Here is a 56300-nt window from a genome sequence, read left to right on the forward strand (position 1 = left end):
TGTGGGGGGTTTGGGGCTGGCTGTGGCGGCGGGGGGGGGGGGGGGGCGGCGGGGGGGTTCCGGGGGGGTGTTGACCCCGGGGGGTTCGGAGGGTGGGGGCGGGGCGGCCGCCACGACACCGGCCGCCGCCACGGCGCGGTCGCGGTCCGGCCCCTCACGCCCGGCGAGCAGATCGGCCAGGGCCTCGGCCAGCAGCGACCGGACCAGATCGGCGGTGACGCAGCCGCCGCCGGCGAGCGGCGTGCGGTGGTGCAGCCACTGCCACACCTGGCAGCGGGCGATCTCGGCCGTCGCCGCGTCCTCCATCAGGTTCCACAGCGCCACCGCGCCGGTACCGCCGAGCCAGGCGTCGATGTACCGCAGCGCCACGGCGATGTCGGACCGCAGTCCTTCCACGGTGACCTTTCCCGGGGTCTTGTCGACGGAGAGCAGGTCGGTGGCGGTGACCGTGACGTCGTCTCGAAGCCGGTCGAGCTGGTTCGGACGGTCGCCCAGGACCGCGTCGAACGCGTCCCGGCACACCTCGACCAGGCCCGGGTGGGCAACCCAGGACCCGTCGAACCCGTCGCCGGCCTCGCGCTGCTTGTCCGCCCGCACCCGGGAGACGGCCGCCTCGTTGACGTCCGGCGACCGGCTCGGGATGAACGCGGCCATGCCACCGATCGCGTGTGCGCCGCGCCGGTGGCAGGTGCGGACCAGCAGTTCGGTGTAGGCGCGCATGAACGGCACGGTCATGGTGACGTCCGCACGGTCGGGCAGGACGAAGTCCGACCACTGCCCGAAGTTCTTGATGACGCTGAAGATGTAGTCCCAGCGGCCCGCGTTCAGCCCGGCCGAGTGCTCACGCAGCTCGTACAGGATCTCCTCCATCTCGAACGCGGCGGTGATCGTCTCGATCAGCGTCGTGGCGCGGATGGTGCCCTGCGGCAGGCCCAGATACTGCTGGGCGAAGACGAAGACGTCGTTCCACAGCCGGGCCTCTCGGTGGTCCTCGAGCTTCGGCAGGTAGAAGTACGGCCCGGAACCGGCGTCGAGCTGCCGCTGTCCGCAGTGGAAGAGGTACAGGCCGAAGTCGACCAGGCTGGCCGAGATCGGCCGTCCGTCCACCGCGATCCACTTCTCCACCAGGTGCCAGCCGCGCGGCCGGACGACGATCGTGGCTAGGTCGCCTCCGAGGACGTACCGCTTGCCGCGCTCGTCGGTGAAGTCGATCCGCCGATCCAGCGCGTCGATCAGGTTGAGCTGGCCCCCGATGATGTTGTGCCAGGTCGGCGCGGTGGCATCCTCGAAGTCGGCCAGCCACACCCGCGCGCCCGAGTTGAGGGCGTTGACGGTCATCTTGCGGTCGGTCGGGCCGGTGATCTCGACCCGCCGGTCGGTCAGCCCGGGCGCGGGCGGCGCCACCCGCCAGGTGGGATCCTGGCGGATCCGGGCGGTCTCCGGCAGGAAGTCGGGCATCTGGCCGGTGGCGAATCGGGCGCGGCGGGCCCGCCGGATGTCCAGCAGCGCAGCCCGCCGGGCGGCGAAGCGATCGTCGAGCGCGACCAGGAAGTCCAGCGCCTCGGGAGTGAGAACCTCGTCATACCGTTCGGCCAGCGGGCCGATGATTTTGTACCTCACGCGAACTGCTCCGTTTCGGTGGACCCGCGCAGGGCGGTCGTCTCAGCCGCCGGGTTGAGCACGCTGCTGATCAGGTCGAAGTAGCCTGTGCCGACCTCGCGCTGGTGCTTGACCGCGGTGTAGCCGTCGGCCTCGGCGGCGAACTCGCGCTCCTGCAGCGCGACGTAGGCGGGCATGCCGTCGGCGGCATAGCCGCGGGCCAGGTCGAACATCGAGTAGTTGAGCGCGTGGAAGCCGGCCAGGGTGATGAACTGGAACTTGTACCCCATGTGCCCGAGTTCCCGCTGGAACTTCCCGATGGTCGCGTCGTCGAGGTGCTTGCGCCAGTTGAACGACGGGGAGCAGTTGTAGGCGAGCATCTGGTCCGGGTACCGCTGCTTGATCGCGTCGGCGAACCGGCGGGCGACCTCGAGGTCCGGCGTGCTGGTCTCCATCCAGAGCAGGTCGGCGGACGGCGCGTAGGCCAGGCCGCGGGCGATGCACGCCTCGACACCGTTGCGGAACCGGTAGAACCCCTCGGCGGTGCGCTCACCGGTGACGAACGGCCGATCCCGCTCGTCGACGTCGGTGGTCAGCAGCGTCGCGGCCTGCGCGTCGGTGCGGGCGACGATCAGCGACGGCACGCCGGCGACGTCGGCGGCCAGCCGGGCCGCCTGCAGGGTCCGGATGTGCTGCCCGGTGGGGATGAGCACCTTGCCGCCGAGGTGACCGCACTTCTTCTCGGCGGCGAGCTGATCCTCCCAGTGCACCCCGGCCGCGCCCGCCACGATCATCGCGGTCATCAGCTCATACGCGTTGAGCACGCCGCCGAACCCCGCCTCGGCGTCGGCGACGATCGGGGCCAGCCAGTCGATCTGCGGGCCGGTGCCCTCGGCCGTGCTGATCTGCCCGGCGCGCATCAGGGCGTTGTTGATCCGGCGGACGACCGCGGGCACCGAGTTGGCGGGATACAGGCTCTGGTCGGGGTAGGTATGGCCCGCGAGGTTGGCATCCGCGGCGACCTGCCAGCCGGAAAGGTAGATGGCCTTGAGACCGGCGCGAACCATCTGCACGGCCTGGTTGCCGGTGAGCGCGCCGAGCGCGTGGATGTAGTCCTCGTCGTGCAGCAGCTGCCACAGCCGCTCCGCGCCGCGCCGGGCCAGGGTGTGCTCCTCCTGGATCGCACCACGCAGCCGGACCACGTCCTGCGGACCGTAGTCGCGCTGTATCCCCTGCCATCGCGGGTCGGTGTGCCACTGCTGCCGCAATCGCTCCGCTGCGTCCATCGTGTGCCCCCTCGATCGCTGGTGGTTACTCCCCCACGGTCACACGGTCGTGATCGGCCGGTCGAGGGACGCAAACAGCCAAGTCCTGCGAAGTTGTGGAGCCAATTCGCTAATTTGCGAAGACACGGATTGACAGCGGTGTTATAGCTGGAGTTAGCGGATGTAACTGGAGGTGGGAGCGATCGCCAAAATTTTCGCCGGCGCGCGCCTGCGCCGGCTCCGGGAGCAACGCGGACTGAGCCAGACGGACCTCGCCCGCCACCTGAGCATCTCGCCCAGCTACCTCAACCAGATCGAGCATGACATCCGGCCGCTGACCGCACCGGTGCTCATCCGGGTCACCGAGCTCTTCGGCGTCGAGCCGACCGTCTTCGCTCCCCACGACACCCTGCAACTGGTCGCCGGCCTGCGGGAGGCACTCGCCGGCACGAGCAGCATCGCGGATCTCACCGAGCTCGCCTCCCGGCTGCCGGAGATCGCCGAATCGGTGATCGAGCTGCACCGCCGCTACCGTCAGGTCGCCGACCAGCTCACCGAACTCGTCGGCGACCGTGGCCAGCTGGGCCGCAGCCCGCACGACCAGGTGACCGACTTCTTCTACCGGCGGCAGAACTACGTGCCGAATCTCGACGAGGCGGCCGAGACGCTCGCGGCGCGCATGCGGCTGCGGCGCGGCGAGGTCCGCGCCGGGCTCGAGGAACGGCTGGCCGAGCGGCACGGCGTGCGGGTCTCGCCCGAGGACGCCGAGTCGCTGGGCGGCGACCTGCACCGATTTCAGCCGTACACCCGGACACTGCACCTGTCCACGTCCCTGCGTGCCGGGCAGGAAGCGATGCGGATGGCCGCACAGCTGGCGCTGCTGGAGTACGCGGACGTGATCGACGAGCTCGTCGAGGAGGAGCACTTCGACGACGTGCAGACGCAGATCCTCACCCGGGTGGGCCTCGCGAACTACTTCGCCGCCGCGCTGATCCTGCCGTACGAGCAGTTCCTGAGCGCCGCGGAAACCCGCCGGTACGACATCGACCTGCTCACCGAGCACTTCGCGATGGGCTGGGAGACGGTCTGCCACCGCCTCAGCACGCTGCAACGCCCGCGTGCGCGAGGCGTGCCGTTCTCCTTCGTCCGCGTCGACCGGGCCGGCAACATGTCCAAGCGCCAGTCGGCTACCGGCTTCCCGTTCTCCCGCACCGGCGGCACCTGTCCGCTGTGGAACGTTTACGAGGCGTTCAGCTCGCCCGGCCGAGCGGTGACCCAGATCGCGGCGATGCCCGACGGGCAGCGGTACCTGTGGATCGCCCGCACGGTCACCCGGCACCACGGCGGCTACGGCCAGCCTGGCAAGGTCTACGCGATCGCGCTCGGCTGCGAGATCAAGCACGCCGGCCGCCTGGTCTACTCGACCGGCATGGACCTGCACGACGTCGAGGCCGCCATGCCGATCGGGCCCGGCTGCAAGACCTGCGAACGGTCCAACTGCCCGCAGCGGGCCGCCGCACCGATCAGCCGGCAGCTCGATCTGGACGAGAACCGCAGCACATTCATCCCGTACCCGTTGAAGGGCCCGCCGGCGGGACGATCGGAGCCGAAGCCGGAGGCGGGCAGGTCGGCGGGGCCGACGGCGCCGGCGGCATAGCCACGGCGCCACGCTCCGGGCCTTTCACGTCTCGGCGGTACGCGGGCGGCTACCCGCCGGCCTGGCCCGCCCGGCCCGCCGCGCCGCCGTCACCGGGGCGGCCGCCACCGGGGTCGCCGGCCGCGGCAGATCCAGCTCGCCCGACACGTGCCCGCCCACCACGACGAGCCGGTCCAGCAGGTCCGCCAGGTGTGGTGTCGCCGCGCGGTAGAAGATCCGGGTGCCGTCACGGCGGGAGCCGACCATGCCCGCCTCGCGCAGCCTCGCCAGATGCTGGGACACCGCCGCCACGTTGGCGCCGACCAGCTCGGCCAGTTCACCCACCGAGTACTCACGTGCGGAGAGTGCCCACACCAGCCGCAGCCGGGTCGGCTCGGCCAGCGCCCGCAGCACATCCATCATCGGCCCGAATTGTTCTTGCCCCACCACGCAACAAAACCTAGCGCCGTCGGATCGGCACGTCACCCGCTCCGGTGCACAACGGCATAGTTGCGTGTGGACGCAAGTATGTGGCACACTCCATGACGGCCCTTGCTGGATCGGCCGGAGGAGGTGGCTGGGCATGCGGAGTTGTGACCCTCCCTCCAGTCGTCGTCCCCGGCCGCGCGGCGTCGCCTGACGCTCGGCGCACAGCCGGGGAAGCCCTCGACCTGACATGACCGCGCGCGTCGCCGCGCCGTCATGTCGTCACGTTGCGCGCTGGTCGGGCGGGCCGCCCGATTTCGCCGCCTCCGGGCGGTCTCCGGTGTTTGAATCCTCCCCATAGGGGGCTGCTCATGCTGTCCAAGAAGCGCATCCCACGCGCGGCGTCGACGCTGCCGTGGCTGCGCACCCAGTTCGGCTGGGTCGACTGGGTCGTCGCCGCCGCGGTGCTGGTGCTGTTCTACGTGGTGTTCCGCATCGCCGAGGGCACCACGGTGTCGTTCACCCCCGAACACGTCGCTCTCGACACCAACCCGGCCCGGCTGCCGTATTACGCCGGGCGGAGCCTGCTGCGCATGTTCGTCGCGCTCGGCGTCTCGACCCTCTTCACGTTCGTCTACGCGTATGCGGCGGCCCGGTCGCGGCGGCTGGAGAAGGTCCTCATCCCGGCGCTGGACATTCTGCAGTCGGTGCCGGTGCTGGCCTTCCTCACCGTCGCGATCGGCGCGTTCGTCGCCCTGTTCCCGCACTCGTTCATCGGCCTGGAGTTCGCCTCCATCTTCGCGATCTTCACCTCGCAGGCGTGGAACATGACGTTCAGCTTCTACCACTCGCTGATCACTCTCCCGCGCGAGCTCGACGAGCTGTCGCGCAGCCTGCGGCTGACCCGGTGGATGCGCTTCTGGAGGATCGAGGTCCCCAACGGCGCCATCGGCCTGATCTGGAACGGCATGATGTCGTTCGGCGGCGGATGGTTCTTCCTGGTCGCCTCCGAGGCGGTCACCGTGGCCAACTCCGAGTACAACCTGCCCGGCGTCGGCGCCTACGCGGGGGCCGCGATCGTGCGGGGCAACCTGGACGACGTGTTCCTGGCCATCCTCACCATGGCGATCATGGTGATCGGCGTCAACTTCTTCTTCTGGCGGCCGATGACCGCCTGGGCGGAGAAGTTCAAGCAGGAGCAGTCCGAGGCCACCGAGGTCCAGCGTTCCGTGGTACTGAACTTCCTGCGCCGCTCGCACTGGCCCCAGATCCTCGCCCCGGCCAGGCGCGCGATCACCGGCTGGTTCGCGCGGGCCGGGCGGGTCTTCGGCACCGACGACCGGCCGCTGCAGGTCAGCGACACCCGCCGCCGTGCCGGCGACATCGGCTTCGCCGCCGTGACGCTCGCGTTGATCGGCTGGGGCCTGTACAGCCTGCTGCGCTACCTGCGCACCACCGCCGGACTCGGCGTGTTCCTGGAGCCGTTCCTGCTCGGCCTGTTCACCTTCGGCCGGGTGATCGTGCTCGTGGCGATCGCCACGATCATCTGGGTGCCGATCGGCGTGCGCATCGGGTCAAGCCCCCGGCTGGCCCGCATCGCCCAGCCCGTCGTGCAGATCCTCGCCTCGTTCCCGGCCAACTTCCTGTTCCCCCTCGCGACGTGGCTGTTCGTCCGCACCGGCCTGTCCATCGACGTCGGCGGCATCCTGCTGATGGGCCTGGGCGCGCAGTGGTACATCCTGTTCAACTCGATCGCGGGGGCCATGGCCATCCCCACCGACCTGCGTGAGGCCATGGACAACCTGGGCGTGCACGGATGGCAGCGATGGCGGCGGCTGATCATCCCGGCGATCTTCCCGTACTACGTCACCGGCGGCATCACCGCCTCCGGCGGCGCCTGGAACGCCAGCATCGTGGCGGAGGTCGTCGGCTTCGGCGGCACCACGCTGACCGCGCACGGCCTCGGCGCGTACATCGCGCAGGCCACCGAAGCCGGCCACTACCCGCAGCTCATCGCCGGCATCGCCGTGATGTCGCTGTACGTGGTCGGGCTCAACCGGCTGTTCTGGCGCCGGCTGTACCGGCTGGCCGAAGCCCGCTACTCGCTGGCGTAGACAGCGCGGACCCGTCCCAGACCCGTACCAGACTTGAATCCGCAGACCTGTGAAGGACGCGACCACCATGACGACGCAGAAGACGAACGAGGTGCTGCTGGCCACCGACCGGCTGACCAAGTCCTACGCCGGGGCCGACGGGGAACTGCCGGTGCTCGCCGGCATCGATCTGCAGATCCGCGAAGGCGAGATCGTCGGCCTGCTCGGCCGCTCCGGCTCGGGCAAGTCCACGCTGCTGCGCTGCCTGGCCGGCCTCATCCCGCCCAGCGCGGGCACGGTCAGCTACAAGGGCGCCATGCTGACGGGCTCCAACCCCGGCACGGCCATGGTGTTTCAGACCTTCGCGCTGCTGCCCTGGCTGACCGTGCAGCAGAACGTCGAGCTCGGCCTGGAGGCACGCGGCGTGCCCGAGGCCGAACGGGCCCAGGCCGCGTTGAAGGCCATCGACCTCATCGGCCTGGACGGCTTCGAGTCCGCCTACCCCAAGGAGCTGTCCGGCGGCATGCGCCAGCGCGTCGGCTTCGCCCGGGCCCTGGTCGTCGAGCCGGACGTGCTGCTCATGGACGAGCCGTTCTCCGCCCTCGACGTCCTGACCGCCGAGAACCTGCGCGGCGAGCTGCTCGAGCTGTGGTCGTCCGGCCAGTTCCCCACCAAGGCCGTCGTCGTGGTGACCCACAACATCGAAGAGGCCGTCATGCTGGCCGACCGGGTGATCGTTCTCGGCTCGCGGCCCGGCGTCATCAAGGCCGAGTACCGCGTGGACCTGGCCCGCCCGCGCGCCCGCGACGGCAAGGAGTTCGACGATCTCGTCTCCACCATCTACGCCACCATGACCGGCCGCGAACGCGAGCTCACGCCGGCCGCACCCGCGGCCCGGCGCACCCCCGCCAACACACCCCTGCCACCGGCCAGCGTCGACGGGCTCTCCGGCCTGGCCGAGATCCTGGCCAAGCACGACGAACCGGTCGACCTCGCCGACCTGGCCGACGAGCTCGGCCTGGACGTCGACGACCTGTTCCCGCTCGTCGACGCCCTGGACCTGCTCGGCTTCGCCGTCGTCGACGCCGACGGCGTCGCGCTCACCGACGTCGGTGCCGAGTACGCCGGCGCCGACGTGCAGACCAGCAAGGAGATCTTCGCCGCCACCGCCAGCGAGATCCCCCTCGTGCGCACCATGCTCACGAGCCTGCAACGAACCGACGGCGGAACCCTGCGGGTCGGGTTCTTCCGCGACCTGCTCGCCCACCACTACACCAGCGAACAGGTCGCACAACAGCTCGACGTCGCCACCGACTGGGGCCGCTACGCGGAGCTGTACTCGTACAACGCCATCGACGAGGAATACGAGCTCGACCCCGCCCAGCGAACCCTCCGCCGACCAGCGCCGGAGTAGGGTTGTCGTAGGTGACCGAGGTGGTACTCACCGGCGTTCTCGTCCTCGCCGTGCTCTTGCTCGCTTGCGTCGTGGCGTCACTGTTCGTTGCCTCGCGCCTGGCCCGGGAGAACGCCAAGCGCATGAGGCATGACCAGCGACGCCACCACAAGCCCTACCGGGGCACACACGAGCGGCGAGCCGGCCGGCATTGAGGGTCGACCCGCTCAGACGCGTTGCGAGAGCCCGGCGCCGGATGCCCGCCGCAGCCGCTGAGCCAGCTCGCCGACGCGGTCGGCGACCACGTCGATGTCGGCGTGCCCGGTCCGGTAGTTCGTGACGCAGGCCCGCAGCCCGTGGCGGCCGTCGAGCAGGGCCGGGCCGAGCAGCGCGGTGCCTTCGCCGGCAAGCGTGGCGAGGGCGGCGGTGTGCTCGGCCTCGCTCGCCCCCTTCATCCCTCGGCGAATAATCGCCCGCGACGGCGACGCAACGTCACTACGCTTGGCGGGCATGGCTCGTGTGCTCACTCCGCGTGCGGAGGACTTCCCCCGCTGGTATCAGGACGTGCTCGCCAAGGCTCAGGTGGCCGACAACGGGCCGGTGCGCGGCACCATGGTGATCCGACCGGCGGGGTACGCGATCTGGGAGCGCATGCAGTCCGAGATGGACAACCGGATCAAGGCGGCCGGCGCGGAGAATGCCTACTTCCCGCTGCTCATCCCCGAGAGCTATCTGCGGCGCGAGGCGCGCCACGTCGAGGGCTTCGCGCCGGAGCTCGCGGTGGTGACGCACGGCGGCGGCAAACAACTCCCCGAGCCCCTGGTCGTGCGGCCGACCAGCGAGACGGTCATCGGCGACTACATGGCGAAGTGGATCAGCAGCTACCGCGACCTGCCGCTGCTGCTCAACCAGTGGGCCAACGTCGTGCGGTGGGAGCTGCGGCCGCGGCTGCTGTTGCGCACGACGGAGTTCCTGTGGCAGGAGGGGCACACCGCCCACGCCACGCGGGACGACGCCCGCCGCTACGCGCGCATGATCCTGCACGAGGTGTACGAGGACTTCATGCGTGACGTTCTGGCGATGCCCGTCGTGGTGGGGTGCAAGACCGCGCGGGAGCGGTTCGCCGGCGCGACCAGCACGTACACGCTGGAGGGCATGATGGGCGACGGCAAGGCGCTGCAGATGGGCACCAGCCACGAGCTGGGCCAGAACTTCGCGAAGGCCTTCGGCATCGTCTTCGCGGGCCCGGCCGGCGGGCAGGAGCATGCCTGGACCACCTCCTGGGGCAGTACGACGCGCATGCTCGGTGGCCTGATCATGTGCCACGGCGACGACGCCGGCCTGCGCGTTCCGCCGCGGGCCGCGGCGACGCAGGCGCTCGTCTCGGTGGTCAAGGCCGGCGAGGGTGTACCGAAGGCAGCCGCACGGGTCCGCGACGAGCTCAAGGCCGCGGGCGTCCGGGCGGCGCTCGACGACCGGGTGGACGTTCCGTTCGGGCGGCGGGCGGTCGACGCCGAGCTCAAGGGCTTCCCGGTGCGGATCGAGGTCGGCCCGCGCGAGCTCGCCGAGGGCAACGTGGTGCTCGTGCGGCGGTTCGACGGCAGCAAGACGCCGATCGATGTCAACGCGATCGTCGGCACCGTGGCCGAGGCGCTCGCGCAGGACCAGCGGGCGCTGTACGACGAGGCGCTCGCCCGCCGGGAGGCCGGCACGGTCGAGGTGCGCACGACCGCCGACGCGATCGCCGCGGCGAGCGGGGGCGGGTGGGCGCGGGTGCCCTGGTCCACCATGGGCACCGACGGCGAGACGAGGGCGAACGCGGCGGGAGTGACCGTCCGCTGCCTCGTCCGGCCGGACGGCACCGTCCCCGTCTCCGAGGACGAGCCGGGCCTCGTCGCCGTCGTCGCGCGATCCTACTGACCGCCACCCGCCCGCCGGGACTCCTCCGTCGCCTATTAGCCGCGTGCCTGGCAGGGAACGCAGCGCCGGGCGCGGGGGAGGATAGCCAGCCGGGCCGCGGGGATGACGCCGGAGCACCGCTCGCAGCGGCCGTAGGTGCCCTCAGCGATCCGGGCGAGCGCGGCCGTGGTCTCGGCGACGGCCTGGCTGGCGGCGGTGATGCGCTCGGCGACGGTCTGCGGATCCTCGCCGGCGTCCGCGGGGTCGGCGCCGGCGGCCGTCAAGGCGGAGAGCTCATCGGTGTGCAGCTGTAGCTGGGCCTCCAGCAGCTGGCGCAGTTCATCGATCTCAGGGTCGACGTTGACACTCATCGGGTACTCCATCGGATTGGGTAAGCGTGCGGACAACGGGCGATCAGCCGCGCAGGACGGCGCTGCGCAAGGCGGCCAGGGCGGCAAGCCCGGCTCCTCGCACGGCGACCAGGTGCGGTGCCGCGGGCCGGCGCACCGGCACGTCCACGGCGGCGGCGATGCTGGCGGCCAGCCGTGGCCGGTTCGCGCCGCCGCCGACGAGCAGCAACCCGCCGCGCGCCGCGGCCGCGGCGGCCTGCCGGTGCTGCGGTGCCCGGCGCAGCCGCCCGAGCAGGTCGACGACCGCCGCGACCAGCGTCTCGTCGGTGCCCAGTGCGGTCACGTCGTCGGTACCCACCTCATGGCGCGCCGCTTCGAGCACGCCGCCGCCGGCGAGCACCGCCGCCTCGATGACCTGGGCGCCCAGATCGACGACCAGCAGCGGGCCGGGCGCCGCGCCCGCACCGATGGCGGCGGCCCGGATCGAGTCGATGAACAGCAGCCGGCCCGGGGCGAGCGCGGCGTTGAGCGTCTGGCGAAGGGCGTGCTGGTCGTTCTCGCCGGTGCGGACGGGGCGGCAGGCGACCACGGTCGCGCCGGGCGGTACCGGCCGGTCGTACCCTCCGAAGAGCGCGGCCAGCATCGACCGCGCGGCGGCCGGGTCGGTGATCCGCCCGCGTCGCACCACCGCCCGCGTTCCCGTGGCGAGGTCGCGGCTGCGCGCGTGCACCAGGGGCCGGCCCGATGTCCAGATCCGTGTGTACGCCCCGCCGATGTCCACGCCGACCGCCGTGGGCTCCACCGCGGCCTCTGCGGCGGTCCCTGGCGCTGCGGCAGGGGAGATCACGTCGGTGAACACGGTGTCTCCTTTCGGCTGGGTGCAAAGGGGAAGTTCGGCCGGACAGCCCCGAGAAACGGGGCCGTGCCGCAGGTCAGGCGGATCGCCTGAGGGGGCCGCGAAGCGGATGGCTACGTCAGCGCGTGTATGCCCGGGGCGCCCGTCGGCTGTGCCGGCGGCGCACTACCGGGCCGGCATCCGGCGGCGACGTCATGCCGACGGTGTCGCGCGCGTTCGGCGTGCCAGTCGTCATCGTCACCGCCTTCTTCCCTCTCGTCGCCGGGTGAATCTCCAGGGTCGGCCGAGGACCGGCGGTCCGCATCGGCGGTGACCGGCAACCTGGTCGTATGGTGGTTGCCGGTCACCGGCAATCACGATCCGCGCGAGAGGGCTGCCGAGCAGGGCTCGGCGCACCGGTGCGCAGCCGGGGCAGCACTGGAGGTGTGCAACGTGGCGGGTGGTGAGGTGCGGCGTCGGCGGACCGCGGCGGTCGGCCCGGAGGGCTGGCTGCAGGCGGTGGGTGAGGCCGCCGGCCGTGACGCCGGCGCGCCCGCCGAACTGCTGGGCGACTACCTGCAGCTGCTGGCCGAGGCGGCGGTCACCGGCCGCCGGCCTCGCCGCTCCGACCTGGACGCGGTCGGCGAGCTGGGTCGTCGCGCCGCGAGGCAGGGTGTCTCGGCCGGCCGGGCGGTGCAGCTGTATCTGTCCGCGGCACGACGCTTGTGGCAGGACCTGCCCGCCGTGGTGCGCTCCGACGACAGCGAGGTGGTCCGGGCCGCCGCCGCGGCGGTGCTGCAGGCCGTCGACGAGGCGGTGGCCACCCTCGCCGAGGGCTACGCCCACGCCCGCCGGGACCTCGTTCGCCGCGAGGAGGCGCTGCGCCGGGAACTGGTTGACGACCTGCTGCGCGGCGACTCCGACCCCGGTGCGCTGGTGCAGCGGGCCGAGCCGTTCGGCGTCGACCCGGCCCGTGGCCACCAGGTCGCCCTCGCCGCCCCGGGCCGGCGGCTGCCCGACACGCAGGCGACGATCAACGCGCTGGAGGCGGTCATCTTCGACCGGCTCGGCGACCGCGACGTACTGGTCGCCACGAAGGACGGCCTGCTGGTGGTGATCGCCCCCGCGGAGCCCGTCCCGGCTGGCCCGGCGGCCGGCGACCCGCGCCACGACCTCGGACACCTGGTGCACACCCAACTGAGCCGGCCCCGGTACGGCAGGCCCTGGCAGGTGACCGTCGGCCGCGCCCATCCCGGCCTCTACGGCATCGCCCGCTCCTACGAGGAGGCCCGCGAGGCACTGGCCATGGTGAAACGGCTGCGCCTGGGAGTCCCGGTCGTCAACGCCCACGACCTGTTGGTGCACCGGGTGCTGCTGCGCGACCAGCCGGCCATCGTCGACCTGGTCGGCGCCGTGCTCGGCCCGCTGACCGGCGCCCGCGGCGGTGCCGAGCCGCTCCTGGACACCCTGCGGGCGTACTTCGCCACCGGCGAGGTCGCGACCGAGGCGGCGAAACAGCTGCGAGTATCGGTCCGGACGGTCACCTACCGGCTGGCCCGGATCAGGACACTGACCGGGTACGACCCGGCCGACCCGGACCACCGCTTCACCCTGCAGGCCGCGGTTCGCGGCGCCGCGGCCCTGAACTGGCCCGCCAACCCACTGCCGACGATCACGTGACCCGGCCCGCCCGACCTTCGTAGTTTCATCAGATGGATCGGCTAGTTCATTTTCGTCATGCGCGGTGGTAGGGTTCACACCGTGCGGCTGTCGGACCGGGTTCATCTGGTGGGCAGTGGCTTTCTCGGCTGGTCGCTCTCGGATCGCCACGACAGCCACGTCTACCTGGTCGACGGTGGCACCGAGGCACTGCTCGTCGACGCGGGCAGCGGCCTCGGCCGGGCGGCGATCCTCGACCTGATCGAGCGCAGCGCGGCCCCGCCGGTCACCCGGATCCTGGTCACGCACGGCCACGCCGACCACGCCGCCGGTGCCGGCGCGCTGGCCGCCGCGCTGGACGCCAGGGTGCTCGCGTCGACGGCGGTCGCCCGGATGCTGGCCGACGCCGACGAGGTCGCCACCGGCCTGGCCGTGGCCCGGTCGGCCGGCACCTATCCGCCGCACCTGCGGCTGACCCCCACCGCGGTCGACGACGTGCGCGACGAGGGCAGCCTCCGCGTGGGAGACCTCACCGTCACCGTCCTGCCCACGCCCGGGCACGCGGCCGGTCATCTGTGCTTCCTCGTCACGACCCCGGCCGGCGACCGCTCGGTGTTCACCGGCGACCTGGTCTTCGCCCGTGGCCGCACGGCCGTCCTGGGAACCGCCGACACCGATCTGGCCCAGCTGCGGCGGAGCCTGCGCGTGGTCGCCGAGGCCCGGCCCGCCGCGCTGTTTCCCGGCCACGGCAGCATCGCGCTGGCCGGCGCGGGGGCACACCTCGACATCGCGCTCGCGGCATTCGACGCCGGCCGGCTGCCGCCGCCGCTGTTGCCGTGACCACAGTGGACACAAGGAGACCACCATGCGGATCGGCGTGAGCGGCGTCGGCTCGATCGGTCAGCGGCACGTGAGGCTGCTGCGCGACCTACCCGGTGTCACGGTGACAGTCTTCGACGCGGTAGCACCCGACCTGCCCGGCGGGATCGCGGTCGTGGAGACTTTCCCGGCCCTGCTCGACGCCGGCCTGGACGGACTGGTGGTGGCCACCCCGGACGCGGCCCATGCCGAGCAGACCGTCGAGGCGGTGCGGCGGGCAATCCCGGTGCTGGTCGAGAAGCCCCTGGCCGACAGCCTCGCCGCAGCCCGGGAGGTGGCCGACGCGGCGCGGCGGCACAAGGCCCCCGTGCTGGTCGGCTACGTGCTGCGGCACTACGCCGTGGCGGCCAGGGTCCGGGAGATCCTCGCCGACGGCGCCATCGGCACACCGGTGTCGGCCCATGCCAGCCTCGGTGCCTACGAGACGCTGCGACTCGCCCGCAACCGGTTCGCCGCGGCCGCGGACTACCGGCTGCCCTACGACTACAGCCACGAGTGGGACTATCTGCAGTGGTTCCTGGGCCCGATCGACCAGGTCGCCGCGGTCGCCAGAGAGGCCGGCGAGCTGCCGCTGAGCCAGCATCCCAACCTCATCAACGGCGTGTTCACGATGAGCTCCGGGGTCACCGGGACCTTCCACCTCGACTATGTGCAGGACGGCGGCGGCCGGCGGCTGGAGGTGGTCGGTGACCGGGGCACGCTGCGGGCGGACCTGGCCGGCGGCTCGGTTCGGGTGCGGGCGCACGGCGGCAACCTGACCCGCGAGTACGACTGCGCCGAGCACCGGGACGCCGCGTTCACCCGCCAGCTGGGCCACTTCCAGGACGTCATCACCGGACTGTCCGCGCCGCTGGTGACCGTCCACGACGGAGTGCGGGCGATCGCCGTGGCCGACGCGGTGGTCGCCGCCTGCCGGTCCGGCGGCTGGCAACCGGTGGCGGCCTGAGCCGTCAGTGGGCCGTCCAGCCGCCGTCCACCATCAGGTTGGCGCCGGTCACGTACGCCGAAGCGTCGCTGGCCAGGAACAGGATCGGCCCCTTGATGTCGTCCGGCCCGGCCAGCCGGCCCAGCGGGGTCGCCTTCCGGTAGGCGGTGAGGAACGGCTCCGGCTGGCCCTCGCTGCGCAGACCGCCCGGGCTCAGGCAGTTCACCCGCACCCCGTGCGGCCCGTAGTAGCAGGCGAGGTACCGGGTCAGGTTCACCATCCCGCCCTTGTCGTAGGCGTAGAACGCCGGACTCGTCACGGCCGTGTTCTGATAGATGTCGAACGTCGGCCCGACCACGCCGTAGATCGAGCCGATGTTGATGATCGAACCTCCGCCCTGCGCCGCCATCCGCTCCGCGAAGTACCGGCTGATCAGGAACAGCCCGGTCGAGTTGACCAGGCTCGTGGCGGCCCAGTCCGCGGCGCTGGTGTGGCCGGGGTCGGATCCCTGACGGTGCACGGATCCGTTGACCAGCACGTCGACGCGCCCGTGTGAGGCCAGCACGGCGTCGCGCAGGGCCAGGATCGAGGCCTCGTCGGCGAGGTCCAGCGGGTGGCTGCTCGCCGCGAGGCCCCGCCGCCGCAACGCGTCCGCCGCGGCGGCGCAGGCGTCCGCGTCGCGGGAGGTGACCACGACATGGGCCCCGGCCTCGGCCAGCGCGTCGCACATGTGCCGGCCGTAGAGCCCGGCCCCGCCGGTCACCACGGCGACCCGGCCGTCGAGCGAGTAGAGGTCCGTGACCGTCCTACCTGGACGGTCGGGTCGTTCCAGCTCAGCGAAGGACATCGGCCAGCACCTTTCTGATGTCATGGGCTTCGATCCGTTGTGCCGGTTTCGGTCCGGCCAGCCGGCCCAGGGCCGCGCTGTCCTTGTAGCCGGCGCCGGTGGCGATCAGAACCACCCGGTCGTCCGGGCCGAGCCGTCCGGCCGCGGCGTCGGCGAGCGCGCCGGCGTAGGCGGTGGCCCCGGCCGGCTCCACCAGGACGCCCTGCCGGGCCAGCTCCTGCTGCGCCTCGTGTACCTGCTCGTCGGTGACCTCGGTGAGGTGCCCGCCGCTGCCGCGTACCGCCTCCACCGCGCCGGCGCCGTCGAACAGCACCGCCACCTGCAGGCCGGAGATCCCGGTCGTGCACGGTCCGGACAGGCCGTCGAAGCGACCCCGCAGGGCCGGGCCGAGGGTGGGGCATCCGGCAGGCTGCACGGCCACCAGTCGCGGCCCGGCCGGCATCCGGCCGTAGCCGCGACCGATCGCGGACAGCAGCCCGCCGCCGCCCACCGGGGCATAGACCACGGTCGTCCGCGGTGCCTCCTCGGCGAGCTCGAAGGCGATCGTGGTCGCGCCCTCCATCGCCTCGGGGGAGAAGCGTCCGCCGGTGAGCATCGGCAGCAGGCCACACTCGGCGGCGAGCGCGGCGATGTCGCGGGCGGCCGAGTCGGTGGCGGCGGCGTCGTGCCCGAGGCCGGCCACCAGGTGCACGCTCGCGCCGAGCGCGCGGATCTGCAACAGCTTCTGCTCGGCCGTGTCGGCCAGCGCGAACAGGACACAGGCCAGGCCGGCCCGAGCGGCGTACGCGGCCGCGGCGGCACCTCCGTTGCCGGAGGACGTGCCCACGCAGCCGGCCAGGCCGCGTTCGGCCGCGATCGACAGCGCGACGCTGGCGATCCGGTCCTTGAACGAGCCGGTCGGGTTGAGGTGCTCGCACTTGACCAGCGCCGAGGCGACCCCGAGCGGTTCCGCCGCCACCGGCACCAGCGGTGTGCCGCCCTCGCCCAGGCTCACCACGACGTCGCCGGAAACCGGGAGCCGGTCCTGGTGGCGCCACATTCCGGTCGCGCCGGGCCGGACCGGGGCGAGGCCGGGATATGCGACCACGAGCTCGCCGCCGCAGGCGGTGCAGGTGTAGCCGACCGGGCCTGGTTCGCGGGCGGTGCCGCAGGTCCGGCACACCAACCGGAAGGTGGTCATCGGGCCGGGAACGCGGTCGGTGGCAGGGTCATCGGTACGCTCCGGCGGGGCAGGGTGGCCAGGTCGACCGGGCAGACCCCGGGCGTGGCCACCTCGATGACCTCGGACGCGATGTCACCGAACGCCGCCCGCCAGGCGATGGCTCCCTTCACCACCAGGATCCGGGCCGCGGCGGGGTCGATGCCGACCGAGGTCAGCTGCTCGGCGTGAAACGGCGGGGTCGGCCTGGTCGTGACCACGACGCTGACCCCGTCGACTTGCAGCACGGCGGTGGTGCCCATGTCGAACTCGCGACCCGTCATCCAGCTGCCGGAGGTGCGGTAGCGGCCGTCGGTCACGGTCAGCACCCGGCCTCGGACGTACACCGGTTCGCCGTGGCGTTCGTCGGTCCGTCCGCCGAGACGGGTGTCCACGTCGGCGCCGACCCCGGCGTCGGCGGCGAGCCTGGCCGCCATCGGGTCGGCGATGGTGACCACGGCGTCGCGGGAGCCCTGCCGCAGCAGTTCGGCCAGCAGCGCGGTCCCGTCGCCGGGGCTGCCGCCGCCGATGTTGTCGGCGACGTCGGCGAGCACCACCGGACCACCGGCATCCGGTGAGCGCTCGGCCAGCAGGGCCAGGGCCCGCCGCACCGCCGTCGCGGCGTCGTCGCGGGCCAGCGCGAAGGCGGCCGCCTCGGCCTGGATGTCGGCCAGGGTCTCGGCGATGACGTCCCGGGCGGCGGCCTCGGCCCCGGCGTCGTGGACGGCGAGCACACTGATGCCGGCCCGGTCCACGTCGCTGTAGGCGAACCCGGCGGGGATGCAGACCCGGGCCAGGCCGGCGGCCCGGCCCCGGCGGCCGGCCCGTTCTTGCAGCGACCGCATCGGCTCGGCGTCGGTCGCCTGCGCCAACGGGCATACCAGCATGGGGACCTTGCCCACCGCGGTGCGCAGCCGCCGGCCACCGAGGACCTGAGCGAGCAGGGCCGCCGCTTCCCGTCCGCGTTCACGCATGTCGACGTGCGGGTAGGTGTCGTAGCTGATGAGCACGTCGCTGCCGGACACCAGCTCCGGCGACGGGTTGGCGTGCAGGTCGAGCACGGCCGCGACCGGCACCTCGCCGACCACGTCCCGCAGGACGTCCAGCAGCGCTGTCTCGGCGTCGGGCCGGCCCTGCGCCACCATGGCGCCGTGCAGGTTCACCAGCACGGCGTCGAGCCGACCGGCCCGCCGCAGCGCGGTCTCGGCCCGCTCCAGCAACGCCTCGATGGTGTCCCGGTCGGCCGGACCGCACGGCCAGGCGCCGGCCGAGAACACTCCGACCAGGTCGAGGTCGCCGGCGTCGGCGAAGCCGCCGATCACCGAGCCGGTGCCGCGGTTGCGGTCCAGCACCGACTCGCCGGAGAGCAGCTCGAAGTCGGCGAAGTCGCCCAACGAGGCGGCGTGGCTGGCGTAGGTGTTGGTCTCGTGCCACAGCCCCAGCACGCCGACGCGGTAGCTCATGCCGATGCCTCCGCTTCGCTGCGGCAGCGGCACGGGCTCAACCTGCGCCTCTCATGAGCGGCCACTGCGCTTCGCTCCGTACCGCTCATGAGCTCACCCGGCCGCGTGGCCGGTCAGCGCCCGGTCGGCCCGCTCGAGCGCGGCGGTGAGCTCGGGCTCGCCGTGTGCCGCCGAGACGTACCAGATGCCGCGGCCGGCCACCCACACCCCGTGATCGGCCAGCGCGTGCGAGAAGGCGGCGTAGCGATCCAGGTCCAGCGTGCGCAGCCCGCGGTAGTCGGTGACCGGGTCCGGCGGACCGAACGAGGCGTGGAAGGCCATGGGCAGTCCCTGCACCCGCAACGGAACGCCGTGCCGGCGGCCGAGGTCGGCCAGTCCGGCCATCAGCGCCGTGCCGTGCCGGGTTATCCGCTCGTACGGCGGATCCTCGGTGAGCACGTCGAGGGTGGCCACCACGGCCGCCGCGGCCATCACCGAGCCGTTGAACGTGCCCGAGTGGTTCACCTCGCCGGTGCCGAACCGCTCCATCAGCTCGGCCCGTCCGGCCAGCGCGGCCACCGGCCACCCGCCGGCCATCGCCTTGCCGTAAGTGGCCAGGTCCGGCGCCACACCGTAGCGCTGCGCGGCACCACCGAGGGCCACCCGGAATCCGCTGATCACCTCGTCGAAGATGAGCACGACGCCGTACCGCGTGCACAGCTCCCGCACCCGTGGCAGGTAGCCGTCGGCCGGCTCCGTCGAGCCAGAATTGATCATGATCGGTTCCATGATGACGGCGGCGAGGGCCTCGGCGTGCTCGGCCAGCGCGGCCTCCAGGGCGGCGGCGTCGTTCCACGGCACGACCACGGAGTCGGCGAGGTAACTGGCCATCTGGCCGGCGCTGGCCACCGTGTCGGTGCCCGGGTTGACCAGCACGTTGTCCAGCCAGCCGTGGTAGTGGCCCTCGAACCGGACGAACCGGCGCCGGCCGGTCACCGCGCGGGCCAGCCGCAGCGCGGCCTGCACCGCCTCCGTGCCGGTCATGCCCAGCCGCACCATGTCGGCCCAGCCGAGTGCGGCGACGATCCGTTCCGCCGCTTCGACCTCGAGCCGGTGCTGCGCCCCGAACACCATCCCCGACGTGCTGGCCTTGGCGACGGCGGCCACCACCCGGTCGTGGGCGTGGCCGAGGAAGTTCGGTCCCTGGCCCAGTAGATAGTCCACGTAGTCGTTGCCGTCGACGTCCCACAGCCAGGCACCCTTGCCCCGCTCGAAGAAGACCCTCGGGGCGGCCAGGCGGACGTTGGAGTTCGCCCCGCCCGGGATGGTAAGCCTGGCGCGGTCGGCCAGATCGGCCGACGTGGCCCTGGACGTTGTCGACGTCACGCGACGTCCCCTCCCGCGCCCGGTAGTAGCGCGTTTTATCTAGTGGGAAGAAGAAACCAGCAGACGAAACGCTGTCGACGGTAGTCCGCGACGTTCGGCGGGTCAACACACCGGCGCGAACGCGACGGAGCCCCCGGCGGCTGCCGGGGGCTCGCGGAAAAATGTGGTCGCCGGACGGGCCGGCGAGGTCAGGCGGTGGTGTGGAAGTCGCGGACCAGCCGCATCGCGACCCGGCGCAGCGCCTTGGCGGTGGCGTCGACCTTCTCCGCCGGCAACCGCCGGGCCGGGGCGCTGACGCTGATGCCGCACGGGAACGGCAGGCCCTGCAGGGCGACCGCGACGCACCGGCCGTCGGGCTGGTTCTCGCAGTCGTCCACGCCGTATCCGTCCCGGCGGACCTTCTCGAGTTCCTCCAGGTAGCGGTCCGCCGAGGTGATCGTGGTCGGGGTGTAGCGCTGCATCTGCTGGGCGGAAAGGATCGTCCGAACCCGTTCCTCCGGCAGCTCGGCCGCGATCGCCTTGCCGAGCGCGGTGGCGTGCAGGCTGCCCCGCTCGCCGACCCGGGCCGCCAGCCGCATCATCTCGTGGCTCTCCACCACGATGGCGTGGACCACCTGGGTGCCGTCGAGCAGGCCCATGTTGGTGGTCTCGCCGAGCTTGTCGCGCAACCGTTCCAGGTGCGGCTTGGCCTGGCTGATCAACGCGTCGATCTGCCGGGTGTGCTGCGGCCGGAAGGCCAGGCCGAGCCGGTACAGGCCCGAGGCGGCGTCCCGTTCCACGTACCGCCGGGTCTCCAGGGCGGCGAGATACCGGTAGGCCGAGCTCTTCGGTAATGCCGTCACCTCGGCGACATCGGCCAGGGTCGCTCCCTCCCGGGACCGCTGCAGCACGTCGAGAATGTCGCAGACCCGCTCCACCGCCCGGATCGGGTAGTTGGTGGCGGAGTCGTTGGCGGCCTTCATTCTCCTCCTGTCGGATCCTATCGGGCCGGTGCGCCGAGTAACTGCCGCATGAGTATGCCGGTCCGATCGATGTCGCGCCACGTCGCCTGCCGGATCGCCGTTCGCGGACGGCAGCCCTCACCCCGCAGCCTGGTAGTCGCGGGCCAGCTGCATGGCGATGCGGCGCAGGGCCCGCGCCACCGGTTCGACCTTCTCGCGGGGCAGTCGCCGGGCCGGGGCGCTGACACTGATGCCGCACAGGAACGGCAGGTCCCGCACGGCCACTGCGACGCATCGGCCGTCCGGCTGGTTCTCGCAGTCGTCCAGCCCGAAGCCCTCCTGGCGCACCACCTTGAGGTCGACCAGGTAGTCGTCCGGTGAGGTGATGGTCCGATCGGTGAATCGGCGCATCGGCTCGGCCTGAAGCAGCACGCGAACCCGGTCGTCGGGCAGCTCGGCGGCGATCGCCTTGCCCAGCGCGGTGGAGTGCAGGCTGCCCCGCTCTCCCACCCGTGCGGCCAGCCGCAGCATCTCGTTGCTCTCCACCACCAACGCGTGCATGATGTGGACTCCGTCGAGCACTCCGAGGTTCGTGGTCTCGCCCAGCCGGTCCCGCAGCCTCTCCAGGTGTGGCCGGGCCAGCGCCGCGAGGGCGTCGATCTGGCGGGTGTGCTGCGGCCGGAAGGCTATGCCGAGCCGATACGCGCCGGTGTCCGGCTCGCGTTCCACGTAGCGGCGCGCCTCCAGCGCGGACAGGTAACGGTAGGCCGAGCTTTTGGGCAGGCCGGTCACCTCGGCCACATCGGAGAGCGAGGCACCCTCGCGCGAGCGTTGCAGGACGTCGAGGATGTCACAGACCCGTTCCACGGCCCGGATCGGATAGCTCGCGCCCGCGTCGTTCGTCGGTTTCATGCGCTGTCCCGTCTAGTTCTGCAGTTGGTGTTCCAGCCATCAGACGGCTGATGTTCTACAGAGATTACCTGGTCAGCACGTATTCACAACAATATCGGAACGCCGGTTTCAGCTGTTGACACGCTCTTGGGGCCGTGCTCATACTCAGGCACCGCGTCGACCAGATCGCGTGCCCGCCTTCAGGACGGGCGACGTCTCAAGTGGGGATAGGTCCGCATGCCTTCGTACCGAACCCGCATCGCCACCCGGCTTCTGGCCGGGGCCGGCGTGCTGATGATGATCGCTACGGCCGCGGCCTGCGGCTCCGGTTCCTCTTCCACTCCCAGCGCCGACCAGACCCTCCGCATCGCCGAGGCTGTCGAGCAGCCCACGCTCGACCCGGCGAAGAACATCCAGTACCTCAGCGACGAGATGGCCGCCATCTACGACACCCTCGTCGTCGTCAAGTCCGACGGCACGATCGGGCCCAGCCTGGCCGAGTCGTGGACGATCGAGGGTGCCTCCATCACGTTCAAGCTGCGCTCGGGCGTGAAGTTCCACGACGGCACGCCGTTCGACGCCGAGGCGGTCAAGTACGCGCTCGACCGGGTGGTGGACCCGGCGACCAAGGCCACCAACTCCAAGAGCGTGCTCGGGCCGTACGACAAGAGCGAGGTCGTCGACCCGCAGACGGTCAAGGTGACCTGGAAGAGCCCGGTCGGCGCGGCGTTGATCAATCTGGCCAACGCCGACCTGAGCATTCCGTCGCCGACCGCGACCAAGGCCGGCACGCTGGAGCAGAAGCCGGTCGGCACCGGCCCGTACAAGTTCGTCAACTACGTCAAGGGCGACCGGCTCGAGGTCGAGCGCAACCCCGACTACACGACGATCCGGCCGGATCTGACCAACAAGGGCGCCCCGAAGTACGCAAAGATCGTGTTCCAGTACGTCACCAACGTGAGCACCCGGGCGAACCTGGTCTCCACCGGCGGCGTGGAGGTCGCCCAGCTGACCGGGCCGGACGCCAAGCGCCTCGCGTCGGCACCGAACCTCAAGAACGCCAAGTTCCCGGGCGTGAGTGAGACCGCGCTGTGGATCAACGCCAAGAAGGTGCCCGACGTCAACGTGCGCAAGGCGATCTCGGCCGCCATCGACCGCGACGCGCTGATCCAGGCCATCGCCAGTGGCTACGCCGAGACGAACTACAGCGTGCTGCCCACGATCGTGCCGGGCTACGACAAGAGCGCCGGCGGCGCGGTGGCGAAGTACGGCAAGGACGACGCGAAGAAGTACCTCGAGTCGGCCGGCTACACCGCCGGCGCCGACGGAGTCATGACCAAGGGCGGCCAGCCGCTGGCGCTCAACATCCTGTCCTCGGCCGAGGACCCGTGGCCGGCGATCGACCAGCTCGTCCAGGACCAGTTGGCCCAGGTGGGCATCAAGGCCAGCATCAAGACCGAGGAGTTCGCCACGGTCACGCAGACCCGTCGCAAGGGTGACCAGGACATCTACATCGGACGGTACGGCATCCTCGACCCGGCCGGTTCGATGAACATCCTGTTCGCCTGCGCCAACGTCCCGTCCGCCACCGTGCCGCTCGGCACCAACCTCACCTTCAACTGCAACCAGGGGGTGGACTCGGCGCTCGCCGCCGCGATCACCGAGAGCGACGACGCCAAACGGGCCGGCCTGCTGTCGACCGCGCAGAAGCTGATGGCCGAGGACCACACCGCCCTGGTGCTCTACCAGCCGCAGAGCGTGGTGTTCTCGGCGAAGTCCGTGTCCGGCATCGGCATGCAGCCCGACGGCATCCTCAAGATCAACGATCTGGCGCCGTCGGCGTGAGCTTCGTCCGGTTCGTCGCGCGGCGGGTACTGGTGACCGTACCCGCCGCGCTGGCGGTTCTCGTCATCACCTTCGCGATGATCCGACTGGTGCCGGGCGACCCGGTGTCGGTCATCGCGGGCACCAACCTCGACCCGCAGGTGGCCGCCGACCTGCGCCAGCAGCTCGGCCTCAACGACCCGCTGCCGGTGCAGTTCCTGGACTACCTCGGCAGCGTCCTGCGGGGAGACCTCGGCACGTCGTTCCTGACCCGCCAGCCGGTCACCCAGATCATCGCCGAGCGGCTGCCGTACACGCTGATGCTGACCGCGGCCGGGGTGTTCGCCGGCCTGCTGCTGTCGGTGCCGATCGGCATCGCCAGTGCCCTGCGCGACGCCCGCAAACGGCGCACCGGGGTCAGCTTCACCGCCGTCACCACGCTGTTCGTGGCCACACCGGACTTTCTGCTCGGCACCATCCTGGTCTCGGTGCTGGCCGTCTACGTCAAGATCTTCCCGGTCGCCGGGGCCCAGTCGTGGGACTCGATCGTGCTGCCGGCACTGGCACTGGGCATCCCGCTCGCCGGCATCCAGGCCCGGGTGATCCGCACCAGCGTGCTAGACGTGGCGAACCGGCCGTTCGTGCGCACGCTGCGGGCGGTGGGCGTGCCCGAGCGCCGGCTGCTGGGCCGCAATGTCCTGCCCAACGCCTCCATCCCGGTGATCACCCTGCTGTCCGTCGAGTTCGGACGGTTGCTGGCCGGCGCGCTCATCGTGGAGAACATCTTCGCCTGGCCGGGGCTGGGCACGGTCATCTTCGACTCGATCGGCCGGCGGGACCTGCCCGCCGTGCAGGGCGAGATCCTGGTGGTAGCGCTGCTGATCCTCGGCATCAACCTGGTCATCGACGTCGTCTACCGGATCATCGACCCGAGAATCGGGCTGACATGAGCAGGCGTTTCCTCACGCAGCCGCTGACCCTCGCCGGCCTGGTCCTGTTGCTGCTGGTCGCCGTCATCACCATCGCCGGTCCGCTGGTCTACGACGTCTCGCCGACCCGGACCAACCCGATGGACGCCTACGCCGCGCCGTCGGGCCACTATCCACTGGGGACCGACCAGCTGGGCCGGGACATTCTGGCCCGGCTGCTGCACGCCGGGCTGCTGTCCATCCCGGCCGGCCTGCTCGCGGTCGGCATCGGCGCGATCGTGGGCAGCCTCATCGGCATCGCCTCCGGGTTCGTCGGCGGCATCGTCGATACTGTGGTGATGCGCGCGGTCGACGTGCTGCTGTCGTTCCCGACCCTGCTGACCGCGATCGTGGTGGTGGCCATCCTCGGCCCCAGCGTCTCCAGCGCCGTCATCGCCGTGTCCATCGCCGCGCTGCCCTCCTACGCCCGGGTGATGCGGGGATCGGTTCTGCCGCTGCGAACCGCGGCCTTCATCCAGGCCGCCCGGGTCAGCAACACACCGCTGCACCGGCTGTTGCGCGTACACGTGCTGCCCAACGTCGCCGACGTGCTGATCGTGCTGCTGGTCATCGGCATGGGCAACGGCATCGTGGTGCTCTCCGCGCTGAGCTTCCTGGGCATCGGCGTCCAGCCGCCGCAGGCCGACTGGGGCGTCATGCTCACCGAGGGGGTGCGGGCCATCTTCAGCGCGCCGGTGGCCGCCCTGGCACCGGCGGTGATGCTGATGGCGACCGTACTGGGCATCAACTTCCTCGGTGAGGGGCTCGGCGCGGCGCTGCGCGTCGACACGGCCCGAAGGAGGCCCCGGTGACCCTGCTGTCCGTGCGTGACCTGACCATCCGCTACGGGGACGTCGCCGCGGTCGCCAACGTGTCGTTCGACGTCGCCCCGGGCGAGCGGGTCGGCATCGTGGGCGAGTCCGGTTCCGGCAAGACCACGCTGGCGCTGGCCCTGATGCGGCTGTTGCCGGCCTGGGCCAGGCAGGAGTCGGGCCAGATCCTGCTCGACGGCACCGACGTGTCCCAGCTGCCGGAGAGCCGGCTGCGGCCGCTGCGGGGCTCCCGCGCCGGCATGGTGTTCCAGGATCCGCTCACCTCGTTCGATCCCCTGCGTACCCTGGGCGACCACCTCAGCGAGGGACTGCGGGCCCACGGCGAACGCACCCGCGCCGGCCGGCGGGACCGGGCGATCCAGGCCCTGCGGTCGGTGGGCATGCCCGCCCCGGCGAGCCAGCTGGGCCGGCGCCCGCACGAGCTCTCCGGCGGGCTGCGCCAGCGCGGCCTGATCGCGCTCGGCCTGTCCAACCAGCCGCGGCTGCTCATCGCCGACGAGCCCACCACGGCGCTGGACGTCACCATCCAGGCCCAGATCATGGACCTGTTCGCGACCATCGGCGAACCCGGGCCGCGCCAGGATCTGGGCCTGGTCACCGTTTCGCACAACCTGGGCCTGATCCGCCAGCTGTGCACCCGGGTGATCGTCATGTACGCCGGGCGGATCGTCGAGGACAGCCCGGCCGAGGAGTTCTTCGCCACGCCCCGCCACCCCTACGCCATCGCGTTGGGTGACGCCACGCCCCGGATCTCGGCCGGCCGGGGCGAGGTGCGCAGCATCCCCGGCCACGCCGTGGACCTGGCCGACCCGCCCCCGGGCTGCCCGTACGAACCGCGCTGCACGTTGCGAACCGACGTCTGCCGCACCGCCGTCCCGCCGCTGCTGTCCATCGGGGACGGCCGCCGAGTGGCCTGCGTGAACCTCGACGAGGTGGTCCCGGCCCGGCCCGACGCCCCGCCGCCCACGGCCGACCAGCCGGTCGCGTCGGTGCCGGTGTCCCAGGAGCCGCTGGTACGCGCGAGCGGCCTCACCAAGACGTACCGGGTGCAGCGCCGAGCGTTGCGGGCGCTGGCGGGCGTGGACCTGGAGATCGGGGCCGGGGAGACGGTGGCCCTGGTCGGGGAGTCGGGTTCGGGCAAGTCGACCCTGGCCAACGTGGTGCTGGGCCTGGTCGCCCCGACGTCCGGCACGGTGACCGTCCTGGGTGACGATCCGGCCGACCGCCGCAGCCAGGTCCGCAGGCGCCAGCGCATGCAGGCCGTCTTCCAGGACCCGCACGGTTCCTTGAACCCCCGGCTGACCGTGACCGATCTGGTGGCCGAGCCGCTGACCAACCTCGGCATTGGCCGGCGGCAACGGCGGGCCCGGGTCACCGAACTGCTCGCCGAGGTCGGGCTGGGCGAGCAGATGACCGGCCGCTACCCGCACGAGCTCTCCGGCGGTCAGGCGCAGCGGGTCGCCATCGCCCGGGCCCTGGCCGCGGACCCCGAGCTGATCGTGCTCGACGAGCCGACCGCCTCGCTGGACGTGTCCATCCAGACCCACGTCATCTCGCTGCTGCGGGACCTGCAGCGCCAGCACGGGCTGGCGTACCTGTTCGTCTCACACGACCTGGTCGCCGTGCGCGAGCTGGCGACCCGGATCGCGGTGATGTACCTGGGCCGGCTGGTCGAGCTGGCGGGATGGGAACAGTTCTTCGCGCGGCCCCTGCACCCGTACTCCGTGGCGCTGCTGTCGGCGCTGCCCCGGGTCGACCGGGCACCCGGGCGGTCGGATCGGATCGTGCTGGCCGGAGAGCCACCGTCACCCCTGCACGTGCCGCCCGGCTGCCCGTTCCAGCCCCGGTGCCCCGTGGCCCAGGACGTCTGCTCCACGGTGGACCCGCCGCTGACCACTGTGGACGGGCGCTCCTACGCCTGCCATTTCCCCGGTTCGCTCGCACCGCCGTCCTCGAAAGGAACCTCATGAGTGCCCTGGTAGCCCCGCCCGTCGCGGGGGCCGTCCCTCCGATGGTCACCCCGATGCTCCCGTCCGGCGTGCCAGACCTGGACTCGCTCGACCGGCTCATCGACCACCTCGTCGGGGGCGGCGCGACCGGCCTGCTCGCCCTCGGCTCGTGCGGGGAGAACGGGGCGCTCGCCCGCGACGAACGGTTCACCGTGGCCGAGCGGGCCGTGGCCCGGGTCGGCGGCCGTGCCCATCTGATGGTGGGCGTGCCCGCACTCGGCACCCGCGACGCCGTGGCCGACGCCGCCCGCTACGCCGAGCTGGGCGTGGACGCGGTGCTGTTGCTGGCCCCGTTCACGTTCCCGTTGTCCCAGGCCGAGCTGGCGGCGCACTTCCGCGCGGTCAAGGAGGCGGTCGGCGAGACCGCGGTCCTGGCCTACAACATCCCGAGCCGCAACAACGTGGTGCTCGAGGTGGAGCTGCTGCGGGACCTGGCCGCCGACGGCGTGATCGCCGGGGTCAAGGACTCGTCCGGCAACGTCGAGGGGCAGCGCCAGATCGCCGAGCAGACCGCCGACCTGCCAGGCTTCCGGCGGTACACCGGCAGCGAGATGGCCATCGACGGGCTGTTGCTCGGCGGATTCCACGGTGCCGTGCCGGGTCTGGCCAACGCGTTCCTTCCCTGGCACGTGGAGCTCGCCGCCCGGGCGGCGGCCGGGGACTGGAAGGGCGCCGCCGAGCTGCAGAGCGACATCGTCTGGGCGTTCCGGCTGTACCAGCATCCGATGCCGGGTGGCAGCTTCAGCGCCTCGGTGGTGGGTTCGCTGAAAGAAGCGCTGGTGCAGCAGGGCGTCATCGCGCACTCGACCACCGCGTTTCCGTTCGTGCAGGTGGACGAGGGCATGCGGGCCCATGTCCGCGCGGTGCTCGCCGAAGCCGCGGACCGCCGGCCATGATCGACGGTATGACCGCTCCGGTCGCCGTGACCTCGCGCCTCCTCGACGTGCGGGAGGGCACCGCGGTGGTGGTCACCGAGCTGACCGGTGCGGCCGATGGGCCGACCGTGGTGGTGCTGGGCGGTGTGCACGGCGACGAGCTCGAGGGCATCCTCGCCGTCCGGCGGCTGGTCAACGAGCTGCGGCTGGCCGCGGGACGGGTCCTGGCGGTGGCGGTGGCCAACCCACCGGCCCACGCGGCGGCGTCGCGGACCGGTCCGGTCGATGGCGGCAACCTGGCTCGCGCCTTCCCGGGCCGCGCCGACGGCAGCGTCACCGAACGGATCGCCGACGCGTTGACCCGGCACGTGATCGTCGGCGCGGACCTGCTCATCGACCTGCACTCGGCCGGAGAGAACTACGCGATGCCGTTCTTCGCCGGCTTCTGCGAGCCGTCCGGGTCGGCCGCCGCCTACGCGTTCGGTGCCCCGCTGGTGTGGGAGCACGACCGGGTCAACCCGGGCCGGAGCCTGACCGCGGCGGCCGAACACGGTGTCGCCGCCATCTACGTCGAGGGCAGCGGCGGCGCGGCCCTGCGCCGGTCCGAAGTGGACGGCTACACCCACGGCGTGATCCGGGTTCTCGGCCACCTCGGCATGGTGACCGACCCGCCCGCGCCGGCGAGGGTCCTCCGGGTGGTGCGGGGCGGTGACGGCGACGTCGACTCGTCGGTATCGGCCGAGGTGGCCGGCTGGTGCGTGACCGCCGTCGACGCCGGGGACGTGGTCGACGCCGGCGCTCTCGTGGCCGAGGTGGTGGACACCACCGGCCGGGTGGTCCAGCCGGTCCGCGCGCCGAAGGCCGGCACCGTGATGATGCTGCGCCGCCGGGCCGTCGTCGAACCCGGGACCGGCATCGTCATGTTCGGTCCGGTACCGCGGGAGCTGTCGTGACCGTCGCGCTCGTGACCGGCGGCGGCACCGGCATCGGTGCCGCCATCTCGGCCCGGCTCGCCGACGACGGCTGCCGGGTGATGGTCGGGCAACGCACCGAGGCCACCGCCGCGGCCGCCCGGGAGCGGCTGGCCCGGCCGGGCCGAGACCTCGAGGTGGAGGTGGCCGACCTGGCCGACCCGGCCGCGTGCACCCGGTTGATCGCCCGGTGCGTGGACCGGTTCGGCGGCATCGACATCCTGGTCAACAACGCCGCCGTGACCGGCCCCGGCGCCGTGTCGCCGCTGCTGGACTGCGACGACGACTGGCTGGACCGGATCATCGGGGTCAACCTGACCGCGGCGTTGCGCTGCGCCCGGGAGGCGGCCCGCCACATGATCGCCGCCGGCAACGGCGGGATCATCGTCAACATCGGCTCGGTCGCCGCCTACGCCGCGCAGCAGCACGCCACCGCCTACACCGCGACCAAGGCCGGGATGCTGGGGCTCACCCGCGGGCTGGCCTTCGAGCTAGCACCGCACAACATCCGGTCCGTCCACATCGCACCCGGAGACATCGCCCTCGACGAAGGCGCCGGCGGTCCGGCACCGCTGCCGACCCGGTGGTACGAACGCACGACGCCGCTGGGCCGGCGCGGTCACCCCGACGACGTCGCCTCGATGGTGGCCTACCTGGTCTCGCCGGAGGCCGGCTTCGTCACCGGGGCCAGCATCCTGGTCGACGGAGGCTGGCTGTCCTACTGAGGCACGTCGCGGGAGTGGTCGCGCTCCGGGCCCGTGCCGGCCCCGAGCCGACCGAACCGGCCGCGCGGTGAGCTCGCGGCGGGCCCGGCCGGTGATGGGGTCGGCCGGTGCTGGCGGTCAGGCGGTGGCGGGCAGCTCGACCACGGCATCGATCTCGATGAGGAATCCGGGTAGCGGCACCGGGATCGTGGTGCGGGCCGGGTACGGCGCCGACAGCACGTCGGCCATGACGGCGTTCCATTCGGCGAAATGGTCCAGGCTGTGCAGGTAGGCCCCGATCCGGACCACGCCGGACAGGTCCCCGCCCGCGGCACGGACGATCCGCTCGACGTTGGCGAACGCGGCCCGGGCCTGGCCGGCGAAGTCGTCGCCGACCAGGGTGCCGTCGGCGTCGAACGGCCCCTGCCCGGAGACGAACAGGAGGTTACCCACCCGCATTCCGGGCGAGTACGGTCCGGCCGGCGGAGCCGCGTCGGGGGCGACGACGGCCTGTCGGGTCAGTTCGGGCTCTGTCACGTGCTTCTCCTCTGGTCCGGCGGTGCGGTGTTCCTGCGCGCTTGACATCGGGCTGGAGCGGCTGATTCTATCAAGCAGAATAGGCGGTTCAGCAGATGAAACCGGAGGGGCCCGTGAGTGAGCCGGTGGTGGTTGTCTACGACCCGATCACGACGATCCGGTGGAACTACGACGTGGAGCGGGAGACGCTGGCCGAGCACGGGGTGACGCTGCTGCTGCCGCCGACCCTCGACGAGGCTCGCGCGGTGCTGCCCCGGGCCGACGTCGTGGTCGCCTCCGGCAAGCTGCCCACCGCGGAGCTGGATCTGATGACCCGGTGCGTCGCCGTCGTGTGCTACAGCGTCGGCATGGACGGGGTGGACGCGACCCGCGCCGCGCAGCTCGGCATCGAGGTGACCAACGTGCCCGACTACTGCACCGAAGAGGTGTCAGACCAGGCGATCGCCCTGTTCCTGGCCCTGCAGCGAGCCTTGGTGCCCACCGCGGCCGCGGCGGCGACGGGGCAGTGGCAGGTGCGGGACTGGGACGAGTTCTACCGGATGCGCCGGGTCCGGGGACAGACCATGGGCGTGGTCGGGCTGGGCCGCATCGGCAGGCGGGTCGCCGAGAAGGCTCAAGGACTCGGCATGACGGCGATCGCCCACGACCCCTACCCGACAGACGCGCCGATTCCGTTCCTGCCGCTGCCGGAGTTGCTGGAACGCAGCGACGCGGTGGTGCTTTGTGCCGCCCTGACCCCCGAGTCGCGACACCTCATCGATGCCGCGGCGATCGCCCGGATGCGTGACGACGCCGTCCTGGTGAACGTGGCCCGGGGCGGGCTGGTCGACGAGGCCGCGCTCGCCGAGGCGCTGCACGCCGGGCGGTTGCGCGGCGCGGCGCTGGACGTACGCGAGGTCGAGCCGACCCCGCCCGACTCCGATCCGTTGCTGGGCATGCGCAACGTGGTGCTGACCCAGCACGTGGGCGCCACGTCGGTGGAGGCGTTCGCCGACATGCACGTGCTCGCCGCGGCGCGGATCCTGGACCTGCTGCGCCGCCACGGCCGGCTGGCCGCGCGATGACCGGCGTCGGCGCGTTCGGCGTCGGGGTGCTCGGCTCGGGCTTCATGGGCCGCACCTGGTCGGAGGTGGCCGCGCGGCACACCCCGGGCACCCGGCTGGTCGGGGTCGCCGGCGGCCGGCGTGCCGCGGCGCTCGCGGCGGACTACGGCGTGACGTCGTACGGCTCGCTCGGGGAGCTGGCCGCGGACCCGGCGATCGACCTGGTCATCGTGACCACACCCCCGGCCGGGCATCACGACCAGACCGTGACGCTGGCCCGGGCAGGCAAGCACGTCCTGGTGGAGAAGCCGATGGCGCAGTCGGTGGCCGAGTGCGCCGGGATGGTGGACGCCTGCGAGGAGGCCGGGGTGTCGCTCGCCGTCGTGTCCCAGCACCGGTTCCGCGCCGCACCGGTCGCGGCGAAGAGGCTGGTCGACGAGGGCGCGATCGGACGAGTCTGCATGGTCCGGGCGATCGGGCCGGAGATCGGTTTCTGGGACACCAGCGTGACCCAGGACGAGTGGAAGCTCGACCCCGCTCAACAGACCACCTACGCCTCCTGGGGCGCCCACGCCTGCGACCTGGTGCGGTGGTTCGTCAGGGACGAGCCCGACCTCGCGTTCGCGCTGTTCCACCAGTACGGCCCGGTCGGACCACCGCTGCGTAGTGCCATGGCGACCTACCGGTTCCGCGGCGGCGCCATGGCGCAGGTCTGGATGAGCTACGACATACCGGCGCCGGGCCTGGGCTCCGGACTGCAACTGCAGATCGTGGGTACCGACGGCATGGTCGAGCTGGACGCGTACGGCCAGGTGCGGCTCGGCCGAGGCGAGGGCTGGGAGGTGGTGTTCGCTCAGCCGCCGTTCGATCCGCTCGACCCCACCAGTGCGCCGCGCCTGTCCGCGTATGCCGCTGAGCTGAGCGATCTGGTGGGCGCGGCGGCACAGCGACGCCCGCCGCTCGTGGACGGCCGGCAGGGCCTTGCCACCACGGCCATGCTCGAGGCGGCCGAACGCTCGGCCCGGGACGCGGTGGCGGTGCCCATCAGCCTGGCCCCGGTCTCTGGAACTGGCTGACCAGCGTCCAGATCGGAAGCCCGTCGCGGCGGTCGTCGAACGCGACGCGGCGGCCGCCCTGGTGGGACGGCCGCCGCTGGGAGCGTTTCGTTACGGGAGGGTCCAGCGCTGGTTGGCGCCGGCGAAGCAGTCCCAGATCTGCAGACGTGCGCCGTCGGCCGAGCTGTTGTCGGTGACGTCCAGGCACTTGTTCGACGTCGGGTTACGCAGCGTGTTGTTGGCGGTGTTGTACTGCCAGACCTGCGCGCCGCTGCCGTTGCAGTCCCAGAGCTGGATCTTCGTGCCGTTCGCCGTGCCGGCGGACGTGATGTCCATGCACTTGCCCAGGGCGCGCAGCGTGCTGTCCGACGCCACCGTCCAGTTCTGTGCGTTGGTGCCGTTGCAGGTGTACAGCTGGACCGCCGCCCCGTTCGCCGTCGACGCTCCGGCCACGTCGATGCACTTGCCACCCAGGCCCGTGATGCGGCCCGTGCGGCCGGTCGGCGGCTGACCGGTCGGCGGCTGCGAGGTCGGCGGCTGCGTGCCGCCCGTCGCCGTGGTGTAGATCGCGTTCACCAGCGAGTTGGCGCCGGCGGCGTCCTGGGACATCTCCCAGTACATGATGCCGCCCGCGTTCGCCATGGCCCACTGGGTCTTGCGGCGCACCGTCGGCAGACCGTTGTAGCACTCGTTGGAGCCGTTGATCGTGACGCAGTCCCGGTTGGCGTTGGCCGGGTCGCGGGCGACCAGGTCGGCATACGTGAGGTAGCCGGGACGTGAGTAGAAGGGCACGCCGATGACGGCCTTGCTCGCCGGCAGGCCGCGACCCTTCCAGAAGTTGACCGCGTTGACGGACCAGTCGTAGTTCGAGTGCGGGCTGCCGCCGTCGTAGGTCATGATGTTGAGCCAGTCGACGTAGCCGAAGACGGCCGGCTGGACGCCGTTGGCGGTGCCGCCCTCGGAGACCACGGCGGCGGTGAGCAGCTTGCCCCGGCTGTGCATCGCGGTGCTCAGCTGGGACATCAGCGCCGTGTAGTTGTTACCGGAGGCACCCGGGTCCGGGTACTCCCAGTCGATGTCGACGCCGTCGAGGTTGTACTGGTTGACGAAGTTGACAACGTTGTTGACGAACGCCGTCCGTGCGGTGGCGTTAGCGGCCAGGCTCTCGAACGCGGAGTCGTTGCCGTCGTTCCAGCCGCCGATCGAGATCGACACCTTGACGCCCTGGGCGTGGCCCTGCGACACGATCGACTGCAGCTTCGAGGGGTTGTCAAGCCCCTGCAGGCTGCCGTTGCTGTTGGGCAGGATGAACGCGTAGTTGATGTGGGTCAGCTTGCTGTACTGGATGGAGTTGGCGTTGCCGGCCCACGACGGCATGTAGCCGATGCTCTTGAAGCCGTTGGGCAGTACGGCCGCGTTGGCGGTGGGCTGGACGGCCAGGGCGACGGCCACGCCGGCGGCGGCCGTCACTGCCGCGACGGCCGCGGCCGTGAAGGCCGACCGGCGCGCCCGGTGACGTCCGGTTCCGGCGGAACCGGACTCCGACTGGGGGGACATGATGCTCCTTCGGGTGGTTCGACCGGTGCGGCGGGCAGGGTGGGCGGGCCCGTGGTCGACGACGCCACGTCCGGCGGGTCGTCCTGTGCGCCGGTGCGATGACAGGTGCTGCGACGATAGGAAAGTTAACTATTAGTTGTCAATGGACCGCGATCTGCGGCCGCGGCTTAATTTAAGTCCCGTATTGACTGGGCGCCAGCCCCGCAATAGCCTCCTATGGATCTGTTAAGGAACCTCACAGATCCCTTGGCGCCGCGGGCCCTGCCGCCTCAGGGTCCGCACCGGCGCCTCGCCCCAGAAGGGACCCCGCCCATGGGAGGTATTCAGATGCGAAGACTCAGATCGTTGGCGTCCGCCGCGCTGGTCGCATCGATGGTCGCTACCGGACTCGCCGTCGTGACAGCGCAAAGTGCCGCGCAGGCCGCGGTCGTGTGGAGCGAGGAATTCAACGGTGCGTCGGGACAAGGCGTCGACGCGTCGAAGTGGAACTTCGACACCGGCGGTGGCGGCTTCGGCAACCAGGAGCTGCAGTACTACAACAGCGGCACCAGCAACGTCTACCAAAACGGCCAGGGTCAGCTGGTGATCGAGGCCCGGCGGGAAAGTGGTGGGCGCAGCTGCTGGTACGGCACCTGCCAGTGGACGTCCGGCCGGATCCAGACCGCCGGCAAGTTCACCCAGCAGTACGGCCGCGTCGAGGCGAGGATCCAGGTCCCGAAGGGAACCGGTCTCTGGCCGGCCTTCTGGATGCTCGGCGGCGGCACCTGGCCGAACGGCGGCGAGATCGACATCATGGAGAACGTCGGGCGCGACCCGAACACCGTGTACGGCACGATCCACGGCCCGGGCTACTCGGGCGGCAACGCGGTGGGCGGCACCCGTAACCTCGGCCAGCCGGTGGGCAACGCCTTCCACATCTTCGCGGTCGACTGGTCGCCGAACCTCATCATCTGGACGATCGACGGGTCGGAGTACTTCCGTGCGACCCCGGCCAGTGTCCGCGGCAACGCCTGGGTGTTCGATCACCCGTTCTTCATCATCCTGAACCTCGCGGTCGGCGGCAACTTCCCCGGCAGCCCGGACGGCAGCACGCCGTCGGTCGCCCGCATGCTCGTCGACTACATCCGCGTCAGCACGAACAGCACCCCGCCGCCGGCCGGCGGCGGCAACGCGCTGCGCGGGGCCGAAAGCGGTCGCTGCATCGATGTGCCCGGCGCCAACCCGGCGGACGGGGTTCGGCTGTCGGTCTACGACTGCAACGGCACGGCGGCGCAGCAGTGGACGATCGGTTCGGACGGCACCGTCCGGGCGCTCGGCAAGTGCATGGACGCCGCCGCGGCGGGCACCGCGAACGGCACGGCGGTGCAGCTGTACACATGCAACGGCACCAACGCCCAGAAGTTCACCCTCTCGGCTGCCGGCGAACTGAGGAACACCGGCGCCAACAAGTGTGTCGATGTGGCCAACCACGGCACCGCGAACGGTTCGCAACTGCAGTTGTGGGACTGCTCCGGCGGCGCGAACCAGCGCTGGACCAGGGTCTGATCGCGTCACGGCTGTGACCGCGTCATCCCCCGTCCGCTTGAGGACGGGGGATGACGGGATCCGCCCTTCAGCACGGCACCCGTGTGAGCGCGACGTGATCCTGGCGGATCTCGCCGACCATGGCGAATCCGGACCGGTCGACATCGCAGCAGAAGGGAAGATCCCGGGACAGATCCACGCGTTCGGGCGCGGGTCGCCCGGCGAACGCGCGGACATGCTCGGCGGCGCCGTCCATGATGCCCGCGACCAGGTCCGCCAGCCTCGGCTCCGGCCCGTGGAGCAGGCCACTCAGATACCTAGCGCAGGCCAGGTCCTCGGCCGTCCGCCCCGTGCAGACAAGCGTGCACGCGGTATCCGCGTGGTTCCTTGCGATCCATCGCGCGGTGGCAGCGACATTCAGCGCTGACACCGCGAGCAGCGCCGCCGGGTCCACCTGCCGGACGAGACCGCGCGTGCCGTTCGACGTCGCCTGGATCAGACGCCGGCCGTCGAGCCGCGCCGTCGACATCTCGAACGGCGAGTTCCCGAAGTCGAAATCCGCCGGCCTGAGTCCGCCGGTCTCGCCGACCAGAAGGCGATCCGGGTACCGCCGCCGGAGATCTCGGCCGACCTCGATCGACGGCGCGCAGACGATTTCCGTCGCGCCACGCTCAAAGGCGATCGCTGCCTTACGACAGCGGGGCCATCAGCGGCGCGAGCCGACCGGCGCAGGCCCGTAGCGCCGGCAGGTATCGCTGGGCGCGGTCGCCGGCGGCGCCCGCGCGGGCCGAGGGGGTGGAGCAGCTCACGGCGGCCACGACCGCCCCCGACGAGCTGCGCACCGGGACGGCGACACAGTAGAGCCCCACGGTGTACTCGCCGTCGTCCTCGGCGTAGCCGGTGGCCCGCACGCCGGCGAGGCGGCGGAGCAACTGCACCTTGTCGCCGATGGTGCTTCTGGTGAACTGCTGCAACGTGACCCCCGTCAGCCGGCGGCGCAGTTCCTCGGCGGGCAGGCCGGCCAGGAGCACCTTGCCCAGCGCCGTGGTGTGCGCGGGTAGCCGCATGCCGACTCCGGAGACCAGCCGAAGCGGATGCCCGGAGTCCTCCTTCGCGAGGTACACATTGTCCAGTCCGTCCAGGACGGCCAACTGCACTGTCTCGTTGAGCTCGTCGCGCAGCGCGCGCATCACCGGTCCAATGAGGACGGTGATGTTCTGGTTGTGCGAGTAAGCCTGCCCGACCTCCCAGGCGCGTAGCCCGATCCGGTAGACCCGGGAGTCCGGATCCACGAACAGGTAGCCGCTCTCCGACAGCACCCGTAGCAGCCCGTGCAGGCTGCTTCTGGGCAGGTTCAGGGCGACGCGGATGCCGCTGGCGTCGATCCCGTCGGTGTGCCGCGCGACCAGGTCCAGGATCTGCAGGACCCGCTCCGCCGACTTGATCGAGCCCATTCGCGCCGTGGTCTCCTCGGCTTCCCGGTGTTGGGGTGTAGGCGCCATGGTCCAGCCACTCCTGTACGCCGATGGGTCCCGAGAAGGGTGACACACCTGCCCCGGAACGGGCAAGACACGGCCCTGACCTGTAAGAACAGGCAGTACGTTCAGGTATCTGAACATGGGTTCCTATATCGGGTCACCGCGTCTACAGTCGTGGACCAAGTCCCGGGTCCCACCAACACACCGACTGCCACTCGAGGTGGACAGGAATGTTGAGATACCGAAGCGCACTCTCCGCGACCGCTGTCGTGGCCGTGCTGAGCCTGATGGCCGCATGCGGCGGCACCGAAGAACCCGCCAAGTCCGCCCAGGAGGGCGGAACCCTTGAGATCACTCACTGGGACCTGCTCGCTCCGAGCTACGGCGCCAAGATGTGGGAGACCTTCCAGGGCTACCAGCAGAAGAACTCGAAGGCGACGCTGACCAAGCAGGAAATCACCCGAGCCGACTACGAGACCACCATCAAGACACAGATCGCCGCCGGCGGGGGACCCGACGTGTTCGCCGTCGCCGACACGTTCCTGCCCGAGCTTGCCGAGGCGGGCGTGCTGGAGCCGCTCGACGGCGTCTTCGGCCAGGACGTGAAGCTCAACGTCACGAACGAGGGCGGCAAGTGGCGCGGCAAGCAACTGGCCGTCACCGCCCAGATCGCGCCGTACGCGTTCCTGTGGAACAAGGACATCCTGGCCCAGGCCGGGGTCCAGCCACCGACCACGCCCGAGGAACTGGTCGTGGCGGCGAAGACCATCAAGGAGAAGACCGGCATCACCGGCTTCGCGGTGCGCCACCGCATCGCCGAGGAGAACCCGTGGTGGATCGACTTCAACAACTGGCCGCAGGGCTTCGGCGGCGGCTGGTCCGACGGTAAGACGCTCACCATCGACCGCCCGGAGAACGTCGCCGCGCTCAAGGCGTACAAGGCCGTCTACGGCTCCGGCGCGTTCGCCGTGGGCGACGACGCCTCGACCTTCCGGACGAAGTTCAAGGAGGGCAAGCTGGCCATGCTGATCGACGCGACCGGCGCGCCGACCGCGATGATCAGCGACAAGGTGCCGAGCACCTCCATCATGTCGTCGAAGCTTCCGTTCCCCGGCAAGAACACCAGCCAGGTCGGCATCTACTTCGCCATCAACAAGCACTCCAAGAACAAGGAGCTGGCCAAGGACTACCTGCGCTGGCTGGTCCAGCCGGAGCCGCAGCAGAAGCTCTCCGAGGTCATCGGCAACGCCTCGACGGTGGCCGTCGACACGACCGTTCCCGATGCGTTCGTGAAGGCCAACCCGTGGGTCACCGCCTACCGGGAGAACGCGCCGAACTCGCACGGCGCCGTGGTGGCCGGGTTCGAGAGCAAGACCCCGCAGATCCGGCACATCGTCCTGCAGTGGGTCGAGAAGGTGCTGCTGCAGAACGTTCCGCCCGAGGAGGCCCTGGCCAAGGCGGCACAAGAGGTGAAGGCGGCGGTCGGGACCTGATCGATCCCACGCCCGACGCGGCAGGTGCCACTGCGCGGCGCCTGCCGCGAACGACCGGAAGGAATCTGATGAGCGCCCGATCGCGGCTCGCCCCGTACCTGTTCGTCGGCGGCGCGGCAGCCTATCTGCTGGTGTTCACCGCCACCCCGCTGCTGCGCGGGGCACTGCTCAGCTTCACCGACACCAAGCTGCTCAACCCGGCCGGGGGTTCGTACGTCGGCCTGGACAACTACCGCGAACTGCTGGTGGACCAGCGCTTCGCGTCGTCGGTGCTCACCACCGTCCTCTACACCGCCTGCACGGTGGTGGGGTCGCTGGCGCTCGGGACGGTGGCGGCGTTCGCCATCAACGACGGATTCCGCGGCCGTGCGGTGGTGCGGGCCATCCTGACGATGCCCTGGGCGGTGCCGTCGATCGCCGTCGTGCTCGTGTTCACCTGGATCTTCAACGTCGGCGACGGGGTGGCCAATCGGAGTCTCGCCGTGCTCGGCATCGGGGAACAGGGCTGGCTCATCGACCCCGATCTGGGACTGCTGTCGGTCACCGCGGTCAGCGTCTGGAAGGTGTTCCCGTTCATCATGCTGGTCGTGCTGGCCGCCCTGCAGTCGGTGCCCGCCGAGGTGCGGGAGTCGGCCAGAGTGGACGGGGCGGACCGGTTCACCACGGTCAAGGAGATCGTGCTGCCCCACATCGCCCCGACGCTGCGCATCGCGGCGCTGCTGATGACGATCTGGTCACTGCGCCGGTTCGAGATCATCTATCTGCTCACCGGCGGCGGGCCGATCGACGCCACCAACACGCTGGTCATCAGCGTCTACCGGGAGGCGTTCTCGAACTCCGACCTGGGCCGGGCGGCGGCGCTGGGCATGCTCGGGCTGTGCCTGTCCCTGGTGGTCACCGTCGTCTACTTCGTCGTGGAGCGGCGCTCATCACGGCGGGAGGCGCTGTGAGGCGGCTGAGCGGAGCGGGTCCGGGCCGGTGGCTCGCGATCCTGGCGCTGACCGTGATCTCCGGCTTCCCGGTCTACTGGATGCTCAACACCGCCCTGGCCACCCGCGAGGAGCTGTTCAGCGGGCAGAGTCTGTGGGCGCGGCTGGACCGGCTCCCCGGCATCTTCGACGTCTTCGGTAGCGGGGTACCGCTGCTGCGCTGGCTCACCAACAGCGCCATCGTCGCGACGGGCACCACGTTCTTCAGCCTGACGCTCGCGGTGCTGGCCGGCTACGGACTGTCGCGGTACCGGCGCTTCCCCGGCCGCGGGGTGCTCGGCTTCGGGCTGTTCGCGACCCAGATGCTGCCCGAGGCGCTGCTGATCGTGCCGCTCTACACGCTGTTCGTGACGCTGGGGCTGATCAACGGGCTGTTCGGCCTGGTGCTGGCCAACACCGCGTTCGCCATGCCGGTCGGCGTGTGGATCATCAAGTCGGCGGTGGACGGGGTCCCCTACGAGATCGAGGAGGCGGCCCGGGTCGACGGCGCGCCCCGGTTCGTGATCTTCTCCCAGGTCACGCTGCCGCTGGTGGCGCCGTCGGTGGCCGCCGCGGCGGTCATCACGTTCTTCGACGGCTGGAACGAGTACCTGTTCGCCTCGACCTTCATCCGCGACACGACGAAGTGGCCGGCGAGCAAGGGCCTGTCGTCGTTCATCGGGGAGTTCATCACCCCGCTGTCGACGGTGTTCTCCGCGGCGCTCGTGTTCACCGTCCCCGCGATCGTCTTCTTCCTGCTGGTACAACGCCGGATCGTGAGTGGTCTCACCTCCGGCTCGGTGAAGGGGTAGGCATGCCGGCCATCACATTCCGGGGCATCCAGAAGTCCTACGGCGCCACGCCGGTCATCCACGAGTTCTCCACGGAGATCCCGGACCGGGAGTTCCTGGTGCTGCTCGGCCCGTCCGGGTGCGGAAAGTCCACCATGCTGCGCATGATCGCCGGGCTCATCGACATCACCGGCGGTGACCTGCTCTTCGACGGCCAACGCGTCAACGACCTGGAACCCAAGCAGCGCAACGTCGCGTTCGTCTTCCAGTCCTACGCGCTCTACCCGCACAAGACCGTGCGGGCCAACATCGCCTTCCCGCTGCTGATGAGTCGCTTTCGCTGGTGGCAACACATCCCGATCGTCGGCATGGTGGCACGCTGGCGGGCGATGCGCGATCCCGCGATCGCCGGGAGGATCGAGCACATCGCCGCCACCATGGAGCTCACGCCATACCTCGACCGCCGGCCGCGCACGTTGTCCGGCGGGCAGCGGCAGCGGGTCGCGCTGGCCCGGGCTCTGGTGCGCGAGCCGTCCGTGTACCTGCTGGACGAGCCGCTGTCCAACCTGGACGCCAAGCTGCGGGCGCAGATGCGCACCGAGATCACGGCGCTGCACCGGCGGGTGGGAGCGAGCTTCATCTACGTCACGCACGACCAGGTCGAGGCGATGACCATGGGCACCCGCATCATCCTGCTCAACGACGGCGTCGTGCAGCAGAGCGGTACCCCGCAGGAGATCTACGACGAGCCGGCGAACACCTTCGTGGCCCGGTTCATCGGTTCGCCGCCCATGAACCTGCTGCCGGTCACGGTCCAGGACGAGCGGGCCACGATCGACGGCGACACGAGCCTGCCCGCCGCCGGGGTACCCGACGGGGCCGCACTGCTGGGCGTGCGGGCGGAGAAGGTGCGGGTCGCCGCGACGGGTCCCGGCATGCCGGCCCGGGTGGCGGTGGTGGAACGGCTGGGCGCCGAGACCGTCGTCGGCTTCCGGCTCGGGCTCGCCCCCAACAGCGAGGAGTTCGGCGCGGCCGCGGTGCGGGACCTGCACTACGCGAAGCTGCCGGGCGACGCCGGCCTCGCCGTCGACGACGAATGCCGGGTGCTGCTCGACCTGAGCGGTGCCTGCTTGTTTGACAGCCACAGCGGTGCGCGCATCGGCGCGCGAAAGGATGTGCGTGTCGCATGAGGGCGCTGCTCTACGCCGGGCCGCTCGAACTGATCGTCACCGACCTCGACGTTCCGGCTCCGGCCGACGACGAGGTGCTGGTGCGGGTGGCCGCGGTCGGGGTCTGCGGATCCGAGGTGGAGGGTTTCGCCACCCAAAGCCCGTTCCGCAAGCCACCGCTGGTGATGGGCCACGAGTTCGCCGGGCACCGGGTCGACGACGGCACCCTCGTCACGGTCAATCCGCTGGTGGCATGTGGCGGTTGCGGCAACTGCCGGCGCGGGAAGACGAACATCTGCGAGAACCGCAGCATCCTCGGCATCCACCGGGCGGGCGGCTTCGCCGAGTACGTGGCCGTGCCGCGAGCCAACGTGCACCCGCTGCCGGCCGGTGTGTCCGCCCAGCGCGGAGCGTTCGTCGAACCCATGGCCAACGCCGTGCACGCCGCGAACCTGGTCGCCGACCGGCTCACCCCGGACGCCCAGGTCGGCGTGATCGGCGCCGGCATGCTGGGCATTGCGGTACTGCTGGTGCTCCGCAGTCGCGGCCTGACCGGCGTCCACGTCGCCGACCTGGCCGAACAGCGGCTGGCGACCGCGGTCAAGGCGGGCGCCGGCGGCACCGGGCAGCGGCTGACCGGCACCTTCGACGTCATTCTCGACACCGTGGGCACGGCCGGGACCCGGGCCGACTCCGTCGCCCTGCTGCATCCGGGCGGCGTCACGGTCTGGCTCGGCCTGCACGCCGCGGAGTCCGACGTCGACTGCCGGGCGATGATCCGGGGCGAGAAGGCGGTCCTGGGCAGCTTCTGCTACACCGCCGCGGAGTTCGCGGCGGCGGTGCCACTCGCCGCCGAGGTCGACGAGGACTGGCTGGAACTGCGGGACCTCGCCGACGGCGTCGAGGTGTTCGAGGAGCTGATGCGGGGCCCATCGGCGCACATCAAGACGATGCTGACGCCATGACCGGTCGTACGGTGGTGGTGTCGGGTGGCGGCACCGGTATCGGCCGGGCGGTCGCCGCGACGTTTGCCGGTCGCGGCGACCGCGTGGTGCTCGTGGGCCGGCGCGAGGCGACGCTCCGCGCCGCGGCGGCGACGCTCCGCGCCGCGGCGGAGACGCTCGGCCCCGCGGTGACCTGGGTCGCCGCCGACCTGAGCACCGCGGACGGTGCCGCCCAGGTGGCTCGCGCGGTGGACCGGGTGCACGTGATCGTGGCCGGCGCGGGGGGCACCAGCGCGGCGGTACCGTCCGAGCTGGACGCGATCGCCCGGGAGTGGCGGGCCGACTTCGACCAGAACGTGCTGACCGCCGTGCTGCTCGTCGCCGCCCTGCGGCCGAAGCTGGCCGAGCAGGGCCGGGTGATCGGCATAGGCTCGATCGGCGCCCAGCTGGGCAGCGGCTACAGCGGCTCGTACGGCGCGGCGAAGGCGGCCCTGCACGCGTGGATCTTCTGGCTCGCCGCGGAGTTGGGGCCCGCCGGGGCCACCGCCAACCTGGTGCTGCCCGGGTATGTGCCGGACACCGAGTTCTTCGGCGAGCGGATGAACGAGCGGTTCCACCAAACCAGGGTCGATCGCACGCTGGTCGGACGCGCCGGTACGCCCGCGGACGTGGCATCCACCGTGTACTTCCTCGCCTCACCCGAGGCCGGGTTCATCACCGGCCAGCTGGTGGGGGTCAACGGAGGAACGGTGCTGGGTCGATGACCCGGGTCACGCCTCGAACCACATCCGCAGCTGCTTCGCGGCCTGGTCGAGGGCGGCCTTGCCCGCGTCCAGGGTGCCCGACATGGCGAAGAACCCGTGGATCATGCCCTCGTAGCGGGTCACGGCGACGGGAACGCCGTCCTCGGCGAGCCGGGCCGCGTAGCGTTCGCCCTGGTCGCGCAGCGGGTCGTATTCGGCGGTGATGACCAGCGCCGGCGGCAGGCCCACCAGGGTCTCGGCCCGCAGCGGCGAGGCGAGCGGGTTGTGGGCGTCGTCCGGGTCGGTGAGGTAGTGCGAGCGGTACCACTCGACCGAGTGGTGGTTGAACAGATAGGGGTCGTCGTTGGTGCGCATCGACTCGTCGTCGGCGACCTGATCGGTGTTGGGGTAGACGAGCAGCTGGCCGGCCAGGCGCGGGCCGCCGGCCCGCTGCGCCATCAGGGTCAGGCCGGCCGTCAGGTTGCCGCCGGCGCTGTCGCCGCCGACCGCGATCCGCCCCGGGTCGGCACCCAGCGCCTCCGCGTTGTCGACGACCCACTCGGTGGCCGCCCAGCAGTCCTCGATCGCGGCCGGGAACGGGTGCTCGGGCGCGAGCCGGTAGCCGGGCACGGCCACGATGCAGCCGGCCGCGTTGGCGAGGCTGCGGGCGATGCCGTCGGCGGTGTCGACGGTGCCGAGCACCCAGCCGCCGCCGAAGAAATACATGAGCACGGGCAGCTTCGGCTCGGCGCTGGGCCGGTAGACGCGCAGCTGCAGCTTGCCGCCCGGGCCGGGTAGCCAGTGGTCGGTGACCTCGTGCACCTTCTCGGGGCTGCCGCCGGCGGCCTGGATCGAGGCGAGGTCGGCCGCGCGGGCCGCCTCGAGGCTCATCGTATACAGCGGGGCGACCAGGTCACGCTCCTTGCGGTCGCGCATCGCCTGCACCTGCGGGTCGAGCGGCATCGATGCATCCCCCTTTGTCGGGCCTCAGCCTACAGTTCGGCGGTCAATCGCTGGATCACGGCAGCAGCGGCGATCCTATGGCTGTGCGCGTTTCCGTGCAGCCCATCCTCGCCCGTGAGGGCTTCCCCGGCGCCGATCGCCGGGTGATCCGACAGGTCGACGTGGATGGTGCCCAGCGCCGCGGCGAGTGCGTTGGTGCGCCGCGCGAGCAGCGCCATCCGCCGGGCGAAGCCCGGTCCCAGCCAGGCGGGCAGCCGCGGATACTCGCGCATCACGAACACCGAGACCGTGATCACGCGCGCCCCGGCCTCCTGCAGCGGCCGGATGATCCCGGCCACCTCGGCGTCGACGGCGTCGGCGCGGGCCTCGTAGCCCGGCCGCATCGCGTCGTTGGCGCCGCACACTACGAGCGCGAGGTCGGGCGCGAACGCGAGCGCCGGTGAGAGCTGCGTGGCGCGGACCTCGGCGGCGCGCAGGTTGCGCCGGCCGAGGTTGAGCGACGCAACGCCGGGCCCCGCGCCGATCGACCCGGACCCGGCGGCGTCGAGCTCGTCGCGCACCAGCTCGGCGAAGCCGCCCGGCTGCTGCACGACGCTGTCGCCGAGCACGGCGTAGCGTCGCCACGGATGGCCGGCGAGCGGCCCGCCGATGGCGGAGTGAAGCGCATATTCCGGTGCCATGTAGGCCTTTCGGCTCATGCGGAGGCGGGCGGGGTATCGATAGGCTAGCGCCTATGGTGGTCCGGCGGTGACACAGGCGGTGACACAACTGGAGACCGGACCGGTCCTCCTCACCGCATCGGACTTCCGCCGCCGCGCGGAGGGGCTCGTCGAGCCGGGCGTGTGGGACTTCATCGAGGGCGGTGCCGAGGACGAGCGCACGCTCGCGGCCAACCTGCGCGCCTTCGACCGGGTCCGGCTGCGCCCGCGCGTGCTCGCCGGCGTCTCGGATGTCGACACCTCGGTCTCACTGTTCGGCACGCGCTACGCCACGCCGATCGGGGTCGCGCCGACCGCCTACCAGCGGCTCATCGACGCCGAGGGCGAGGTCGCCACGGCGCGGGGTGCGGGCGCGGCCGGCGCGCTGTTCGTCGCGGCCATGTTCGCCAGCCGCACGGTCGAGGACATCGCCGAGGCGTCCTCGACCGGGCCGTGGCTGCAGCTGTACTGGCTGCGCCGCCGCGACGTGATGCGGTCCCTGGCGCAGCGCGCCGAACAGGCCGGCTACGGCGCCATCATGCTCACCGTCGACGTGCCCCGGATGGGCCGGCGCTGGCGCGACATGCGAAACGGCTTCGCGATCGGCGGCGGCGTCGCCGCGGTCAACATCGACCCGGCCGTGATGGCCTCGGCGCACGAGCGCGACGCCGGGAGCTCCGCGCTCGCCCGGCACGCCGGCGACTCCTTCGACCCCTCGCTGACCTGGAGCGACCTCGCCTGGCTGCGCGGCTGCACCCGGCTGCCGCTGGTGCTCAAGGGCATCCTGACCGGCGAGGACGCCACCCTGGCGGTCGAGCACGGCGCCGACGCGATCGTGGTGTCCAACCACGGCGGGCGCCAGCTCGACGGCGCGGTGGCGAGCCTCGACGCCCTGGCCGAGGTCGTCGACGCGGTCGGCGGCGCGTGCCCGGTGCTGTTCGACGGCGGGGTGCGCCGCGGCGCCGACGCCCTCGCCGCGCTCGCCCTCGGCGCGCACATGGTGCTGCTCGGCCGCCCGCCGCTGTGGGGGCTGGCCGCTGGGGGAGCGGACGGTGTGGCGGGCGTGCTGCGCACCGCGACGCAGGAGCTGGCCCACGCGATGGCGCTGGCCGGGCGGCCGGCGCTGGCCGCGCTGGACCGCACCGCGCTTCGGATGACGTCGATGACGGGAGGCGATGCCTGAATGGTGACATTGTCGCGCGAGGAGCTGCACACGTCGGTCGTCGACCCCGTGTCGGCGTCGATGAACTTCCTCAACGAGATCGCCGGGCGCTTCCCGGCCGCCATCTCGCTGGCCGCGGGCCGCCCGTTCGACGAGTTCCACTCGGTCGGCGACATCGACAAGCACCTCCAGGCGTATCTCACCCACCTGCGCGAGCGCGGACTGCTCCCGGCGCAGAGCCGGCAGCTGCTGACGCAGTACGGCCGGACCAACGGCCACGTCGGCGACCTCATCGCCCGGATGCTCGACGTCGACGAGAACATCCAGGTCCCCGCGGCCGCGGTGATGGTGACCACCGGCTGCCAGGAGGCGATGGTCATCGCCCTGCGCGGCCTGTGCGCCGGCCCCGACGACGTGGTCCTCGCCGCCGAGCCGTGCTACGTCGGGCTCACCGGCGCCGCGCGCATCCTCGGCGTCGAGGTCGTCGGCGTGCCCGAGTCCCCCGACGGGCTGCGCCCCGAGACGGTGCGCGAGGTCGCCGCCGCCACCCGGGCGCGCGGCAAGCGGCCCCGCGCGCTGTACCTCGTGCCGAACTTCGCCAACCCGTCCGGGGTGTCGCTGCCGGTCCCGGTGCGCCGGGCGCTGCTGGCCGCGGCCGCCGACGAGGACCTGCTGATCCTCGAGGACGACCCCTACGGCCTGTTCGGCCTCGACGACGAGCCCCGCCCCACGCTCAAGTCGCTCGACGCCGACCAGCGGGTCATCTACCTCGGCTCGTTCGCCAAGTCGTACTTCCCCGGCGCCCGCGTCGGCTACCTCGTCGCCGACCAGCCCGTCGTCGACGCCGCCGGCCGGCACACCCTGCTCGCCGAGGAGCTGTCCACGGTCAAGAGCATGCTGACCGTCAACACCTCGGCGCTGTCCCAGGCCGTCGTCGGCGGCATGCTCATCGACTGCGGGTTCAGCCTGCGCACCGCCAACCAGGCGAAGATCGCCTTCTACCGGAACAACCTCGCCACGCTGCTGGCCGCGCTGCGCCGGCACTTCGACGGCACCCCGGTGCGCTGGAACCGACCCAGCGGCGGCTTCTTCGTCGTCGTCGACGTGCCCGTGGACGCGAGCGAGGAGTTGCTGGAGGTCTCCGCCCGCGAGCACGGTGTGCTGTGGACGCCGATGCGCTTCTTCTACGTCGGCGGCGGCGGGACGCACGCGATCCGGCTGTCGTGCAGCGCCCTGGAGCCGGAGCGGATCGACGAGGGCGTGCGCCGCCTGGCCGGCCTGCTGTCGCGGTGACCACGGTCGACGTCTGGCACGTCGACACCCGCGAGGTCGACACCGGCGAGCTGCCCGGCGGGGCGGACCGCGCCCGGTTCGCCGCGGGCGTGGCCCTGCGCCGCATCGTGACGCGGCGCCTGGGTGGCCGCGAGGGCCGCTGGGTCCGCGGCCCGAACGGCAAGCCGGCCCTTGACGGGGAACGCCTGCAGTTCAACCTCTCCCACGCCGGCGACCTCGCGCTGATCGCCGTCACGGACGAGCGGCCCGTCGGCGTCGACCTGCAGGACCTGGTGCCCGGGCTGGACTTCGCGGCCATGGCCCGTCGCTTCTTCCCGCCGGCCGAGGCGGACCTGGTGGCACGGCGGGGTGCGGGGGAGTTCGCGCGGCTGTGGGCCCGCAAGGAGGCCGTGGTGAAGGCGGCCGGTGGCCGGCTCACCCGCGGCCTGTCCCTGCCGGTGGCCGGCGACGCGCCGCCGCCCGTCGAGCACGACGGCGTCGTCTACGCCGTGGCCGATCTCGCCGCGCCGGACGGCTTCCGGGCCGCGGTCGCCCTCGCCGGCCCGGCGCCGTTCGTCATCAGATTCCTTCCGTGGAAACCCCTGCCTTGAGGTGGGGCCAGGAAAACGGAACCCGTACGGAGTAGGGCAGGGAAAACTGATTCGCCGCCAAGGCGGACTGGTCAGCACGAAGCCCGAGGACCGAGCCCGACATCATCAACGCTCTGGCTCAGCTGCTCGGCCTGGCCGTTCCGGCGTCAGCAAGGACAGTCGACCCGACGGTGTTGTGTAACCGGGTGTCGTCACTCGGTGTGCAGCTCGGGCTACGCCTCTTTCGGCGCGACGAAGGTGCCTCGACCCTGGACCGTACGGACGGTGCCTTCTTCCCGTAGGACCTCGATGGCGTGGATGATAGTCCCTCGCGCCAGGCCGAACTCCTGCTGAAGCGACGTGATGCTCGGGACAGGCCGGTTGGGCGGGTACACGCCCTTCTCGATCCGCTCACGGAGAACCGCCACCAGCTGCATGTACAGCGGGTCGGGTCCCTCGGGATCAATCATCCTTCGAAGGTAAAAGATCCGGGTCTTCTGCGATCCGTCATGGCAGACTATGGACTACCATATAACAGTTGGCTACGGTCGAGCATCGGGTGTGGCGGTTGGTGGCTCGGGTCTGGCCGCCATGTCCCTCCAACACCGCAGCTCGCAGGAGGACACATGGTCGAGGAATACCACCCGGACTGGTGCGACCGTGCAGCGTGCACGGCCTACGGACCCAGAGCAGATGGGTACCACCGGTCAGAGCCGTTCGTGCTCGCGACCGATGGCCCAGGGGTTCAGCTGTACGTCTACAAGGTGGCCGACTGGGACGGCACCAACGAGTCCATCGAGATCGCACAACTGGAGCGCAGAACGGCCGACAAGCCGTGGCACCTGCGCGAACCGCTCCGCGAGATGCACCTGCCCCAAACCACAGCCACGGCTCTTCAGGGAGTGCTGGCCAAGCTGGCCTGACTGCCCACGACCCGCGGGTGCCCGCCGTAGCTCGAACCCCCGGTGCCCTGAACGGACATCCGGGGGTTACGAGTACGTGCCCCTGTTCGTTCAGCGGTTGCCTGTACCCCGGCGTACGCCCGAACAGTCCCGACCGTTTCTGGTGAAGAGGTGATGCCGCAGTGAGGGACTGATCAGCTGCTGACTGACTCGCTGTTCTCCATCACTTTGCTGGACTGGAGATGCGTCGCAACGGCCTCAGCAGCGGCGGGAACGGTGATCGCGTCGGCCTGCATGGTGGCGGCCGTCGCCTCGGCGAGCAGCGTTTCACGCCGGACTCGTCGGCGTTGGCGGCGTTGTTCGCGGCCCGCGCGGCGGTCTTGCCAGCGTCAACGGCGTGATCGACCCGGACGGCGACCGGGCGAGATACCTGCAACTCGCAGACGCCCTTCGCGCATGCATCGCCAGCGGCGAGTTGGCGCAGGAGCCCAGCCTGCCCAGCGAGAAGACCCTGGAGCAGGAGACCGGTCTCAACCGAAGCGCCGTGCGCCGTAGTGTCGAGCTACTGCGCTCCGAGAGCCTGTCGTCATCCGTCATCCGTCACCCTCACGACACGTTCGTGCGGAAGCCCTACGAGATCGAGGTCTTCCTGTCCGATCTCGCCACGTCGCTGAATTAGCCTCTCCGTTCGGCTCGGGGACCTGGGCCAACAGGAGCAGGCCCTAGCCGCCAGCGAGGAAGCCGTCACGATCCGCCGCCAGCTCGCCGAGGCCCGACCCGACGCCTTCCTGCCCAACCTCGCCACATCCGTGAACAACCTCTCGATCCGGCTCGCTGAGCTCCTATCTGCCGACCACATTGAGCGCCTGATCGAGGAGGCGGTCAACAAGGCGCTTCACGTCGGGACGCGGCGTCGTCGACCTCGCCCGCGTTCTACGCAGGACCACCCCCGCGTGCGCGGGGAACAGGAGTCGGATATCACGCCGATCTAGGCGGGGACGGGACCATCCCCGCGTGCGCGGGGAAAAGCTGCGGCGGCTATGCCGCGCTGGTCGGCGCCGCGGGACCACCCCCGCGTGCGCGGGGAAGAGGGGCATTTCGGGCCGGCAGCCCAGTGCTGGCAGGGATCACCCCCGCGTGCGCGGGGAAAAGTCTTGGCCATGTGAACGACGCCCTCGCGAAAACAGGACCACCCCCGCGTGCGCGGGGAAAAGTTGCGGCACATCTCGAGATGGATGCCGTGCTCGGGACCACCCCCGCGTGCGCGGGGAACAGCTATGTGGACCTGGAGCGCAGCCGGCCGCCGGGGACCACCCCCGCGTGCGCGGGGAAAAGGGGCGCGGTGGGGCGACAACAACGCCGCCACCAGGACCACCCCCGCGTGCGCGGGGAACCGCAAGTCGATTGCTCGGGTCCCTCGTGACGTGGGTTGAACATGGCCGCAGTCAACTCGTGGCGGTCACGTCGTCGGCGTGATCTTTCACAGCGACCCGGGGGAGTACACCTCGGCCGACATCGACGCCGTGTGTGCCCGGTGGAAGGTGCTTCGGTCGATGGGCCGGGTCGGGTCGTGTCTTGACCACGCCGTGGCCGAGGCCACCCTCTCCACCCTCAAGGTTGAGCACGTGCACCGCCGGCAGTTCCGCACCTGAGCCGAGGCCGGGATCAAGAACGTCACTTGGAGCACCGACCTCACAACCACCGACGCCGGCATTCGGTCTGCGGTGGACTCTCACCCATTGATTATGAACGGTCAACAGCGGTCCGAGCACAGGAGGCTCAAGCCGCCGTGACTGGATAGGTGGTCAGCCGACTTCAGTGTCCGTTGTGGACGCTGGTAGGTTGACGGGTCGTGTCCGCCGAGTCGTCGCTGCCGTCGTATGACGACCTGATGGCGCGCAACGCGGAGCTGGCTGCCGGGTTGGAGCAGGCTCTGGCACGGATCGCGGAGCTGAAGCCGGGATTGACATGACGGGTCTTCAGGATCGTTGCGGCGAGGCAAGGCTGATCAGGCCGCAGCCGTACGCCTTGGCCCGGCCGATTCCGGTATGCAGGGCATCCGTGAACGTTGCAGCGTCGGTGACGATCAGGTGGCCCTCGAACCGTACGGGCTCGATGGTGATGGGTCCTTGGTCTCCGTCTCGCTTCTGACCGGTCAGGGTCATGCGCGGCGACGGGGCGGCGTCGGGCCGGCCACTGGCGGCGGTGGGGATGACGAAGCCGTGTTGCTCGCCCTTGCGGATCAGCCATTCGAGCTGTTCTTGCGGGTCGCGGAGGGCGACCTTGATGCCGTGGGTCCGTTTGCCCGGTTCGACCGGTGCCCGGCCGGTCGGGTAGGCGATGGTACGGACCGGATTGCCGACCAGCCGGAAGGCGAACCGGCGTCCGGGTGCGATCGCGTCGAGGACCGGTTGCAGGCTGCGGACCTGCGCGGGCTCGGCAAGATAGTCCCCCGGTAGCCGGCCCCAGTCGGGCTTGCCGAGGCTCTGAACATACTGGACGAAGCCGCGGTGCATGCTGTCGAGCCGCCAGAGGACGGCCTGGGACTGCCGGGCGGGGGTGTCGTTGGGGAGGTTGGGGTAGCCGGACATCACCGTCCGGTGCATCTGCCGGATGTCGGCGTAGTCGCGCCGAAACTCCCGCGAGTAGACGTTGATCAGCAGCTTGCTCAGGTACACGGGATCTCCTCGACTGTCCGGATCAGCCCGTCGGTGAGGGGCACGTGGCCCGTCCGTACCGTGCGGGTGGCGAACCGACGGTCCGCCCGGTTGAACGAGAGGGGCACATCGGGACGGACTTCGGCCGCCGGGTCGGTGGGATGGCAGTCAACCACCGTTCGCAGCGGGTCGCGGTCGCCCGCAGGCAGCTTGAGCTGGGTGTCGCGTACCTCGCCGCGGTCTTCGAGCCAGGGATGCTCGGCCAGCAGCGAATCGAGCGGCCGATCCGACAGCCCGAGCCCGCTGCGCGGCTCGCCGGGCTGCCCGGAGTCGACCAGCGCCCGGGCCGGTACGAACGCGCGCCGCCCGAAGAAGAGTGGCCAGACCGGCCTGCGCAGGCTCTCGTCTATCCGGCCGAGCAGCGCCTCGTCTTCGCATTCGAGAACGACGAGAAAGAGCGCGTCGGCGAGGTAGTAACGGTGGCTGACAGCGGTGCGGTGCTTGCCGCCGGTGGTGATCGGCACGTTCTGCACGGTGTGGTAGTCGCGTTCGAGAATGCCTTCCCGGTCGACACGTACACCCATCCGCAGCCCGGCCAGCTCGGCGATCCGGGCAGTGTCGTCGCGTGCGACGCCCAGCGCCGCGCCGAGCAGCCCAACCACGCCCGACTTGCTCGGTTCCCGGCCGGTGTCGCGGATGTTGCCGCGGGAACGTACGCCCCAGGACTGCATCGGTGCGTCGAGGCAAAGCGCGAGCGTCTGTACCGACACCGTTACGCCTTCGTCGCGGCCAGGACGCGGGACACCAGCTCGTGCCGGGTGGTGACCACCTCCTGCTCGGGGAGGCCGTCCACGTCCGCGGTGATCGAGGCGGCCGCGACGGTCCGAAGGTCGGCGTCGCCGTAGAAGCGGCGCAGCCGGCCGAAGTGGCCGAACATCTCCCGGGTCGAGGCGTCCATCAGGTCTGCCTCGTCGACGGGCCGAAGGAAGGCGTTGGCGAGGTTCCAGGTGCCACGGTCGCGGACTACGGCCAGCAGGGTTTCCGGCGGGGTCAGCGCGGCCATCGAGTTCTGCTTGCCGTTCGGGATCGCGTCGATGAAGGCGTGCAGCCACGCCTGGGTGGCGCGGGAGACCAGGTCAGTGTCGCCCTTGAGGTTTGTGGCGAGTTGGCCGATGTTGAGGTTCGCGTACCGGTAATAGCAGGCGGCGTTGAAGTCGACGGTACCGATCATGTCGGCGCCCGCCTGGTCCTGCGGCTGGAGGTCGTCGACGGCGGTGTAGTAGTCGTACTCGTTGGCCACGGCATGGGTGGAGATGGCGTGGGCCACCTGGCAGGCCGCGTCGACGTTGAAGTCCTTGTTGTCGGCGATCATGCGTCCGAAGAGCGCTACATCGATGACGCGGCTGGCGTCGAAGATCCGCCGCGCCTCGTCCAGGGTTTGCTTGTCCGGCCTGACCTTGGTCTGCTTCTTGCCGGGACCGTCGTCTCCGTCGGTCTTCTTCCGACCGGCGGGCTTGGCGCGCGCGGCGGCGTCGGCGGCAAGCCGGTCCCAGTCCCGCTCGCAGTAGTCGGCCAGCAGTTCGGCCGCGCGGCTGCCCACGAAGAGCAGGTACTGGGTGAGCCGCTGCTCCTTGCGCCGCTCGTCGAGGCCGAAGCCGAGGGCGCGGATGCCCGCCTCGGCGACGGCCCCAACCTCGGCCTCGGGCCGGCCATTGCCCTTGAGGACGCCGGCGGCGCTGGACACCAGTCGCTTGGTGCGGATCCCGATCTCGGCGGGGTCGAGGCCGTATCGCCGCAGATCGTCCTTCTGGAAGAGGACCCGGGCGGCGCGCTTGAGGGACTGGCTGGAGATCCGGCCGCGTACGTGGCCGCCGAACGTCGCCGTCTTGGGCTGCCCGACATCGTCGCGGTTGAGGTTGCTGACCGGGAAGGACTGGAGCAGGTGCAGCTCGATGATCATCGGATTCTCCCTGGTTGTGCCTCGGCCGGCTGGGTTGTGGGGGTCTCTGGGCCCGGCGTTTCGGCGGCATCCGCGCCGTTGGCGGTTCTAGGCGACCGGCTGTGCAGCACGCGCGGCCGGTGATAGTCACGTGCCCAACGCAACCGGACCTTGTGCGCCGCCTGTCGGCTGGAGTTGATCAACACAAGGTCGGTCAGCAGCCGGTGGTAGTCGATCGCGACGTCATCGGAGCGCAGGAGCTGAATCATCTGCCGCAGGTAGTACGGCAGATGCTGCGGGTCGACGGAGAGCAGTTGGGTGAACCGGCGCTGCGCAGACACACGCTCGTCGGCGAGCAGCCGCATCGCCCCGCCGACCGTTCGCCCCTTGGCGGTGTTGCCGTGTGGGTGCAGTGCGAAGAGGCCGGCGATCAACAGCCACAGTTCCTGTTCGCGCTGGGGCGGGTCGTGCGGAAAGACGATGGCGTACGCCTCGGCCTCCTGACCCGGGCTGGCGAAGGAGCGCCGCAGCCGGGCCAGCGTACGGCGGGCCTCGCCGGACAGCTGGGGATTCTCCGAGGTGAGGGCCCGGTGCAGCCGATAAAGCTGCTGCACGAAGGCCCACCGTCGCTCGTCGAGCGATCTGATTGGTTCCACGCTGCCGATCTCCTATTCGAGGTAGCGGGCGATGTACCCGCGATAGGCGTCGACCCACCGGCGGAGCTGGTCTAGGAACTGCTCGTAGCCCTCGGCGGCTGCCTCCAGATGGCGCCCCTGCCGGGGCGGCAACTCGGCCCAGTCCTGCGCCGCCTGCTGACCGATCCGGCATACGGCGTCAGCCCATTTCGATGCCGCCGTCGAGTCGCGCCGGTTTGCCCGCAGCGTCGTGGCGAGCTGCCACAGGAAGCCGTCGAAGGGCTGCGCCAGCCGTGGCCAGTACGCCAGTTCGAGATTCTTCGGCCCCGCCTTGCGCTCGCGATCTGGCGTCAGCGAGGCGGCGAGTCGTGCCCGGTAGGCGCGTTCCATGGCGAGTAGCTCGTCGCCGACCCGGTCCGCGAGCTGGACGCTGTGGCCGATCACCGGCCCGGCCACGGCCACCTCCGCCCGCAGCAAAGCGACCGGCGCGGCGACCGCCCCTTCCAGCACCTGCTCCACGATCGACGCGTTCGAGTCGAGCTGCTGCCCGAAGACTCGTAGTGTGTAGACGGCGTCGTCGGCGATCTCCTCTGCCGCCACCATCTCCGAGACGTGCTCCAGCGTGCCGGGCCGCTGCTGGTGCACCTCTTCGACGCCCGAGGGTGCCAGGAGCAGCTCCTGGGTGTGTCGCCACACGCCGCGGTTCACCCGCAACCGGACCGGATACCAGGGGCCGTACGACGGCTTGCTCGGCTTCCGGGTGCCCTTCTTCTGCACTGGATAGCGCCGGTACGCGGCCATCCACTCGTTGTCTTGCAGCTCGGCGTTGAGCTTGTCGCCCGGCGTGATGACGACTTGATCGACGTACGTCTCGCCGTCGATCTCGCGTGGCACGAGCCAGACCCGCCGCGACGACCAGGTGAGCAGGTCCGTCCAGCCGAGCGGTTCACGGATGTCCGGTTCCGGCCCGGGTGAGTCGGTTTCCCACACCGGGCGGTCGTCCCGCCGCGTCCGGCGCGGTTTCTCGCCCGCCGGCTCGTACCGCATCAGGTTGAGCAGCAGCGTCTCCTTGAGGTTGCCGCCCTCGACCAGCACCATCCCGAACCGGTTGCCCGGCGCCTGCTCGGATGACTTCACCGTCTTGTACGGACTCTTCATGCCGCCCGGGTCGTACGCCTGCAACGTCACCAGCCAGCGCGCCGCCTCGGCCGGGGTGAGCCGTACCTCGTCGTCGGCGGTGGTGTGGTCGAAGAGGGTCACATTATTGCCCGCCGCCCGGTACGGCACGAGCTTCGCCGCACTCGACGGGGACACGCCCGCGACGGCGGGGCACTGGAAGAACGGCCGCTCCACGTCGAAGAGCGCGAAGCGGTCGCGGTACTGCGCAAGGTATTTCGCCAGCCGGGCGTCCGTGGGCGGCTCGCCGGTGTCGTCTGGCACCTCGGCGGGAAGGCCTTCGGCCCGCCAGAGTTCGGCCCACGCATCCTCATCCAACGGCTGGTAGGCGCGGTAGAGGAAGGCCAGCACCATTCGGTGCAGGGCGGCCGTCATCGGTGGCGTTTCGCCAACGATCCGGCGTAGCTCATGCGCCTCGCGCACCAGCGTCACCAAACTGACCTCGTCGACGGTGCCGTCGGGGCGGAGTACCGGCAGCCACGGCTCGTCGAGCAGGTTGAAGCGCACCTGTCACCCGTTCTCGTCATCGTCAGAGTTGGAACCGAAATCGGCGTCAGGATCCGCCTCGGAATCGGCCTCGGGCTGGTCGAACCGTAGGCCGCTGTCGACGCTGTAGCGCACGGTCAGCTGGCCGGCGCGGCCGGCGCCGTCGCGTACCACGATCGCCCGGCTGGCGTCCAACCACGGTGAGGTGCGGAACGCGGCCGGTACCGGGATTCTCCGCAGCGCGGCCAGCACATCCGGAGGTGTCCCCTCGTCGACGCGGACGCGGACGGTTGCCGCCAGCAGGTCGGTAAGCAGCTCACCTACCGGTTCGGCGCCGTTGTCCAGGTCGATGGGTGTGCTGCCGGCGACCGGTACGGTGTGCCCGCCTGCGGCCCGCAGCACCACGATGTCGATCGCGTCCTCGAACGGGAGCCGGTCGTACTCGTCAGCCATGACGTTCGCTCCACGGGCTCGGCTTGCGGGTCTGGCCAACGTTGCGAACATGCGCGGTGAGCTCCCGCAACACCTTCGCCCGCGGCTCCGGCGGTGGCAGGTAGAGGGTGGTCGCGAGGTCCCGGTCGGCCCGACGCGTCCGCCGTAGTTGCTCGGCGGCGCGGTCCCAGCGCTTCTCCCAGCCAGGCGGGCAGACGATCGCGTTCGGCTCGGTGTA

General features: G+C 71.1%; 56 protein-coding genes and 1 CRISPR repeat array (1 of these 57 running past the window's edge). Of the genes, 30 read left to right on the forward strand and 26 right to left on the reverse strand.

Annotated elements, in window-relative coordinates; translation table 11 throughout:
* Nucleotides 1-1620, reverse strand: a 1620-nt coding sequence (aceB, locus tag ABT297_RS12460; protein WP_350548079.1) for a malate synthase A, incomplete at its 3' end; no start/stop codon positions are given.
* Nucleotides 1617-2885, reverse strand: coding sequence for an isocitrate lyase (gene aceA, locus ABT297_RS12465; RefSeq protein ID WP_350548081.1), 1269 nt, complete (start codon nt 2883-2885; stop codon nt 1617-1619). The genes aceB and aceA, both read right to left, overlap by 4 nt.
* Nucleotides 2886-3057: 172 nt before the next feature.
* Between aceA and ABT297_RS12470 the strand changes: the two genes are divergently transcribed.
* The gene (locus ABT297_RS12470; RefSeq protein ID WP_350548083.1) at nt 3058-4521 is read left to right on the forward strand and encodes a short-chain fatty acyl-CoA regulator family protein; all 1464 of its coding nucleotides are present in this window, start codon (nt 3058-3060) and stop codon (nt 4519-4521) included.
* Between the two features lie 24 nt (nt 4522-4545).
* On the opposite strand, the gene ABT297_RS12475 is transcribed toward ABT297_RS12470, so the two are convergent.
* On the reverse strand, nt 4546-4923 hold the full coding sequence (locus ABT297_RS12475; RefSeq protein WP_350548085.1) for an ArsR/SmtB family transcription factor: 378 nt from the start codon (nt 4921-4923) through the stop codon (nt 4546-4548).
* 374 nt (nt 4924-5297) lie between these two features.
* On the opposite strand from ABT297_RS12475, the gene ABT297_RS12480 reads away from it, so the two are divergent.
* From ABT297_RS12480 to ABT297_RS12490, 3 genes are all read left to right on the forward strand, one after another.
* Nucleotides 5298-7040, forward strand: coding sequence for an ABC transporter permease (locus ABT297_RS12480; protein ID WP_350548087.1), 1743 nt, complete (start codon nt 5298-5300; stop codon nt 7038-7040).
* 67 nt (nt 7041-7107) lie between these two features.
* Entirely contained in the window at nt 7108-8433 is a 1326-nt protein-coding gene (locus tag ABT297_RS12485; RefSeq protein WP_350548089.1) for an ABC transporter ATP-binding protein, read from the forward strand.
* An 11-nt stretch (nt 8434-8444) separates the two neighbouring features.
* Nucleotides 8445-8627 (forward strand): hypothetical protein, encoded by a 183-nt coding sequence (locus ABT297_RS12490; RefSeq protein WP_350548091.1) that lies wholly within the window; start codon nt 8445-8447, stop codon nt 8625-8627.
* Nucleotides 8628-8639: 12 nt separating this feature from the next.
* Here the strand turns inward: ABT297_RS12490 and ABT297_RS12495 are convergent, their stop codons facing one another.
* Nucleotides 8640-8867 carry a hypothetical protein gene (locus ABT297_RS12495; protein ID WP_350548093.1) on the reverse strand — a complete coding sequence of 76 codons (228 nt, stop codon included), beginning with the start codon at nt 8865-8867 and terminating at the stop codon, nt 8640-8642.
* 55 nt (nt 8868-8922) lie between these two features.
* Between ABT297_RS12495 and proS the strand changes: the two genes are divergently transcribed.
* Nucleotides 8923-10332: a proline--tRNA ligase gene (gene proS, locus ABT297_RS12500; protein WP_350548095.1), complete on the forward strand. Its 1410-nt coding sequence runs from the start codon at nt 8923-8925 to the stop codon at nt 10330-10332.
* A gap of 35 nt (nt 10333-10367) precedes the next feature.
* Here the strand turns inward: proS and ABT297_RS12505 are convergent, their stop codons facing one another.
* Both ABT297_RS12505 and ABT297_RS12510 read right to left on the reverse strand, forming a co-directional pair.
* A complete protein-coding gene (locus ABT297_RS12505; RefSeq protein ID WP_350548097.1) occupies nt 10368-10682 on the reverse strand; it encodes a TraR/DksA family transcriptional regulator in 315 nt (104 codons plus the stop codon).
* A gap of 43 nt (nt 10683-10725) precedes the next feature.
* Nucleotides 10726-11520 carry a rod shape-determining protein gene (locus ABT297_RS12510; RefSeq protein WP_350548099.1) on the reverse strand — a complete coding sequence of 265 codons (795 nt, stop codon included), beginning with the start codon at nt 11518-11520 and terminating at the stop codon, nt 10726-10728.
* Between the two features lie 429 nt (nt 11521-11949).
* On the opposite strand from ABT297_RS12510, the gene ABT297_RS12515 reads away from it, so the two are divergent.
* The 3 genes from ABT297_RS12515 (at nt 11950) to ABT297_RS12525 (ending at nt 14980) form a co-directional block, all read left to right on the forward strand.
* Nucleotides 11950-13176, forward strand: coding sequence for a PucR family transcriptional regulator (locus ABT297_RS12515; protein WP_350548101.1), 1227 nt, complete (start codon nt 11950-11952; stop codon nt 13174-13176).
* 81 nt (nt 13177-13257) lie between these two features.
* Entirely contained in the window at nt 13258-13995 is a 738-nt protein-coding gene (locus ABT297_RS12520; protein ID WP_350548103.1) for an MBL fold metallo-hydrolase, read from the forward strand.
* Nucleotides 13996-14020: 25 nt separating this feature from the next.
* Nucleotides 14021-14980, forward strand: a complete 960-nt coding sequence (locus ABT297_RS12525; protein ID WP_350548105.1) for a Gfo/Idh/MocA family protein — start codon at nt 14021-14023, stop codon at nt 14978-14980.
* Nucleotides 14981-14984: 4 nt separating this feature from the next.
* Here ABT297_RS12525 and ABT297_RS12530 read toward each other — a convergent pair whose 3' ends face one another.
* From ABT297_RS12530 to ABT297_RS12555, 6 genes are all read right to left on the reverse strand, one after another.
* Nucleotides 14985-15806, reverse strand: a complete 822-nt coding sequence (locus tag ABT297_RS12530; RefSeq protein WP_350548107.1) for an SDR family oxidoreductase — start codon at nt 15804-15806, stop codon at nt 14985-14987.
* The gene (locus ABT297_RS12535; RefSeq protein ID WP_350548109.1) at nt 15793-16986 is read right to left on the reverse strand and encodes a pyridoxal-phosphate dependent enzyme; all 1194 of its coding nucleotides are present in this window, start codon (nt 16984-16986) and stop codon (nt 15793-15795) included. The genes ABT297_RS12530 and ABT297_RS12535 overlap by 14 nt, the downstream gene beginning before the upstream one ends.
* Nucleotides 16983-18467, reverse strand: a complete 1485-nt coding sequence (locus ABT297_RS12540) for a M81 family metallopeptidase (RefSeq protein ID WP_350548111.1) — start codon at nt 18465-18467, stop codon at nt 16983-16985. Before ABT297_RS12540 ends, ABT297_RS12535 begins: the two co-directional genes overlap by 4 nt.
* Nucleotides 18468-18560: 93 nt before the next feature.
* A complete protein-coding gene (locus ABT297_RS12545) occupies nt 18561-19832 on the reverse strand; it encodes an aspartate aminotransferase family protein (RefSeq protein ID WP_350548113.1) in 1272 nt (423 codons plus the stop codon).
* A gap of 188 nt (nt 19833-20020) precedes the next feature.
* Nucleotides 20021-20794: an IclR family transcriptional regulator gene (locus tag ABT297_RS12550; RefSeq protein ID WP_350548115.1), complete on the reverse strand. Its 774-nt coding sequence runs from the start codon at nt 20792-20794 to the stop codon at nt 20021-20023.
* 117 nt (nt 20795-20911) lie between these two features.
* Nucleotides 20912-21685 carry an IclR family transcriptional regulator gene (locus ABT297_RS12555; protein WP_350548117.1) on the reverse strand — a complete coding sequence of 258 codons (774 nt, stop codon included), beginning with the start codon at nt 21683-21685 and terminating at the stop codon, nt 20912-20914.
* A gap of 216 nt (nt 21686-21901) precedes the next feature.
* On the opposite strand from ABT297_RS12555, the gene ABT297_RS12560 reads away from it, so the two are divergent.
* The 7 genes from ABT297_RS12560 to ABT297_RS12590 are packed head-to-tail and all read left to right on the forward strand — an operon-like array spanning nt 21902 to nt 29869.
* Nucleotides 21902-23509: an ABC transporter substrate-binding protein gene (locus tag ABT297_RS12560; RefSeq protein ID WP_350548119.1), complete on the forward strand. Its 1608-nt coding sequence runs from the start codon at nt 21902-21904 to the stop codon at nt 23507-23509.
* Nucleotides 23506-24438 carry an ABC transporter permease gene (locus ABT297_RS12565; RefSeq protein WP_350548121.1) on the forward strand — a complete coding sequence of 311 codons (933 nt, stop codon included), beginning with the start codon at nt 23506-23508 and terminating at the stop codon, nt 24436-24438. The genes ABT297_RS12560 and ABT297_RS12565 overlap by 4 nt, the downstream gene beginning before the upstream one ends.
* On the forward strand, nt 24435-25268 hold the full coding sequence (locus tag ABT297_RS12570; RefSeq protein ID WP_350548123.1) for an ABC transporter permease: 834 nt from the start codon (nt 24435-24437) through the stop codon (nt 25266-25268). Before ABT297_RS12565 ends, ABT297_RS12570 begins: the two co-directional genes overlap by 4 nt.
* Nucleotides 25265-27259 carry a dipeptide ABC transporter ATP-binding protein gene (locus ABT297_RS12575; protein WP_350548125.1) on the forward strand — a complete coding sequence of 665 codons (1995 nt, stop codon included), beginning with the start codon at nt 25265-25267 and terminating at the stop codon, nt 27257-27259. Before ABT297_RS12570 ends, ABT297_RS12575 begins: the two co-directional genes overlap by 4 nt.
* Entirely contained in the window at nt 27256-28194 is a 939-nt protein-coding gene (locus ABT297_RS12580; RefSeq protein ID WP_350548127.1) for a dihydrodipicolinate synthase family protein, read from the forward strand. The genes ABT297_RS12575 and ABT297_RS12580 overlap by 4 nt, the downstream gene beginning before the upstream one ends.
* A gap of 8 nt (nt 28195-28202) precedes the next feature.
* Nucleotides 28203-29126, forward strand: coding sequence for a succinylglutamate desuccinylase/aspartoacylase family protein (locus tag ABT297_RS12585; RefSeq protein WP_350548129.1), 924 nt, complete (start codon nt 28203-28205; stop codon nt 29124-29126).
* A complete protein-coding gene (locus tag ABT297_RS12590; protein ID WP_350548131.1) occupies nt 29123-29869 on the forward strand; it encodes an SDR family NAD(P)-dependent oxidoreductase in 747 nt (248 codons plus the stop codon). The genes ABT297_RS12585 and ABT297_RS12590 overlap by 4 nt, the downstream gene beginning before the upstream one ends.
* A gap of 117 nt (nt 29870-29986) precedes the next feature.
* Here ABT297_RS12590 and ABT297_RS12595 read toward each other — a convergent pair whose 3' ends face one another.
* Nucleotides 29987-30385, reverse strand: coding sequence for a RidA family protein (locus tag ABT297_RS12595; protein ID WP_350548133.1), 399 nt, complete (start codon nt 30383-30385; stop codon nt 29987-29989).
* A 113-nt stretch (nt 30386-30498) separates the two neighbouring features.
* Here ABT297_RS12595 and ABT297_RS12600 point away from each other — a divergent pair, with 113 nt between their 5' ends.
* Both ABT297_RS12600 and ABT297_RS12605 read left to right on the forward strand, forming a co-directional pair.
* Complete coding sequence (locus ABT297_RS12600; RefSeq protein ID WP_350548135.1) at nt 30499-31449, forward strand: NAD(P)-dependent oxidoreductase; 951 nt, start codon at nt 30499-30501, stop codon at nt 31447-31449.
* Complete coding sequence (locus ABT297_RS12605; protein ID WP_350548137.1) at nt 31446-32504, forward strand: Gfo/Idh/MocA family protein; 1059 nt, start codon at nt 31446-31448, stop codon at nt 32502-32504. Before ABT297_RS12600 ends, ABT297_RS12605 begins: the two co-directional genes overlap by 4 nt.
* Nucleotides 32505-32594: 90 nt before the next feature.
* Here ABT297_RS12605 and ABT297_RS12610 read toward each other — a convergent pair whose 3' ends face one another.
* Complete coding sequence (locus ABT297_RS12610) at nt 32595-34040, reverse strand: glycosyl hydrolase family 18 protein (RefSeq protein ID WP_350548139.1); 1446 nt, start codon at nt 34038-34040, stop codon at nt 32595-32597.
* A 327-nt stretch (nt 34041-34367) separates the two neighbouring features.
* On the opposite strand from ABT297_RS12610, the gene ABT297_RS12615 reads away from it, so the two are divergent.
* Nucleotides 34368-35585: a ricin-type beta-trefoil lectin domain protein gene (locus tag ABT297_RS12615; RefSeq protein ID WP_350548141.1), complete on the forward strand. Its 1218-nt coding sequence runs from the start codon at nt 34368-34370 to the stop codon at nt 35583-35585.
* A gap of 67 nt (nt 35586-35652) precedes the next feature.
* Here ABT297_RS12615 and ABT297_RS12620 read toward each other — a convergent pair whose 3' ends face one another.
* The gene (locus ABT297_RS12620; protein WP_350548303.1) at nt 35653-36246 is read right to left on the reverse strand and encodes a 2-phosphosulfolactate phosphatase; all 594 of its coding nucleotides are present in this window, start codon (nt 36244-36246) and stop codon (nt 35653-35655) included.
* Between the two features lie 7 nt (nt 36247-36253).
* Nucleotides 36254-37066 carry an IclR family transcriptional regulator gene (locus tag ABT297_RS12625; protein ID WP_350548143.1) on the reverse strand — a complete coding sequence of 271 codons (813 nt, stop codon included), beginning with the start codon at nt 37064-37066 and terminating at the stop codon, nt 36254-36256.
* Nucleotides 37067-37272: 206 nt separating this feature from the next.
* Between ABT297_RS12625 and ABT297_RS12630 the strand changes: the two genes are divergently transcribed.
* The 6 genes from ABT297_RS12630 to ABT297_RS12655 all read left to right on the forward strand — a co-directional run bounded on the left by ABT297_RS12630 (nt 37273) and on the right by ABT297_RS12655 (nt 43171).
* Complete coding sequence (locus ABT297_RS12630) at nt 37273-38535, forward strand: ABC transporter substrate-binding protein (protein ID WP_350548145.1); 1263 nt, start codon at nt 37273-37275, stop codon at nt 38533-38535.
* A 68-nt stretch (nt 38536-38603) separates the two neighbouring features.
* Nucleotides 38604-39485: a carbohydrate ABC transporter permease gene (locus ABT297_RS12635; protein WP_350548147.1), complete on the forward strand. Its 882-nt coding sequence runs from the start codon at nt 38604-38606 to the stop codon at nt 39483-39485.
* Nucleotides 39482-40315, forward strand: a complete 834-nt coding sequence (locus ABT297_RS12640; protein WP_350548149.1) for a carbohydrate ABC transporter permease — start codon at nt 39482-39484, stop codon at nt 40313-40315. Before ABT297_RS12635 ends, ABT297_RS12640 begins: the two co-directional genes overlap by 4 nt.
* A gap of 2 nt (nt 40316-40317) precedes the next feature.
* Entirely contained in the window at nt 40318-41484 is a 1167-nt protein-coding gene (locus ABT297_RS12645) for an ABC transporter ATP-binding protein (protein WP_350548151.1), read from the forward strand.
* Entirely contained in the window at nt 41481-42428 is a 948-nt protein-coding gene (locus tag ABT297_RS12650; protein WP_350548153.1) for an alcohol dehydrogenase catalytic domain-containing protein, read from the forward strand. The genes ABT297_RS12645 and ABT297_RS12650 overlap by 4 nt, the downstream gene beginning before the upstream one ends.
* On the forward strand, nt 42425-43171 hold the full coding sequence (locus ABT297_RS12655) for an SDR family NAD(P)-dependent oxidoreductase (protein WP_350548155.1): 747 nt from the start codon (nt 42425-42427) through the stop codon (nt 43169-43171). Before ABT297_RS12650 ends, ABT297_RS12655 begins: the two co-directional genes overlap by 4 nt.
* Before the next feature lie 6 nt (nt 43172-43177).
* Here the strand turns inward: ABT297_RS12655 and lipP1 are convergent, their stop codons facing one another.
* Nucleotides 43178-44113, reverse strand: a complete 936-nt coding sequence (lipP1, locus tag ABT297_RS12660) for a LipP1 family hormone-sensitive lipase (RefSeq protein ID WP_350548157.1) — start codon at nt 44111-44113, stop codon at nt 43178-43180.
* Nucleotides 44114-44142: 29 nt separating this feature from the next.
* Entirely contained in the window at nt 44143-44793 is a 651-nt protein-coding gene (locus ABT297_RS12665; protein WP_350548159.1) for a GDSL-type esterase/lipase family protein, read from the reverse strand.
* 67 nt (nt 44794-44860) lie between these two features.
* Between ABT297_RS12665 and ABT297_RS12670 the strand changes: the two genes are divergently transcribed.
* The 3 genes from ABT297_RS12670 to ABT297_RS12680 are packed head-to-tail and all read left to right on the forward strand — an operon-like array spanning nt 44861 to nt 47856.
* Nucleotides 44861-45994 carry an alpha-hydroxy acid oxidase gene (locus ABT297_RS12670; RefSeq protein ID WP_350548161.1) on the forward strand — a complete coding sequence of 378 codons (1134 nt, stop codon included), beginning with the start codon at nt 44861-44863 and terminating at the stop codon, nt 45992-45994.
* On the forward strand, nt 45995-47266 hold the full coding sequence (locus tag ABT297_RS12675; protein ID WP_350548163.1) for an aminotransferase-like domain-containing protein: 1272 nt from the start codon (nt 45995-45997) through the stop codon (nt 47264-47266). It abuts the gene before it with no gap.
* Nucleotides 47263-47856 (forward strand): 4'-phosphopantetheinyl transferase family protein, encoded by a 594-nt coding sequence (locus ABT297_RS12680; protein ID WP_350548165.1) that lies wholly within the window; start codon nt 47263-47265, stop codon nt 47854-47856. The genes ABT297_RS12675 and ABT297_RS12680 overlap by 4 nt, the downstream gene beginning before the upstream one ends.
* A gap of 212 nt (nt 47857-48068) precedes the next feature.
* On the opposite strand, the gene ABT297_RS12685 is transcribed toward ABT297_RS12680, so the two are convergent.
* A complete protein-coding gene (locus ABT297_RS12685) occupies nt 48069-48305 on the reverse strand; it encodes a GntR family transcriptional regulator (protein WP_350548167.1) in 237 nt (78 codons plus the stop codon).
* Nucleotides 48306-48461: 156 nt separating this feature from the next.
* On the opposite strand from ABT297_RS12685, the gene ABT297_RS12690 reads away from it, so the two are divergent.
* The 3 genes from ABT297_RS12690 (at nt 48462) to ABT297_RS12700 (ending at nt 50389) form a co-directional block, all read left to right on the forward strand.
* Nucleotides 48462-48758 carry a hypothetical protein gene (locus tag ABT297_RS12690; protein WP_350548169.1) on the forward strand — a complete coding sequence of 99 codons (297 nt, stop codon included), beginning with the start codon at nt 48462-48464 and terminating at the stop codon, nt 48756-48758.
* Between the two features lie 376 nt (nt 48759-49134).
* A complete protein-coding gene (locus ABT297_RS12695) occupies nt 49135-49416 on the forward strand; it encodes a GntR family transcriptional regulator (RefSeq protein WP_350548171.1) in 282 nt (93 codons plus the stop codon).
* Nucleotides 49417-49677: 261 nt separating this feature from the next.
* Nucleotides 49678-50130: a CRISPR direct-repeat array (repeat unit 25 nt; unit sequence GGACCACCCCCGCGTGCGCGGGGAA).
* 79 nt (nt 50131-50209) lie between these two features.
* A complete protein-coding gene (locus tag ABT297_RS12700; protein ID WP_350548173.1) occupies nt 50210-50389 on the forward strand; it encodes a hypothetical protein in 180 nt (59 codons plus the stop codon).
* A 327-nt stretch (nt 50390-50716) separates the two neighbouring features.
* On the opposite strand, the gene cas6e is transcribed toward ABT297_RS12700, so the two are convergent.
* The 7 genes in view from cas6e to cas3 are tightly spaced (at most 12 nt apart) and all read right to left on the reverse strand, a layout consistent with a single transcriptional unit that may run on beyond the window.
* On the reverse strand, nt 50717-51415 hold the full coding sequence (gene cas6e / locus ABT297_RS12705; protein WP_350548175.1) for a type I-E CRISPR-associated protein Cas6/Cse3/CasE: 699 nt from the start codon (nt 51413-51415) through the stop codon (nt 50717-50719).
* Nucleotides 51406-52164 carry a type I-E CRISPR-associated protein Cas5/CasD gene (gene cas5e, locus ABT297_RS12710; protein WP_350548177.1) on the reverse strand — a complete coding sequence of 253 codons (759 nt, stop codon included), beginning with the start codon at nt 52162-52164 and terminating at the stop codon, nt 51406-51408. The genes cas6e and cas5e overlap by 10 nt, the downstream gene beginning before the upstream one ends.
* A 2-nt stretch (nt 52165-52166) precedes the next feature.
* A complete protein-coding gene (cas7e, locus tag ABT297_RS12715; protein ID WP_350548179.1) occupies nt 52167-53354 on the reverse strand; it encodes a type I-E CRISPR-associated protein Cas7/Cse4/CasC in 1188 nt (395 codons plus the stop codon).
* Complete coding sequence (gene casB, locus ABT297_RS12720; protein ID WP_350548181.1) at nt 53351-53989, reverse strand: type I-E CRISPR-associated protein Cse2/CasB; 639 nt, start codon at nt 53987-53989, stop codon at nt 53351-53353. Before casB ends, cas7e begins: the two co-directional genes overlap by 4 nt.
* A 12-nt stretch (nt 53990-54001) precedes the next feature.
* Nucleotides 54002-55651: a type I-E CRISPR-associated protein Cse1/CasA gene (gene casA, locus ABT297_RS12725; protein WP_350548183.1), complete on the reverse strand. Its 1650-nt coding sequence runs from the start codon at nt 55649-55651 to the stop codon at nt 54002-54004.
* A 3-nt stretch (nt 55652-55654) separates the two neighbouring features.
* The gene (locus tag ABT297_RS12730) at nt 55655-56083 is read right to left on the reverse strand and encodes a hypothetical protein (RefSeq protein ID WP_350548185.1); all 429 of its coding nucleotides are present in this window, start codon (nt 56081-56083) and stop codon (nt 55655-55657) included.
* Nucleotides 56076-56300, reverse strand: partial view of a CRISPR-associated helicase Cas3' gene (gene cas3 / locus ABT297_RS12735; protein WP_350548186.1) — the 3' portion only. 2358 nt of this gene lie beyond the right edge of the window; only the last 225 of its 2583 coding nucleotides appear in the window; its start codon lies beyond the right edge, outside the window; it ends in the stop codon at nt 56076-56078. Before cas3 ends, ABT297_RS12730 begins: the two co-directional genes overlap by 8 nt.

The organism is Dactylosporangium sp. NPDC000555 (assembly GCF_040300025.1).
GTDB lineage: Bacteria > Actinomycetota > Actinomycetes > Mycobacteriales > Micromonosporaceae > Dactylosporangium.

Coding starts and splice junctions, on each gene's coding strand:
- aceA (WP_350548081.1), bottom strand. CDS start 2,885: ATGGACGCAGCGGAGCGATTGCGGCAGCAGTGGCACACCGACCCGCGA.
- ABT297_RS12475 (WP_350548085.1), bottom strand. CDS start 4,923: ATGATGGATGTGCTGCGGGCGCTGGCCGAGCCGACCCGGCTGCGGCTG.
- ABT297_RS12480 (WP_350548087.1), top strand. CDS start 5,298: ATGCTGTCCAAGAAGCGCATCCCACGCGCGGCGTCGACGCTGCCGTGG.
- ABT297_RS12485 (WP_350548089.1), top strand. CDS start 7,108: ATGACGACGCAGAAGACGAACGAGGTGCTGCTGGCCACCGACCGGCTG.
- ABT297_RS12495 (WP_350548093.1), bottom strand. CDS start 8,867: ATGAAGGGGGCGAGCGAGGCCGAGCACACCGCCGCCCTCGCCACGCTT.
- proS (WP_350548095.1), top strand. CDS start 8,923: ATGGCTCGTGTGCTCACTCCGCGTGCGGAGGACTTCCCCCGCTGGTAT.
- ABT297_RS12505 (WP_350548097.1), bottom strand. CDS start 10,682: ATGAGTGTCAACGTCGACCCTGAGATCGATGAACTGCGCCAGCTGCTG.
- ABT297_RS12525 (WP_350548105.1), top strand. CDS start 14,021: ATGCGGATCGGCGTGAGCGGCGTCGGCTCGATCGGTCAGCGGCACGTG.
- ABT297_RS12530 (WP_350548107.1), bottom strand. CDS start 15,806: ATGTCCTTCGCTGAGCTGGAACGACCCGACCGTCCAGGTAGGACGGTC.
- ABT297_RS12535 (WP_350548109.1), bottom strand. CDS start 16,986: ATGACCACCTTCCGGTTGGTGTGCCGGACCTGCGGCACCGCCCGCGAA.
- ABT297_RS12540 (WP_350548111.1), bottom strand. CDS start 18,467: ATGAGCTACCGCGTCGGCGTGCTGGGGCTGTGGCACGAGACCAACACC.
- ABT297_RS12550 (WP_350548115.1), bottom strand. CDS start 20,794: ATGAAGGCCGCCAACGACTCCGCCACCAACTACCCGATCCGGGCGGTG.
- ABT297_RS12555 (WP_350548117.1), bottom strand. CDS start 21,685: ATGAAACCGACGAACGACGCGGGCGCGAGCTATCCGATCCGGGCCGTG.
- ABT297_RS12560 (WP_350548119.1), top strand. CDS start 21,902: ATGCCTTCGTACCGAACCCGCATCGCCACCCGGCTTCTGGCCGGGGCC.
- ABT297_RS12570 (WP_350548123.1), top strand. CDS start 24,435: ATGAGCAGGCGTTTCCTCACGCAGCCGCTGACCCTCGCCGGCCTGGTC.
- ABT297_RS12580 (WP_350548127.1), top strand. CDS start 27,256: ATGAGTGCCCTGGTAGCCCCGCCCGTCGCGGGGGCCGTCCCTCCGATG.
- ABT297_RS12585 (WP_350548129.1), top strand. CDS start 28,203: ATGACCGCTCCGGTCGCCGTGACCTCGCGCCTCCTCGACGTGCGGGAG.
- ABT297_RS12605 (WP_350548137.1), top strand. CDS start 31,446: ATGACCGGCGTCGGCGCGTTCGGCGTCGGGGTGCTCGGCTCGGGCTTC.
- ABT297_RS12610 (WP_350548139.1), bottom strand. CDS start 34,040: ATGTCCCCCCAGTCGGAGTCCGGTTCCGCCGGAACCGGACGTCACCGG.
- ABT297_RS12615 (WP_350548141.1), top strand. CDS start 34,368: ATGCGAAGACTCAGATCGTTGGCGTCCGCCGCGCTGGTCGCATCGATG.
- ABT297_RS12625 (WP_350548143.1), bottom strand. CDS start 37,066: ATGGCGCCTACACCCCAACACCGGGAAGCCGAGGAGACCACGGCGCGA.
- ABT297_RS12630 (WP_350548145.1), top strand. CDS start 37,273: ATGTTGAGATACCGAAGCGCACTCTCCGCGACCGCTGTCGTGGCCGTG.
- ABT297_RS12635 (WP_350548147.1), top strand. CDS start 38,604: ATGAGCGCCCGATCGCGGCTCGCCCCGTACCTGTTCGTCGGCGGCGCG.
- ABT297_RS12645 (WP_350548151.1), top strand. CDS start 40,318: ATGCCGGCCATCACATTCCGGGGCATCCAGAAGTCCTACGGCGCCACG.
- ABT297_RS12650 (WP_350548153.1), top strand. CDS start 41,481: ATGAGGGCGCTGCTCTACGCCGGGCCGCTCGAACTGATCGTCACCGAC.
- ABT297_RS12655 (WP_350548155.1), top strand. CDS start 42,425: ATGACCGGTCGTACGGTGGTGGTGTCGGGTGGCGGCACCGGTATCGGC.
- lipP1 (WP_350548157.1), bottom strand. CDS start 44,113: ATGCCGCTCGACCCGCAGGTGCAGGCGATGCGCGACCGCAAGGAGCGT.
- ABT297_RS12665 (WP_350548159.1), bottom strand. CDS start 44,793: ATGGCACCGGAATATGCGCTTCACTCCGCCATCGGCGGGCCGCTCGCC.
- ABT297_RS12675 (WP_350548163.1), top strand. CDS start 45,995: ATGGTGACATTGTCGCGCGAGGAGCTGCACACGTCGGTCGTCGACCCC.
- ABT297_RS12685 (WP_350548167.1), bottom strand. CDS start 48,305: ATGATTGATCCCGAGGGACCCGACCCGCTGTACATGCAGCTGGTGGCG.
- ABT297_RS12690 (WP_350548169.1), top strand. CDS start 48,462: ATGGTCGAGGAATACCACCCGGACTGGTGCGACCGTGCAGCGTGCACG.
- cas7e (WP_350548179.1), bottom strand. CDS start 53,354: ATGATCATCGAGCTGCACCTGCTCCAGTCCTTCCCGGTCAGCAACCTC.
- ABT297_RS12730 (WP_350548185.1), bottom strand. CDS start 56,083: ATGGCTGACGAGTACGACCGGCTCCCGTTCGAGGACGCGATCGACATC.